The organism is Brevundimonas sp. MYb52 (assembly GCF_002979535.1).
Taxonomy (GTDB): Bacteria; Pseudomonadota; Alphaproteobacteria; order Caulobacterales; family Caulobacteraceae; genus Brevundimonas.
On record NZ_PCPB01000004.1, the window covers coordinates 53,821 to 109,302 of the forward strand.

General features: G+C 68.4%; 56 protein-coding genes (2 of these 56 cut by a window edge). 39 read left to right on the plus strand and 17 right to left on the minus strand.

The window, feature by feature from the left end; genetic code table 11:
- Both CQ039_RS06995 and CQ039_RS07000 read left to right on the plus strand, forming a co-directional pair.
- Positions 1-164: the 3' portion of a DUF1289 domain-containing protein gene (locus tag CQ039_RS06995; protein WP_105562687.1), read on the plus strand. 64 nt of this gene lie to the left of the window's left edge; 164 of the gene's 228 nt are visible here — the last part of the coding sequence; the start codon falls outside the window, past its left edge; its stop codon occupies positions 162-164.
- 75 nt (positions 165-239) lie between these two features.
- Positions 240-722 (plus strand): TIGR02281 family clan AA aspartic protease, encoded by a 483-nt coding sequence (locus CQ039_RS07000; RefSeq protein ID WP_105562686.1) that lies wholly within the window; start codon positions 240-242, stop codon positions 720-722.
- 4 nt (positions 723-726) lie between these two features.
- Here the strand turns inward: CQ039_RS07000 and CQ039_RS07005 are convergent, their stop codons facing one another.
- A complete protein-coding gene (locus tag CQ039_RS07005; RefSeq protein WP_105562685.1) occupies positions 727-1,584 on the minus strand; it encodes an LD-carboxypeptidase in 858 nt (285 codons plus the stop codon).
- Between the two features lie 76 nt (positions 1,585-1,660).
- On the opposite strand from CQ039_RS07005, the gene murC reads away from it, so the two are divergent.
- From murC to CQ039_RS07020, 3 genes are all read left to right on the plus strand, one after another.
- On the plus strand, positions 1,661-3,049 hold the full coding sequence (gene murC / locus CQ039_RS07010; RefSeq protein ID WP_105562720.1) for a UDP-N-acetylmuramate--L-alanine ligase: 1,389 nt from the start codon (positions 1,661-1,663) through the stop codon (positions 3,047-3,049).
- Positions 3,050-3,166: 117 nt separating this feature from the next.
- Entirely contained in the window at positions 3,167-4,768 is a 1,602-nt protein-coding gene (locus CQ039_RS07015) for an ATP-binding protein (protein WP_105562684.1), read from the plus strand.
- Positions 4,769-4,821: 53 nt separating this feature from the next.
- Positions 4,822-6,837, plus strand: a complete 2,016-nt coding sequence (locus CQ039_RS07020) for a TonB-dependent receptor (protein WP_233190155.1) — start codon at positions 4,822-4,824, stop codon at positions 6,835-6,837.
- Between the two features lie 15 nt (positions 6,838-6,852).
- Here CQ039_RS07020 and CQ039_RS07025 read toward each other — a convergent pair whose 3' ends face one another.
- Positions 6,853-7,521, minus strand: coding sequence for a glutathione S-transferase family protein (locus tag CQ039_RS07025; protein WP_105562682.1), 669 nt, complete (start codon positions 7,519-7,521; stop codon positions 6,853-6,855).
- Positions 7,522-7,616: 95 nt separating this feature from the next.
- Between CQ039_RS07025 and CQ039_RS07030 the strand changes: the two genes are divergently transcribed.
- The 6 genes from CQ039_RS07030 (at position 7,617) to CQ039_RS07055 (ending at position 12,598) form a co-directional block, all read left to right on the plus strand.
- A complete protein-coding gene (locus tag CQ039_RS07030) occupies positions 7,617-8,054 on the plus strand; it encodes a MarR family winged helix-turn-helix transcriptional regulator (RefSeq protein ID WP_105562681.1) in 438 nt (145 codons plus the stop codon).
- A gap of 79 nt (positions 8,055-8,133) precedes the next feature.
- Positions 8,134-8,799 (plus strand): PepSY-associated TM helix domain-containing protein, encoded by a 666-nt coding sequence (locus tag CQ039_RS07035; protein ID WP_105562680.1) that lies wholly within the window; start codon positions 8,134-8,136, stop codon positions 8,797-8,799.
- Positions 8,800-8,823: 24 nt separating this feature from the next.
- Positions 8,824-9,339, plus strand: coding sequence for a DUF2271 domain-containing protein (locus CQ039_RS07040; protein ID WP_105562679.1), 516 nt, complete (start codon positions 8,824-8,826; stop codon positions 9,337-9,339).
- Positions 9,340-9,351: 12 nt separating this feature from the next.
- Complete coding sequence (locus tag CQ039_RS07045; protein ID WP_105562678.1) at positions 9,352-10,146, plus strand: DUF4198 domain-containing protein; 795 nt, start codon at positions 9,352-9,354, stop codon at positions 10,144-10,146.
- A complete protein-coding gene (locus CQ039_RS07050; RefSeq protein ID WP_233190154.1) occupies positions 10,116-11,222 on the plus strand; it encodes an FAD:protein FMN transferase in 1,107 nt (368 codons plus the stop codon). Before CQ039_RS07045 ends, CQ039_RS07050 begins: the two co-directional genes overlap by 31 nt.
- Before the next feature lie 2 nt (positions 11,223-11,224).
- On the plus strand, positions 11,225-12,598 hold the full coding sequence (locus CQ039_RS07055) for a sulfite reductase subunit alpha (RefSeq protein ID WP_105562677.1): 1,374 nt from the start codon (positions 11,225-11,227) through the stop codon (positions 12,596-12,598).
- Between the two features lie 169 nt (positions 12,599-12,767).
- Here the strand turns inward: CQ039_RS07055 and CQ039_RS07060 are convergent, their stop codons facing one another.
- The 6 genes from CQ039_RS07060 to CQ039_RS07085 all read right to left on the minus strand — a co-directional run bounded on the left by CQ039_RS07060 (position 12,768) and on the right by CQ039_RS07085 (position 21,914).
- Entirely contained in the window at positions 12,768-13,445 is a 678-nt protein-coding gene (locus CQ039_RS07060) for a Fe2+-dependent dioxygenase (protein WP_105562676.1), read from the minus strand.
- Between the two features lie 83 nt (positions 13,446-13,528).
- Positions 13,529-15,811, minus strand: a complete 2,283-nt coding sequence (locus CQ039_RS07065) for a TonB-dependent siderophore receptor (protein WP_105562675.1) — start codon at positions 15,809-15,811, stop codon at positions 13,529-13,531.
- 129 nt (positions 15,812-15,940) lie between these two features.
- A complete protein-coding gene (locus CQ039_RS07070; RefSeq protein WP_105562674.1) occupies positions 15,941-17,152 on the minus strand; it encodes an NAD(P)/FAD-dependent oxidoreductase in 1,212 nt (403 codons plus the stop codon).
- A gap of 89 nt (positions 17,153-17,241) precedes the next feature.
- Positions 17,242-17,568: a hypothetical protein gene (locus CQ039_RS16595; protein ID WP_158255989.1), complete on the minus strand. Its 327-nt coding sequence runs from the start codon at positions 17,566-17,568 to the stop codon at positions 17,242-17,244.
- Positions 17,569-17,684: 116 nt separating this feature from the next.
- Positions 17,685-18,758 (minus strand): ribosome small subunit-dependent GTPase A, encoded by a 1,074-nt coding sequence (rsgA, locus tag CQ039_RS07080; protein WP_105562673.1) that lies wholly within the window; start codon positions 18,756-18,758, stop codon positions 17,685-17,687.
- Positions 18,759-18,848: 90 nt separating this feature from the next.
- Positions 18,849-21,914 (minus strand): DUF3857 domain-containing protein, encoded by a 3,066-nt coding sequence (locus tag CQ039_RS07085; RefSeq protein ID WP_105562672.1) that lies wholly within the window; start codon positions 21,912-21,914, stop codon positions 18,849-18,851.
- Positions 21,915-22,111: 197 nt separating this feature from the next.
- On the opposite strand from CQ039_RS07085, the gene CQ039_RS07090 reads away from it, so the two are divergent.
- The 13 genes from CQ039_RS07090 (at position 22,112) to CQ039_RS07150 (ending at position 34,404) form a co-directional block, all read left to right on the plus strand.
- Positions 22,112-22,414 carry a YerC/YecD family TrpR-related protein gene (locus tag CQ039_RS07090; RefSeq protein ID WP_105562671.1) on the plus strand — a complete coding sequence of 101 codons (303 nt, stop codon included), beginning with the start codon at positions 22,112-22,114 and terminating at the stop codon, positions 22,412-22,414.
- A gap of 9 nt (positions 22,415-22,423) precedes the next feature.
- Positions 22,424-23,305 (plus strand): ATP phosphoribosyltransferase, encoded by an 882-nt coding sequence (gene hisG / locus CQ039_RS07095; RefSeq protein WP_105562670.1) that lies wholly within the window; start codon positions 22,424-22,426, stop codon positions 23,303-23,305.
- The gene (hisD, locus tag CQ039_RS07100) at positions 23,305-24,612 is read left to right on the plus strand and encodes a histidinol dehydrogenase (protein WP_105562669.1); all 1,308 of its coding nucleotides are present in this window, start codon (positions 23,305-23,307) and stop codon (positions 24,610-24,612) included. The genes hisG and hisD overlap by 1 nt, the downstream gene beginning before the upstream one ends.
- A complete protein-coding gene (gene hisB / locus CQ039_RS07105; protein ID WP_105562668.1) occupies positions 24,609-26,042 on the plus strand; it encodes an imidazoleglycerol-phosphate dehydratase HisB in 1,434 nt (477 codons plus the stop codon). Before hisD ends, hisB begins: the two co-directional genes overlap by 4 nt.
- 166 nt (positions 26,043-26,208) lie before the next feature.
- Positions 26,209-26,826: an imidazole glycerol phosphate synthase subunit HisH gene (gene hisH, locus CQ039_RS07110; RefSeq protein ID WP_105562667.1), complete on the plus strand. Its 618-nt coding sequence runs from the start codon at positions 26,209-26,211 to the stop codon at positions 26,824-26,826.
- Entirely contained in the window at positions 26,823-27,557 is a 735-nt protein-coding gene (gene hisA / locus CQ039_RS07115) for a 1-(5-phosphoribosyl)-5-[(5-phosphoribosylamino)methylideneamino]imidazole-4-carboxamide isomerase (RefSeq protein ID WP_105562666.1), read from the plus strand. The genes hisH and hisA overlap by 4 nt, the downstream gene beginning before the upstream one ends.
- Positions 27,554-28,321: an imidazole glycerol phosphate synthase subunit HisF gene (hisF, locus tag CQ039_RS07120; RefSeq protein ID WP_105562665.1), complete on the plus strand. Its 768-nt coding sequence runs from the start codon at positions 27,554-27,556 to the stop codon at positions 28,319-28,321. The genes hisA and hisF overlap by 4 nt, the downstream gene beginning before the upstream one ends.
- The gene (gene hisIE, locus CQ039_RS07125; RefSeq protein ID WP_105562664.1) at positions 28,318-28,944 is read left to right on the plus strand and encodes a bifunctional phosphoribosyl-AMP cyclohydrolase/phosphoribosyl-ATP diphosphatase HisIE; all 627 of its coding nucleotides are present in this window, start codon (positions 28,318-28,320) and stop codon (positions 28,942-28,944) included. Before hisF ends, hisIE begins: the two co-directional genes overlap by 4 nt.
- 49 nt (positions 28,945-28,993) lie before the next feature.
- A complete protein-coding gene (gene zwf / locus CQ039_RS07130) occupies positions 28,994-30,454 on the plus strand; it encodes a glucose-6-phosphate dehydrogenase (RefSeq protein WP_105562663.1) in 1,461 nt (486 codons plus the stop codon).
- Positions 30,447-31,160 carry a 6-phosphogluconolactonase gene (gene pgl / locus CQ039_RS07135; RefSeq protein WP_105562662.1) on the plus strand — a complete coding sequence of 238 codons (714 nt, stop codon included), beginning with the start codon at positions 30,447-30,449 and terminating at the stop codon, positions 31,158-31,160. Before zwf ends, pgl begins: the two co-directional genes overlap by 8 nt.
- Positions 31,160-33,061 carry a phosphogluconate dehydratase gene (gene edd / locus CQ039_RS07140; protein ID WP_105562661.1) on the plus strand — a complete coding sequence of 634 codons (1,902 nt, stop codon included), beginning with the start codon at positions 31,160-31,162 and terminating at the stop codon, positions 33,059-33,061. Before pgl ends, edd begins: the two co-directional genes overlap by 1 nt.
- A complete protein-coding gene (glk, locus tag CQ039_RS07145) occupies positions 33,061-34,059 on the plus strand; it encodes a glucokinase (protein WP_255413092.1) in 999 nt (332 codons plus the stop codon). The genes edd and glk overlap by 1 nt, the downstream gene beginning before the upstream one ends.
- Before the next feature lie 69 nt (positions 34,060-34,128).
- A complete protein-coding gene (locus tag CQ039_RS07150; RefSeq protein WP_105562659.1) occupies positions 34,129-34,404 on the plus strand; it encodes a hypothetical protein in 276 nt (91 codons plus the stop codon).
- A 72-nt stretch (positions 34,405-34,476) separates the two neighbouring features.
- Here the strand turns inward: CQ039_RS07150 and CQ039_RS07155 are convergent, their stop codons facing one another.
- Together CQ039_RS07155 and hmgA are read right to left on the minus strand one after the other, a co-directional pair.
- The gene (locus tag CQ039_RS07155; RefSeq protein WP_105562658.1) at positions 34,477-34,857 is read right to left on the minus strand and encodes a hypothetical protein; all 381 of its coding nucleotides are present in this window, start codon (positions 34,855-34,857) and stop codon (positions 34,477-34,479) included.
- The gene (hmgA, locus tag CQ039_RS07160) at positions 34,854-36,149 is read right to left on the minus strand and encodes a homogentisate 1,2-dioxygenase (protein WP_105562657.1); all 1,296 of its coding nucleotides are present in this window, start codon (positions 36,147-36,149) and stop codon (positions 34,854-34,856) included. The genes CQ039_RS07155 and hmgA overlap by 4 nt, the downstream gene beginning before the upstream one ends.
- A 133-nt stretch (positions 36,150-36,282) precedes the next feature.
- On the opposite strand from hmgA, the gene CQ039_RS07165 reads away from it, so the two are divergent.
- Complete coding sequence (locus tag CQ039_RS07165) at positions 36,283-37,644, plus strand: Gfo/Idh/MocA family protein (protein ID WP_105562656.1); 1,362 nt, start codon at positions 36,283-36,285, stop codon at positions 37,642-37,644.
- Here the strand turns inward: CQ039_RS07165 and CQ039_RS07170 are convergent.
- Positions 37,641-37,925 (minus strand): hypothetical protein, encoded by a 285-nt coding sequence (locus CQ039_RS07170; protein ID WP_105562655.1) that lies wholly within the window; start codon positions 37,923-37,925, stop codon positions 37,641-37,643. The two genes, CQ039_RS07165 and CQ039_RS07170, sit on opposite strands and share 4 nt — an antisense overlap.
- 123 nt (positions 37,926-38,048) lie before the next feature.
- Here CQ039_RS07170 and CQ039_RS07175 point away from each other — a divergent pair, with 123 nt between their 5' ends.
- The 4 genes from CQ039_RS07175 to CQ039_RS07190 all read left to right on the plus strand — a co-directional run bounded on the left by CQ039_RS07175 (position 38,049) and on the right by CQ039_RS07190 (position 40,691).
- Positions 38,049-38,810, plus strand: a complete 762-nt coding sequence (locus CQ039_RS07175) for a ribonuclease (RefSeq protein WP_233190152.1) — start codon at positions 38,049-38,051, stop codon at positions 38,808-38,810.
- 59 nt (positions 38,811-38,869) lie between these two features.
- Complete coding sequence (locus CQ039_RS07180) at positions 38,870-39,247, plus strand: hypothetical protein (RefSeq protein WP_105562654.1); 378 nt, start codon at positions 38,870-38,872, stop codon at positions 39,245-39,247.
- 27 nt (positions 39,248-39,274) lie between these two features.
- Positions 39,275-40,048, plus strand: a complete 774-nt coding sequence (locus CQ039_RS07185) for a hypothetical protein (RefSeq protein WP_105562653.1) — start codon at positions 39,275-39,277, stop codon at positions 40,046-40,048.
- Positions 40,049-40,145: 97 nt separating this feature from the next.
- A complete protein-coding gene (locus tag CQ039_RS07190; protein WP_146112104.1) occupies positions 40,146-40,691 on the plus strand; it encodes a hypothetical protein in 546 nt (181 codons plus the stop codon).
- Positions 40,692-40,737: 46 nt separating this feature from the next.
- On the opposite strand, the gene CQ039_RS07195 is transcribed toward CQ039_RS07190, so the two are convergent.
- The 3 genes from CQ039_RS07195 to CQ039_RS07205 form a co-directional block, all read right to left on the minus strand.
- Entirely contained in the window at positions 40,738-41,709 is a 972-nt protein-coding gene (locus CQ039_RS07195) for a hypothetical protein (RefSeq protein WP_105562651.1), read from the minus strand.
- 98 nt (positions 41,710-41,807) lie between these two features.
- The gene (locus CQ039_RS07200; protein ID WP_105562650.1) at positions 41,808-42,575 is read right to left on the minus strand and encodes an ABC transporter permease; all 768 of its coding nucleotides are present in this window, start codon (positions 42,573-42,575) and stop codon (positions 41,808-41,810) included.
- A complete protein-coding gene (locus CQ039_RS07205; protein WP_105562649.1) occupies positions 42,575-43,522 on the minus strand; it encodes an ABC transporter ATP-binding protein in 948 nt (315 codons plus the stop codon). Before CQ039_RS07205 ends, CQ039_RS07200 begins: the two co-directional genes overlap by 1 nt.
- Positions 43,523-43,661: 139 nt before the next feature.
- Between CQ039_RS07205 and CQ039_RS07210 the strand changes: the two genes are divergently transcribed.
- A complete protein-coding gene (locus CQ039_RS07210; protein ID WP_105562648.1) occupies positions 43,662-44,984 on the plus strand; it encodes a sorbosone dehydrogenase family protein in 1,323 nt (440 codons plus the stop codon).
- 55 nt (positions 44,985-45,039) lie between these two features.
- Here the strand turns inward: CQ039_RS07210 and CQ039_RS07215 are convergent, their stop codons facing one another.
- The gene (locus tag CQ039_RS07215) at positions 45,040-45,603 is read right to left on the minus strand and encodes a hypothetical protein (protein ID WP_105562647.1); all 564 of its coding nucleotides are present in this window, start codon (positions 45,601-45,603) and stop codon (positions 45,040-45,042) included.
- Positions 45,604-45,941: 338 nt separating this feature from the next.
- Here CQ039_RS07215 and CQ039_RS07220 point away from each other — a divergent pair, with 338 nt between their 5' ends.
- Positions 45,942-47,741 (plus strand): long-chain-acyl-CoA synthetase, encoded by a 1,800-nt coding sequence (locus CQ039_RS07220; RefSeq protein ID WP_105562646.1) that lies wholly within the window; start codon positions 45,942-45,944, stop codon positions 47,739-47,741.
- Here CQ039_RS07220 and CQ039_RS07225 read toward each other — a convergent pair.
- A complete protein-coding gene (locus tag CQ039_RS07225) occupies positions 47,738-48,727 on the minus strand; it encodes an AraC family transcriptional regulator (RefSeq protein ID WP_199183587.1) in 990 nt (329 codons plus the stop codon). The two genes, CQ039_RS07220 and CQ039_RS07225, sit on opposite strands and share 4 nt — an antisense overlap.
- A 121-nt stretch (positions 48,728-48,848) precedes the next feature.
- Between CQ039_RS07225 and CQ039_RS07230 the strand changes: the two genes are divergently transcribed.
- Positions 48,849-49,673 (plus strand): DUF2306 domain-containing protein, encoded by an 825-nt coding sequence (locus CQ039_RS07230; protein ID WP_233190151.1) that lies wholly within the window; start codon positions 48,849-48,851, stop codon positions 49,671-49,673.
- On the opposite strand, the gene CQ039_RS07235 is transcribed toward CQ039_RS07230, so the two are convergent.
- Positions 49,670-50,476, minus strand: a complete 807-nt coding sequence (locus CQ039_RS07235) for an alpha/beta fold hydrolase (RefSeq protein WP_105562644.1) — start codon at positions 50,474-50,476, stop codon at positions 49,670-49,672. The genes CQ039_RS07230 and CQ039_RS07235 overlap by 4 nt on opposite strands.
- 155 nt (positions 50,477-50,631) lie before the next feature.
- Between CQ039_RS07235 and motA the strand changes: the two genes are divergently transcribed.
- From motA to CQ039_RS07265, 7 genes are all read left to right on the plus strand, one after another.
- Positions 50,632-51,501 carry a flagellar motor stator protein MotA gene (motA, locus tag CQ039_RS07240; RefSeq protein WP_105562643.1) on the plus strand — a complete coding sequence of 290 codons (870 nt, stop codon included), beginning with the start codon at positions 50,632-50,634 and terminating at the stop codon, positions 51,499-51,501.
- 196 nt (positions 51,502-51,697) lie between these two features.
- The gene (locus CQ039_RS16600; RefSeq protein WP_158255988.1) at positions 51,698-51,853 is read left to right on the plus strand and encodes a hypothetical protein; all 156 of its coding nucleotides are present in this window, start codon (positions 51,698-51,700) and stop codon (positions 51,851-51,853) included.
- Positions 51,854-51,954: 101 nt separating this feature from the next.
- The gene (locus CQ039_RS07245) at positions 51,955-52,245 is read left to right on the plus strand and encodes a hypothetical protein (RefSeq protein WP_199183588.1); all 291 of its coding nucleotides are present in this window, start codon (positions 51,955-51,957) and stop codon (positions 52,243-52,245) included.
- Between the two features lie 188 nt (positions 52,246-52,433).
- A complete protein-coding gene (locus CQ039_RS16605) occupies positions 52,434-52,709 on the plus strand; it encodes a hypothetical protein (RefSeq protein ID WP_105562642.1) in 276 nt (91 codons plus the stop codon).
- A 115-nt stretch (positions 52,710-52,824) separates the two neighbouring features.
- Positions 52,825-54,618 (plus strand): FAD-dependent 5-carboxymethylaminomethyl-2-thiouridine(34) oxidoreductase MnmC, encoded by a 1,794-nt coding sequence (gene mnmC / locus CQ039_RS07255; protein ID WP_105562641.1) that lies wholly within the window; start codon positions 52,825-52,827, stop codon positions 54,616-54,618.
- Positions 54,619-54,687: 69 nt separating this feature from the next.
- Positions 54,688-55,092, plus strand: coding sequence for a DUF6491 family protein (locus CQ039_RS07260; protein WP_105562640.1), 405 nt, complete (start codon positions 54,688-54,690; stop codon positions 55,090-55,092).
- Between the two features lie 188 nt (positions 55,093-55,280).
- Positions 55,281-55,482 carry the beginning of an efflux RND transporter periplasmic adaptor subunit gene (locus tag CQ039_RS07265; RefSeq protein ID WP_233190150.1) on the plus strand. Its footprint extends 929 nt past the window's final position, so 202 of the gene's 1,131 nt are visible here — the first part of the coding sequence; it begins with the start codon at positions 55,281-55,283; its stop codon lies beyond the right edge, outside the window.

Genomic DNA, 55,482 nt, shown 5'->3' on the forward strand with positions numbered 1-55,482 from the left:
TGGTCTGCACCGTGGACGGGGCCTCGGGCCTGTGCCTGGGGTGTTTTCGCACCCTGCCCGAGATCGCGACCTGGAGCCGGATGAGCGACGAGGAGCGGGCGAAGATCATGGGTCAACTGGACGGGCGCAAAGGGTTGATCGACCCGGCCTTGCTGGGCGGGTAACGCGGTTCACCCGTCAACCTTTCGTTCGCCGTATCGCTTCACCCGACGCCAAGACCCTTGCGGCACAGTGGCGTCATGATCCGCATCGAACCGCGCTCTGTTGTTGTTTTCGCCGCCGCCCTGGCCACGTCCCTGGCCTGCGCCGGCGCCCTGCGCTGGATGGACGGCGCAGGCGAGGCTCAAGCCGCCATCGCCGCGCCCTCCGTCGTGCGATCGGCGGACGGTCATTACTGGGCCGAGGCTGTCGTGGACGGTCGCCCGATGCGGATGCTGGTCGACACCGGCGCCAGCGTCGTGACCCTGAGCCGCGCCGATGCGGAAAAGGCCGGCGTCAGCGTCAGGGCCCATGACTTCACCCGCACACTCAACACCGCCTCTGGTCCAGTGAAGGCGGCGCCCGTGGTCCTGCCGTCGCTGGCAGTGGCGGGGGTGCGCCTGACTGCGGTCGAGGCCCTGGTGGTGGACGCCGACATGCCCGCCTCCCTGCTGGGCATGAGTTATCTGGGCCGGCTATCCGGCTTCGAGGCCCGGCCTGAGGGCCTGACCTTCAAGGGTTAGAGCCTCAGCGCGCTGCGCCGAACGGCACCACCTTGTTATCGGGATCGTGGCCGATGTCGGCCGTTCCCAGGAAGGGAATTCCCGAGCGTTCGCACCAGTAGCGGACGATCTCGTCCGCCGTCAGGCCGAAGTCGGGATCATTGGGCGTGACGTCCGAGACCCGCCCCAGTCGAATGCCCGCCGCGCGGCGGATCGAGGCCTGGCCGGTCAGGTGGAACATCATCCGATCGACGCGGTAAAGCGCCTCGGACACCTCCTCCAGCATGATGACGTGGCCGTTCAGGTCCGGCTCCAGCGCCGTGCCGACCAGTTCGTTGAGGATGGTGAGATTGAAGGCGACGGCGGGACGCGGGTCGTCCAGCAGCGACGGCTCCAGCGAGGCGCGGTCGCCGCTGACCAACCATTCCACCGCGCGCCGCCCCGTCGCGTCATGGCGCGCCCCGTCCGAGGCCATCGGTCCGTGGGCGACGTGGGGGAAGCCCGCCTTGTAGAGCAGGGCCAGCAGGCTGCCGGCGTCGGAATAGCCGAGGTAGCGCTTCTTTCTCGCCACCTCGGTCAGTTGCGGCAAGACGGCCTCGGCGATGCGGCACGAGCCATAGCCCCCGCGCGCGAACCAGAGGGCGTTCAGGCGCGGATCATTGGCGAACTCGACGAAGGCGGCCGCGCGGACGGCGTCGTCGCCGCCGAAATGGCCGTGCTTTTCGAACGCCATCGGGTGGAAGACCAACTGCACCTCGCCGCCCGGATAGGCCGCCTCCATCCAGGCCTGTATGGCGGCGCCGCGCTCGGGGTCCAGACGCGAGCTGGCGTTGACGACGCCAATCTTAAAAGGACCTGACTTGAAGGGTGCAGAGCGGGTGATGGGGCTGGCCTCCGGCGTCGCCCGTGCTAGTCAGGCGCTCGGACATTCCCCGGTTTCGCGCGTCAAAATCAAGCCGATGAACAAAGACTATTTCTTCTGCGGCGTCGGCGGGTCCGGCATGCTGCCCCTGGCCATGATCGTTCAGGCGCAGGGGAACCGCATCGCGGGCTCGGACCGGGCGCTGGATCAGGGCCGCACGCCGGACAAGTTCGACTGGCTGCGCGCCCACGGCGTGGCCCTGCACCCGCAGGACGGGTCGGGCGTGGTCAGCCCTGACCAGATCGTCGTCGCCACCGGCGCGGTCGAGGACACGGTGCCCGACATCGGCGCGGCCAAGCGTGTCGGCGCGACCATCAAGACCCGGCCCCAGTTACTGAGCGAACTGTTCAACGCCGCCCCGACCTCGATCGGGGTGGCGGGCACCAGCGGCAAGTCGACCATCACCGGCATGGTCGCCTGGATCCTGGATCAGGCGGGCCGCGCCCCGACCGTGGTCAACGGCGCCGTGATGAAGAACTTCGCCTCGCCCGACCATCCGTTCGCCAGCGCCCTGATCGGCGGCCCCGATCTGTTCGTCGCTGAAGTGGACGAGAGCGACGGCTCCATCGCCCGCTATGAGCCGACGGTGGCGGTCGTGTCCAACATCTCGCTGGACCACAAGTCGATGGAAGAGCTGCGCGACCTGTTCGGCGGCTTCGTCGGCCGGGCGACGACGGCGGTGCTAAACCTCGACAATCCCGAGACGGCGGCGCTGGCGCAAACGCTGCCTGCAGGGAAGGCGATCACCTTCGCACTTGGCGAGGAAGAGGCGGACCTGTCGGCGCATGACCTCAAACCCCTGCCGACCGGCATGACCTTCGAGCTCCGCGTGCGCGGCGAGGCGACGCGGGCCGCGCGGCTGAACGTGCCGGGCGCGCACAATGTCGCCAATGCGCTGGCGGCGCTGGGCGCGGTCAAGGCGCTGGGCGTCAGCATGGATCAGGCGGTCGCGGCGCTGGAGACCTTCAGCGGCATCCGGCGGCGGCTGGAAGTGGTGGGCGCGCGAAACGGCGTCACCGTCATCGACGACTTCGCCCACAACCCCGACAAGATCGCCGCCACCTTGAAAACCCTGCACGCCTTTGACGGGCGGCTGCTGATCCTGTTCCAGCCACACGGGTTCGGCCCACTGAAGCTGATGCAGCGGGAGTTCATCGAGGGCTTCGCCGGCTTGATGCGCGAGCACGACGTCCTGCTGATGCCCGAGCCGGTCTATTACGGCGGCACCACCGACCGTAGCGTGGGCAGCGAGGACATCGCGGCGGGCGTGCGCGCCGAGGGACGTCAGGCGGAAGCCCTGGCCACCCGCGCCGACTGCGGCGACCGCATCCTGGCCCTGGCCCGACCCGGCGACCGGGTGGTGGTCATGGGGGCGCGCGACGACAGCCTGTCGAGTTTCGCGGCGGAGCTACTGGCCCGACTTTAAGCTCCGCGCCCGGAGCAATCGTCAAATTGCCCTTGTAAAACATTCACTTTCGGCAAATCGGCTGTTAAGCGCCTCCCGCCTAACTGCGCTCTCTCGGGGCACAGAAGGGGCGACGGAATGGCCAGGATCGGAGACTTCGTCGAGGCGGCGCCGCCCATGGCGCCCGAGGCGTTCGGGGCCGAGGCCTTCGACCGGTTTCAGGCCGAGCCGAACACCCTGGTCATCGCCGTGGTGGACGCCGACGGACGCCCCGTCGGGCTGATCGAGCGCAACGCCTTCACCCTGAAAATGGCCGCCGAGTTCGGTCGCGCCCTCTATGCCCGGCGCCCCGTCTCGGCCCTGATGGAGCCCGATCCTCTGCTGGTCGAGGCCGACGCCTCGGCCGACGCCCTGTTCCAGAACATGGACGCGGCGGGGCTGGGGGCCCTGCTGAAGGGCTTCATCGTCGTCTCACGCGGCCGCTATGTCGGGGTCGGGGCCGGGCTGCACGTCCTGCAGGCCGGGGTGGCCATCCACAAACGCCGCGCCGAGGCCATGAGCGAACTGGCGCAGAACCTGGTGCGCGCCGAGGCCGAAGCCCGGGCCTCCAGCCGAGCCAAGTCCGAGTTTCTGGCGGTGATGAGCCACGAAATTCGCACGCCGCTGAACGGGGTCCTGGGGGTGGCCGCCCTGATGGAGCGCGAGCTGACGCAGGCCTCGTTGCGCCCCTATGTCCGCACCATTCTGGATTCGGGGAACAGCCTGCTGCGGCTGCTGACTGATGCGCTCGACATGTCGCGGGCCGAGGCGGGCATTCTGACGCTGGAGCCGGCGCCGCTGGATCTGGACGCGGTGGCGGCCGACCTGTCGGCCCTGTGGCGCCCGCGCGCGGAAGAGAAGGCGCTGCGTCTGAGCGTGACCACGGATACGGCCGCCGCGCGCTGGGTCGTCGGCGACGAGATGCGCCTGAAACAACTGCTCAACAACCTGATCGGCAATGCCCTGAAGTTCACCCATGTCGGCGCGGTGGAGGTCAGCCTGTCGACACGGCTGGACGACGGGCGGGTGCGGCTGGACGCCGTGGTCGATGACAGCGGACCCGGCGTCAGCGACGAGGCGGCGGCGGCCATCTTCGAGCCCTTCAACACCGGCGAGGCGGGACGGCAGGGCGCGGGCGCGGGCCTGGGTCTGGCCATCTGTCGTCAGATCGTCGAGCGGATGGAGGGGCGCCTGGCGCTGGAACGCTCGCCGTCAGGCGGGGCGCGCTTCTGCTTCGACCTGCACCTGCCGCTGGCCGAAGCCGACGCGCGGCGGGACGAGGACCGCGCCGCCGCCCCCACCGCCCACGCGACCCTGCATGTCCTGGTGGTGGACGACAACGCCGCCAACCGCTTCGTCGCCGGAAAGGTGCTGGAGCTGTTCGGCTGCTCGCACGAGACCGCCGAGGACGGGCGACAGGCGCTGGAGCGGGCGGCCATCGCGCCGTTCGACCTGATCCTGATGGACGTGAAGATGCCGGTGATGGACGGGGTGGCGGCGACGCGCGCCATCCGCGCCCTGCCCGGCCCCGCGTCAGCCGTGCCCATCCTGGCCCTGACCGCCAACGCCGATCCGCGCGACGAGGCCGAATACCGGGCGGCGGGCATGGACGGGGTGGCGCAGAAGCCGATCCAGCCCGACGCCCTGTTGAACGCCATCCGGCTGGCCCTGTCGCGTCATGCGGTGGCCAAGGCGGCTTAAGGGCGCGCAACCGACCCGCCGCTGGGGTATTGTCCCGCTTGATGCTTCAGGACATGCCCCCCGCCCCGACCACCACCCTCGACGAGGTGGTCGTCACCGCCGCCCGCCTGCCCCCGGCGGCGGGCGAGGCGGCCTTTTCCGTGATCCGTCTGGGCGAGGAGACGCTGTCGAGCGCGACGCGGCTGGACGAGGCCCTGGCGACGGTTCCGGCGGTGTCGCTGTTCCGGCGCACCTCCAGCCTGGCGGCCAATCCGACGACCCAGGGCATATCCTTGCGCGCCATCGCTCCGTCAGGGGCGGGCCGGACGCTGGTGACGCTGGACGGCGTGCCGCTGAACGATCCCTTCGGCGGCTGGGTGATCTGGTCGCAGGTTCCGACAGAAAGCATCGAGAGCCTGGACATCGTGCGCGGCGCCGGGGCTGGCCCCTATGGCGCAGGCGCCCTGACCGGGGTGATCCAGTTGAGGGAGCGCGAGCGCGGCGGGGGGCTGGATGCTTCCATCGCCGAGCGCGGCGGAGCGCGGCTGGCGGGGTCGGGCGGGCTGGATACGGGGCCGGTGCGGCTGACCGGATCAGTGCTCTATGAGGCCAGCGACGGCTATGTCCCCGTGCGCGGCGCGGCGGCGGGAGCAGCGGACACGCCGCTGGATCTGGAGGCCAAGAGCGCGGCCTTGCGCGCGGATGTGCCCTTGGGCGAGGCCGCGCTGTCATTGCGGGCGGCGGCCTATGAGGAGGAGCGCGGCGCGGGGCTGGCGGGGGCGCGGGCCACGGCGAGCGGCCATCTGCTGTCGGCCACCGCCGCCAAACGCCCGTCCAACGGCGACTATGGCTGGCGGCTGCAGGCCTGGCGGCGCGAGAGCGATCTGGCCAATACCTCGGTCGCCGTCGCGGCGGATCGGACGACGACCACGCCAGCGAATAATCAGTATGAGACGCCCGCGATCGGCTGGGGCCTGAACGCGGCCCTGCGCCGGGCCGAACGGCAGATCGTGGGCGGACGGCTGGAGTGGGAGGTCGGCGCCGACGCCCGCTTCAACGAGGGCGAGACGCACGAACAGTTCCGTTACATGGCCGGGGCCTTCACCCGCGACCGCGTCGCCGGGGGCGAAACCTCGGTGGCGGGGATTTACGGCGAGGGCTCGCTGGAGACCGGGCCGTGGCTGCTCGCCGGGGGCGTGCGGGTGGATGGCTGGAAGAATGAAAACGGACGACGGCTGGAGCGCGACCTCGCCACCGGGGCGCCGACGCTGGACGAGGCCGATCCCGAACGCTCGGGCGAGGTGGTCAGCGCGCGGCTGGCGGCGCGACGCATGATCGGCGGCGGCTGGGCGGCGCGGGCGGCGGCCTATTCCGGGTTCCGGCCGGCCACGCTGAACGAACTGCATCGGCCCTTCCGCGTCGGCAACGACCTGACCGAGGCCAATGCGGCCTTGGTCCCCGAGACCTTGCAGGGGATCGAGGCGGGCCTGGCCTTCGAGGGGTCGACCTCGTCGCTGAGCGCCAGCCTGTTCTGGAACCGGATCGAGGACGCCATCGTCAACGTCACCATCGGCGAGGGGCCGGGGACATTCCCCCGCGCGGGCTTCGTCCCGGCGGGCGGCGTGCTGCGTCAGCGCCAGAACGCTGGAACCATCGAGGCGACCGGGATTGAGATCAGCGTCCGCCAGACCCTGCGCGGCGACCTGGACCTAGACGGGGCCCTGTCCGTCACCGACGCCCGCGTGGACGGCGGGACGTCCGCGCCGCAACTGACCGGCCTGCGCCCGGCCCAGGCGCCGATCTGGAGCGCCTCCGCCGGGCTCGACTGGCGCGCCAGCGACCGCCTGAGCCTGAGCGCTCGCGCCCGCTATGAGAGCAGGCGGTTCGAGGACGACCTGAACAGCCGGGTTCTGGGGGCCGCCGTGACGGCGGACGTTCGGGCCGATTGGCGTGTCAACGAAACAGCCTCGCTGTGGCTGGCCGCCGACAATCTGTTCGACGCTGAGGTCGAGGTTTCCGAGACCGGGAACGGGGTCGAAGGCTTCGGGCCGCCGCGTGTGGTCAGCCTCGGCGTACGGCTGGCCTACTGATCACGCCTCGCGGATTCAGCCCACCGCAGCCCGCTCGGCGGCTTCATGCTCGTGGAAGGGCCTCAATTGATCGGCGAGGGCGCGCTGGAACGCCGGGCGCGCCTCGGCCCGCGAGACGTAGCCGGCAAGCCGGGGGAAGTCAGCGACAATATCCGTATGCCGCAGGTCGCGTAGGACGTGGGCCATCAGGATGTCAGCCGCGCTGAAGCGGTCGTTGGCGAACCACTGGCGGTCCCCGAGCGCCGCCTGCAGCTCGCCCAGGCGAACGCGCAGGAAGGCCTCCGCCTCCGGTCTGCGCGCCTTCGCCCAGGCCTTGTCGGCGTTGAACAGGTCGATGCCGGCCAACTCGGCGACGAAGGGCTCGACGCTGTTCATGGCGGCGAACAGCCAGGTCATGACTATGGCGCGGCCCGCGTCGTCGGACGGCATGAGTTGGTCGGAGCGCTGGGCAATCCACAGGACGATGGCGCCGCTCTCGAACATCTCGACCTTGCCGTCGCTGTAGACCGGAACCTGGCCGAACGGCTGACGGGCGCGATAGGCGGGCTTGGACTGGTCCTCGAACCCGATCAACTGGTCGTCATAGCCGAGCCCAGCCTCTTCGAGCGCCCAGCGCACGCGGATGTCGCGCACAGACCCTTGGGCGAAGGGCGGCACCCATTTGAACGCGGTGACCTGAATCATACGACCTCCCTGTCGCGCATTTTCGCCTGGGCTGTGCGCGCCCTGGCTGCACGCGCTTCGTTGACGAATATATTGATATCAACATATAATGACTCATGTCAAACGATGCCGCAGCCTTTGGCCAGACTCTGCACATTCGTGACCATTGCCTGTGTCTTCACGCACAGCGTGCGGCGCGGGTGCTCTCGCGGCGCTTTGACGAGGCGTTTCGCCCGCTGGGCATCACCAGCGGGCAATTCTCACTGATGAACGGTCTGAACCGGCCGGAGCCGCCCACCATCGGCGCGGTCGCGCAGCTCCTGGCTATGGACCGCTCCACCGTGACGGCGAATCTGAAGCCGCTGGAGCGGGCCGGCCTGGTCGTCGTCTCCATCGACCAGAAGGACCGCCGCGGCCGGCGTGTCGCCCTGACCGACGCCGGTCGCGCGGTGCTGGGCCAGGCCACGCCCATATGGATAGACGAACACGCCCTGATCGAGCGCGAAGTGCAGGACGCCCACGCCCTGCGAACAGCCCTTCTGGCCATCACCTGATCGTAAGTCAGGCGACTCGCGACATTCCGGCGCCTAAACGGCATTGCAAATCGTTCGCACACTGTGGCAGAGCCATGTTGTGACCGAAGCCGCTGCAAATCCCGCCAAAACCGCCGCGAAACCCAAGGCGGCGCTGAACGCCAAACGGTCGTTCTGGCTGAAGCAATTGCACAGCTGGCACTGGATCTCGGCGGCGGTCAGCCTGGTGGGCATGATCCTGTTTGCGATCACCGGCATCACCCTGAACCACGCCTCGCAGATCCCGGCCGAGCCGGTGACGAAGGAGGCGACGGCTGTCCTGCCCGCCCCCCTGCTGGCGCGTCTGGCCGACTTCCCCGCCGAGACCACCGACGCCGTGCCCGCCCCCGTGGCGCGCTGGGCCGCCGACGCCTTTAAAGTCCAGGTGGACGGCAAGCCGACCGAGACCACGGCGGATGAAATCTATGTCGCCCTGACCACGCCCGGCGGCGACGGATGGCTGACCATCGACCGTTCAACCGGCGAGGCCGTGCACGAGAAGACCACGCGCGGCTGGGTCGCCTATCTCAACGACCTGCACAAGGGTCGCAACGCCGGAGTGGTCTGGTACTGGTTCATCGACGTCTTCGCCGTGGCCTGCGTGATCTTTTCCGTCACCGGCCTGGCCCTGCTGTGGCTGCACGCCCGCGGCCGCCCCTCGACCTGGCCCATCGTGGCCCTGGGTCTGCTGGTTCCTGTCGTCATCGCCCTTCTGTTCATCCACTGACCCTTCAACTGACGAGCCTCCCCCATGCGTAAGCTTCCTCTCGTCCTGACCGCCGCCGGCCTCGCCGCCGCCGCGCCCGCCGTGGCCAACGCCGCCGATCTGACGGTGAACGTCGAGCTGCCGCGCATCGCCAGCGCCTCCTATCACCGCCCCTATGTGGCCGTGTGGATCGAGAAGCCGGACCAGTCGACGGCCCAGACCCTGGCCGTCTGGTACCAGCAGACCCGCAACAACGAGGGCGACGGCAAGGACTGGCTGAAGGACCTGCGCACCTGGTGGCGCAAGGGCGGCCGCGCCATGACCATGCCCGCCGACGGCGTGTCCGGGCCGACCAAGGCCCCCGGCCGTCATTCGGTGACTGTGCCCGCCGCCCGCCTGCGCAATCTGCCCGCCGGCCAGTACAACATCGTCGTCGAGGCGGCCCGTGAACTGGGCGGCCGTGAGGTCGTGCGCGTGCCCTTCCGCTGGGGCGGCGCCAACACCGCCGCCGGAACCGGCTCCACCGAACTGGGCGCCGTTCGCGTCGCCGTGACCCGCTAAGGATCTGAGATCATGAAAAAGACGCTCGCCTTCCTGTCTCTGGCCGCCGTTCTGGCCGCCCCGCTCTCGGCCCAGGCGCACCGCGCCTGGCTGGCCCCGACGTCAACCGTGCTGTCGGGCAACGACGCCTGGGTCGGCTTCGACGCCGGCATGTCGAACGGGGTCTTCATCCCCGACCACGCCGCCATGCGTCTGGCCGGTCTGACCATCACCGCCCCGGACGGTTCGACCGCACAGGCCGAGAACGTCATGCAGGCCAAGTACCGTTCCAGCTTCGACCTGCACCTGGCCCAGCCCGGCACCTATCGCGTCGCCAATGTCGGCTCGGGCTTCATGGCCAGCTACAAACAGGGCGGCGAGCAGAAGCGCTGGCGCGGCACGGAAGCCGAGTTCCCCGGCGCCCTGCCCGCTGACGCCACCGAGGTCGTAGCCACCCGCACCGACAGCCGAACCGAGACCTTCGTGACGCTCGGCGAGCCGACCGACCTGACCGTCGTCGGCAAGGGTCTGGAACTGGCCCCCGTCACCCACCCCAACGATCTGGCCGCCGGCGAAGCCGCGACCTTCAAGCTGCTGAAGGACGGCCAGCCCGCCGCCAATGTCGAGGTGACGATCGCGCGCGGCGGCACCCGTTACCGCAACAATCCCGAAGAGATCACGGTCAAGACGGGTGCGGACGGCGCCTTCACCGTGACCTGGCCGCAAGCCGGTCTCTACTGGCTGGGCGCCTCGGTGCGCACGGCGGGCGTGAACGGCCAGCCCGGCGCGAACGCCTCGTGGAACGGCGCGCTGGAAGTCCTGCCCTGACCGTCAACAAGTCCAGTTCGGCCCCGCCGCCGCTCCAGCTTGGGGCGGCGGTTGAAGGCCGTCAGGACACGCGTGTCCTGATCCCGCCGACCACACGCGCGCCCGAGCGGCCGCCCAGCGACCTGATCTGGTCGCTGGCGGGGGAAAGCATGGGCACCACCTGGTCGGTGCGTCTGGTCCCTCTGCCCGGAACGACGCAGGACGCGTTTCAGTCGGCGGTCGAGGAAGAGCTGGCGCGCATCATCGCCCTGTTCAGCCCCTGGACGCCCAGCAGCGAGATCAGCCGCTTCAACAACGCCCCCGCTGGGACGTGGAAGCTGTCGGACGACTTCTGGAGCCTGCTGAACGCCTCGCTGGATCTGGCCGACGACGTCAACGGCGCGGTTGATCCGACCCTGGGCGCCCTGGTCGATCTGTGGGGTTTCGGCCCGCCGGGACCGCGCGATCCGCTCAATCCCCTGCCCTCCGATGATGAGGTCGAGGCGGCGCTGGCCGTGTCCGGTTGGCAGAAGCTGCGACTGAACCGCGACGCGCAGGCGGCGGTGCAGATCGGCGGCATGAAGCTGGACTTTTCCGGCATCGCCAAGGGCCACGCCGTGGACCGGGTCTCGGCACGGCTGACCGAGATGGGCGCCACCTCGCATCTGGTCGAGATCGGCGGCGAACTTCTGGGGCGCGGGGTCAAGCCGGACGCCCAGCCCTGGTGGGTCGAGATCGAGGCTGTGCCGGGTTCGCCCGCGCCGCATACGGTGGCGGCCCTGTTCGACGTGGCGGTGGCCACCTCGGGCGACTGGCGCCGGGCCTTCGTGCATGAAGAACGTCTCTATCCGCACACCATCGACGGCTCGACCGGGCGGCCGGTGGACAATGGCCTGGCCCAGGTCACTGTCTTTGACGCCTCGGCCATGCGCGCCGATGCATGGGCCACGGCCTTGACCGTGCTCGGCCCCTATGACGGACCGGAGTTCGCCGAGGCCATGCAGATCGCAGCCCACTTCGTCGAGCGGACGCCGCGCGGCCTGGTCGAGCGGATGAGCTCCGCCTTCGCCGCCATGATGGACGAAGAAGAAGCCTGATCGTGACCGCCGACCTGACCCGCTGGCTCTGGACGGGCGTCGCCGTCGCCCTGTGGCTGGGCCTGATCGGCCTGACCGTGTGGCGCGTGCGCGCCGCCGCGAAGAAGGCCGCCGACCAAGCGCGAGCTCTGGCCGAGGCGGCGGGCGACGACGCCGTACTGATCGCCTTCGCCAGCCAGACCGGCTTTGGCGAGGAGTTGGCCTGGATGACCGCCCGCGCGCTGGGCGACGGCGGCGTCGGCGCGCGGATCACGTCCTTCGCGGACCTCGATCTGGAGACGCTGAGGGGCGCGCGGCGGCTGCTGGTCGTGGCCTCGACCACCGGCGAGGGCGATGCCCCCGACAGCGCGGCCCGCTTCGTGCGGCAGGTGATGAAGGGCGAGGCCGACCTGTCGCACCTGTCCTATGGCCTGCTGGCCCTCGGGGACCGTTCCTATGACGCCTATTGCAGTTTCGGCCACGCGGTCGGCGACTGGCTGGACGGCTGCGGCGCCCAGACCCTGTTCGACCGGGTCGAGGTGGACAATGGCGACGCGGGCGCCATCCGCCACTGGCAACATCAGCTGAACCAGATCACCGGCTCGACCTCCGCCCCCGACTGGACCCCGCCCGCCTATGACCGCTGGCGCTTGATTGAGCGGAGCCTGTTGAATGCGGGCAGCCCCGGCGGCGCGGCGTATCACCTCGCGTTTGAGCCCATCGACCATGCGCCCGACTGGACGGCGGGTGACATCGCCGAGGTCGGCCTGCCGGCGCGCGACGGCGAGCAGCCGGCCAGCCGTGAATACTCGGTCGCCTCCCTGCCTTCGGACGGGCGGGTCGAGTTCTGCATCCGCCTGATGACCCGCCCCGACGGCGCCCCGGGCCTGGCCTCGGGCTGGCTGACGCAGGACGCGCAGATCGGCGACGAAGTGGCCATGCGCGTGCGCGCCAATCGCGGCTTCCATGCCCCGCCGCCCGAGGCCCCCATCATCCTGATCGGCAACGGCACCGGGATTGCGGGCCTGCGCGGGCATCTGAAGGCGCGGGCGCGGCACGACAAAACTGGCGGGGCCTGGCTGCTGTTTGGCGAGCGGACGCGGGCGCATGACGCCCTCTATGACGCCGACCTGCAGGCCTGGCTGGCGTCGGGCGCCCTGACCCGTCTGGACCGAAGCTTCTCGCGCGACGGCGGCGAGAACCGCTATGTCCAGTCGCTGGTGGCCGAACACGCACGACCGATGGCCGACTGGGTTGATCGCGGGGCCTATGTCTATGTCTGCGGCAGTCTGGAAGGCATGTCCAAGGGCGTTCACGCGGCGCTGGAGGCGGCGCTGGGCGAGGAACGGCTGATGCGGCTGACGGATAGCGGGCGGTACAGGCGCGACGTTTACTGAGGAAGGCGACGCCTCTCCCTCCCCTTCATGGGGAGGGTGACTGAGCCCAAAGGGCGAAGACGGGTGGGGGCGCTTTGGCTATTCAAGCGCTGCATTCCGTGTCGCCGCGCCCTCCCCACCCGGTCGCTTCGCGACCACCCTCCCCATGAAGGGGAGGGAGAGGGCTAGCCTACACCTCCGACCACCGTCGCAGCAGGTTGTGATAGAGGCCGGTCAGTTCGATGACAGCCTGATCCTTCGGCCCCTTGTCCAGATTGACGCGCTGTGTGGCGACATCCAGCCGGAACAGGCTTTCGCGGTCGGCGTCGTCGCGGACCAGGCTTTGCAGCCACATGAAGCTGGAGACGCGAGCGCCGCGGGTGACGGGCGTGACCCGGTGCAGGCTCTTGGACGGATAGAGGACCAGGTCGCCGGCCGGCAGCTTGACCGACTGGGCGCCGTACAGCTCCTCGATGATCAGTTCGCCGCCGTCGTAGTCCTCGGGCTCGGACAGGAAGAGGGTGGCCGAGAGGTCGCTGCGGATGCGCACATCACCACGCTGGCGAATGGCGTTGTCGACGTGGAGGCCGAACTCGCCGCCGCCCTCGTAGCGATTGAACAGGGGCGGAAAGATCGTGTGCGGCAGGGCGGCCGAGACGAACATGGGATTGGCGTTCAGGGCCTGAACGATCAGAGCCGAAACCTCCTTCGCCGCCGCGCTGTCCTCGGGCAGTTGCTGGTTCTTCTTGGCCGTCGCCGATTGATGGCCCGAGGTCATGTTGCCGTCGGCCCAGGGACCGGCGTCCAGGGTCCGGCGCAGGGCGGCGACTTCGGCCTTGGTGAAGACGTCGGGGATGTGCAGCAGCATGGCTCTCTTACCGTCTCAAAACGCATCGGCCCCGCCGCTCAGGAGAACGACGGGGCCGACATGATGGCGCGAAACGCGGCTTCTTAGTAGCGAACGTTCAGCGTCAGGATGGCCGAGCGGGCCGGGGCCACGTCGGCGTGGTGAACGCCATTGGTGCGGATGATATATTCCTCATCGCCCGCGTTCTGGACATTCAACTGGAGCGAGGCGCGGTCGCTGATGTCGTAGGAGGCGAACAGGTCCACGCGGGTATAGGCGGGAGCGTAGATGCGGTTCGTGCCGCCGCCAGCGCCGCCCTGATTGCCGCCGAACGACTTGCCGACATAGTAGACGCCCCCGCCCAGGCTGAGCTTGGGCATGACGCGGTAGGTGGTGAACAGGCTGGCGGTGTGTTCCGGCGTATTGGCCAGGGACTCGCCGACGTTGACGTTGGTGTAGGCGCCGCTGACCAGTTCGGAGTCCATCCAGGTATAGCCGCCGAAGACCTGCCACTTGCTGGTCACGTTGCCCGAGACGCCCAGTTCGAGACCTCGAACCTCGGCCTCGCCGGCCTGTTCGAAGACGCCCGGCTCGACCTGGATCTGCGCGTCCTTGCGGGTCAGTTGGAACAGGGCGCCGCTAAGCGCCAAACGGTCGTCGAACAGATTGGCCTTGGCGCCGATCTCGAAGCTCTGGGTCTCTTCCGGGTCCAGAACCGTGGTCAGCAGATTGCCCGTGCCCGTGCCCGTGCCGCCGTTCTGATCGCCGGCCGAGATGGTCGGCGGCGTCGAGGAGGTGGCGTAGGAGGCGTAGACGCTGGTGTTGGCCGTCGGCTTGTAAACGAAGCCGACCTGATAGTTGACGAAGTCCCAGCTGCTGCTGACCGGGGTGTAGACCGGCGCGGCGACCGTGCCCGTAGCGTTGATGGCGTCGACCGAATAGTCGTCCCAGCGCAAGCCCAGGTTGATGATGAACTTCTCGCCGAAGGTGATCGAGTCGAAGGCGTAGACGCCTAGGGAGTCCGTATCCGTCTTGCTGACCAGACCGCGCGTGATCGTGCCGGTCCAGGGGTCGTTCGGGTTGGGATCATAGACCGGGGTGCAATCGAAGCCGGTCAGGGGCGCCGGGCAGGCCGTGCCCGACAGGGTCGTGACCGTATAGCCTGCGTTCTTGTTGGTTTCGCGCGACAGCTCCAGACCGATGTCGAAGTTATGCTTGATCGAGCCGGTGTTGAACGAACCGTGCAGGTCGGTGACGTTGGCCAGGGTCTCGGCCGGGTTCCAGCGCGACTTCAGACCCCGCTTCATCCACCAGACGCCGCCGATGTTCTGGGCCGTGCCGCCGTCGCCGGGATTGGTGACGATGTAGTCGTTCAGCGTCTGCGAGTAGCGGGTGACGTTACGCAGGGCGAGGGTGTCGCTGAAGCGGTGCTCGATATCCAGGGTCAGGCTGTCGACCGTGTTGTTCAGGTAGTCGCGCGCCTTCAGGCCGTAGAAGCTGTCATAGGGCACGTCGAGGACGCCCGAGGCGTCCGGGCGCGGGCCGTTGGCGCCGGCCAGCTTGGTGTAGAGCGGGATGCCGTAATCAGGCATCTGATCGCTGTCGAGGTGGTAGTAGCTGGCGGTCACGGTCGTCGGCGTGCCGAGGCCCACGGCAACGGCGGCGGCGACGCCCCACTTGTCGAAGTCGACGGCGTTGCGACCGGCGACGTCGCCCTGCGAGGCCATCAGGTTCAGGCGCATGGCGGCGGTAGGGCTGACCTGCCAGTTGGCGTCAACGGTGCCGCGCGCATAGGAATCGGTGCCAGCGCCGGCCGAGCCGTGGATGAAGTTCTGCAGGCGCGGGGACTTGGAGCCCAGGTTGATGCTGCCGCCGCCCGAGCCGCGACCCGAGTAGACCGAATCCGGTCCCTTGATGACTTCCACCTGCTCCAGGTTGAAGACCTCGCGCTGCTGGCCGCCGGTGTCGCGAATGCCGTCGACGAAGATGTTGTTGCCCGAGGCCTGACCGCGGATGAAGGGACGGTCGGCCAGCGGCTGCCCGCCTTCACCGGCGCCGAACGTGATGCCCGGCGAGGTGCGCAGAATATCTTGCAGCGAGGTCGCAGCGGTTTGCTCGATGATCTGCTGCGGGATCACCGTGACCGAACGCGGCGTATCGACCAGGGGGGCGACAAAGGTCGGGTCCTTGGGCTCGCGCTTTGCGCGCTGGCCGTGCACGTCGACGGCGCTCAGGGTCGTGGCGTCCTGGGTGATGTCCGCCGTGGCGATCGGGGTTTCGTCAGCCGCGCCGACGTCGCTGGCCAGAACCGGCGAGGCGCACAGCATTCCGGCGGCGCTGGAAGCAAACAGGAGCGCCTTGAGGGCAGAGGAGCGAGCGTCGGACATGGGGGAGCAGCCAGTCAGTTAATATTGAGACCGGGTCGCAATATCACTTTTTGCGGGTGCGACAATCTGACTCCTGCGACTAAATCGCAATTGCGGCAGAGATGTCACACTGGCGTCATCACCGCGCCTTCAGCCCGGTTTCGCCACAGCCTTGATCGAGGTCGCCGGGTCGGCCAGAAGGGCCGCATCCACCGGCGTCGCCTTGCCGATCAACAGGCGCCCGCCCATGAACTCGGCCGGGGCGTTGACCGCCTCGACGCAGACGATGCGGTCGCCGTTCAGATGGAAGACAGCGAAGCTGGCCGTCGCCGGATCACCACGCACCACCTGACGGTCGGCGTCGAAGGGCAGGCCGGCGATCTGCAGCTTGACGTCATACTGGTCGGACCAGAACCACGGCACCTCGGGCGCGGGGGCGGCGCGGCCGACGATGGCGGCGGCGGCCTGCTTGGCCTGCTCCAGGGCGTTGGGCACGCTCTCCAGCCGGTGCATCCGTCCGCCGTGGACTGGGATGGGGCGGTGGGTCACGTCGCCGATGGCGTAGATGGACGGGTCGCTGGTGCGGGCGGCCTCGTCCACCACCACGCCGTTCTCGCACGCCAGGCCGGCGGTGCGGGCCAGGGCCTCGCGCGCCAGGGCGCCGACGCCGACCAGGATGGCGTCAGCCGCGATCAGGTCGCCGTCGGCCAGCCGCACGCCGCCGTCCTCGAAGCCCGAGACCTCGGCGCCGGTCAAAATCTCGACGCCGTGACGGCGGTGCAGATCGGTGAAGAAGACTGACAGGGGCTCGGACGCCACGCGGGCCAGCACGCGGTCCATGCGCTCGATCACCACGGCCTCGGTGCCCAGGGCGCGGGCCGAGGCCGCCGCCTCAAGGCCCACATAGCCGCCGCCGACCACGGCCAGGCGCTTGCCGGGCGCCAGGGCCGCCTTCAGCCGCTCGGCGTGGTCCAGAGTGCGCAGTTCCAGCAGATCGGGGCGGTCGGCGCCGGGGATGGCCAGGCGCCGCGCCGTCGAGCCGGTGGCCAGGATCAGCACGTCATAGGCCTCGACCGTCCCGTCGGCGAAGGTCACCGTCTTGGCAGCCCCGTCGATGGCCGTCGCTGTGACGCCGGTGCGCAGATCGATGGTCTGTTCGGCGTAGAAGCTCTCAGGGCGCAGCAGCAGGTCTTCCAGACCCGCCTCTCCCTTCAGCCAGGCCTTGGACAGGGGCGGCCGCTGATAGGGCGCCGCCGCCTCCTCGCCCGCCAGGACGATCTCGCCCTCAAAGCCATACTGCCTCAGCAGCGCCGCCGCCGAGCCCCCCGCGTGTCCCGCGCCGATAATCAGAACCTTGGTCATGGGACCGCAGATAGGACGGATCGGTCGAGGCGGCTACTCCTGCCGCCTGACTTACGGAAGATGGCGACGACGCAGGCCGAGGCCTCTGCTTAGGCGGGATCGACCTCGGCCTCGCCGGCCAGGAATTCCTCGGCCGAAACGAAGGCCGCGCCGTCGACGTCCAGCACCCACAGGCCCAGGAAGGCGGGGTGTTCAGGGTCCAGATCCTCGTCGATCAAGTCGCCGTCGTAGAGGCCGATATTGCTGTAGTCGAAGTCGAGCAGCAGTTGATCGGCCATGCCGACCATTTCCTCGGCCATGCGACGCGAATAGCCCAGGGCTTCGCTGACATCGACGAACTCGTCGGACAGGGTGTTGACCTCGGCCGCCTCGCTGCCTTGGGTCGCGCTGGTGGTGACGATGGTATAGGCGGGCATGGGCGTCTCTCTTGGAACAAGGTCCCCTCACCTAGCCCGTTTGCCGACAAGCGCAGCCTAGATTCTTCACACCTAAACCGTTCGTGACCAGGGACAGGCGGCGCCCCGCGGCCAGGTCAGTCCCTAAGTCCCCGATCATTGCGCTTGGTGGCGCGATATTGCTTCTGAAGCGCCGCGAGGCGGCGACGTTCGGCGTCCTTGGCCAGGCGGTCCGCCTTTTCCTCGGCCGCCGCCAGCTCCAGCTTCAGCTTCTGGAAATGAGCCCAGCGATCCGGGTCCAACGCCCCGCTTTCCAGGGCGGCGCGCACGGCGCAGCCCGGCTCATTGGTGTGGCTGCAGTCATTGAAACGACAGTCCTGAGGCAGGCGTTCGATGTCGTCGAATACGGTGCTGACGCCCTCTTCGGCGTCAATCAGGCCGACTTCGCGAATGCCGGGCGTATCGAGGATCATGCCGCCGCCGGGCAGAAGAATCAGTTCGCGGTGGCTGGTGGTGTGCCGGCCCTGGTCGTCGGCCTCGCGGATGGCCTGGGTCGCCATCCGTTCCTCCTTCAGGAAGGCGTTGACCAGGCTGGACTTGCCCACGCCCGACGAGCCGATCAGCACGCAGGTCTCGCCAGGTTTCACCTGATCCAGCAGGGCCTCAAGACCGATCCCTTGCCGAGCCGACACCATCAGGACCGGGCAATCGGTCGCCACGGCGGCGATCTCGGCGACCTGGGCCTGGGGATCGTCGCAGAGGTCGGCCTTGGTCAGCACCACCACCGGGCGGGCTCCGCTCTGCCAGGCGGCGGCGAGGTAGCGCTGTATCCGGCGCGGGTTGAGGTCGGCGTTCATCGAGGTGACGACAAAGGCCACGTCGATATTGGCGGCGATGATCTGCAGCCCACGCGAACTGTGCGCCGCCCGCCGCACAAAGGCGGTGCGACGCGGCAAGATAGCATGGATGGTGGCCGCACGTTCCCGCGGGTTCAAGGACAGCGCCACCCAATCGCCGACGGCCGGATGACCGATCTCTCTGGCTTCATGGACCAGGCGACCCGAAGCCTTGGCCCGCACCTCGCCTTGCGTCGTGGCGACCAGATAGCCGTCTCGTTGCTGAAGAATGACCCGTCCGGGGATGTGGCCTGCGCGCGCATGCGGGGCGAAGGCCGCCGCCAGCAGGTCAGTCCATCCATATTGCTCGATCAAGTCGCGGGCATCCCTATCGCGCACGACCATCCGTGGCCATGCCGCACGCCCCCTCTATGAAGCCATCGATGCGCGGCGACCAGCGCCGGCTTAATCAACGGCGCGCACTTCGAGCATAGAAGAGCCATAGCCTTCGTCAGCTTTCGGATCGGCGCTCAACGCCGCGGCCATCAGGGCGTCTCCCTCTACGGCTTGGCCCGTATCCTTGAGCATCTTGCCCAGCCCATACTTGGCCTTCTGGCTGGATGGGTTCAACTCGGCCGCCGTGCGATAGGCGACGACAGCCTCGCTTTCGCGGTTCATGACATACAGCAGATAGCCGCGCTGCATGTGGAGTTCGGCGTCGTTCCCATCTCCCTCAATGGCCTTTTCACAAACCGCCAATGCGGCATCGCGGCTGTACCGCAACAGGCTCTGCGAGACACAGGCCTGGGCAGGATCGTCGAGGTCGATGCGGGTCAAATCCTTGAAGTGCGCCATATCGGCTGCGGCGCCCCGGCTATCGCCCTGCAACTCGCGGACATGCGCGCGATCAATCAGCAGGGCGGGGAAATCGGTTTCGATCGACAGGGCGTTGGTCAGCACCGCCTCGGCCTTGGCGGGCTCTGCGTCCTTGAGGCTGGACGCCAAGGATTGCGCCAGGCTGATGAACACCTGGACCTTGGCGTTGGGGTGGCCGATGGCCTGAGCGATCAGGCCGGCCTTATCATGCGCCTGTTCGGCGCGCCCCATTCTCAGCAATTGGACCGCCAGCACGGTCACGGCCTCCCTATCCTGCGGCTGCAGGGTCGTGATCCGCTCCAGATCAGCAAGGGCGCGAGCCGACTGGCCCATCCGCTCATAGGCCGCAGCGCGGCGGTAGAGGGCGTGCGTGTTCTCCGGCCACGAGCGAAGAGCGCCGGTGAAGGCCAGAACGGCCTCCAGGTCATCTTCCTCGATCTCGGCCAGACGCCCCTTGGCGTGGAACAGGATCGCGTCATCAGGATCAGCGGCATCCCCAGCGGCGATATCGGCGCGGGCCTTTTCCAGATCATTCAACGCCAGATAGGCCAGCGCTCGATTGGCCAGGGCGTTGGCGTGGGGTGAAGCAAAGCCCGCAATGGCGGCGTCAAACTGGGCGATGGCTCCGGCATAGTCGCCTTCGGTGTGAAGAGCGTAGCCGCGACGCAGGGCAGCCTCTGGATCGCCCTCGGGGGTCGTTGTCAGGGTTTGGCGGTCGGCTGCGGTCAGGGTGTAGCCTCGCTTCACCTGCATGGTGGCCTTCAGGTCCTTGAAGCTGTCCATGCCTGCCTGCTCGGCTCGGACTTCCGCCGCCGTGGCGTAAGGGCGCAGAGCAATCGAGCCGCGATCCGTCACCAGCCGTGCGCCGTCGCGCTGAACTGTGCGGAAATAGCGGGTTGCGCCAGCCTCGACCTCATAGGGTTGGACCGACAGATCAATGACATCCTCGCCTTCAGGCAAGATGACGGTGGTGCGGAATGAGGAAGAGCTGGGGAATTTCTTGCCGTAGTCGGCGTCCTTGAACTTCTCGTTCTGGTGAGGCTCAAAGCCCTTCCATGTGACGTGGGCCAAGGGGATGTCGACCGGCCCGTCGCTCCAGTCGAAGGCGATGCGAGCCGTCGCGCTGGCGACGAATTCATGAGTGTCCTCGCGATACTCCCAGTGGCTCTTGAGGTCCGAAACCTGACCGTAATCCTCTACAAACTTGGTCCAGCGCTCGTCATACCAGCGGGACAGTTCGGCGGCGGGAACCTGCGCCGTAGCCGCCTGCATTTCAGTGGCGCTGGCGCCTCGACTGATTTCGGCCAAGGTCACGCGCGCAGGGCTGTAGACGCCGTCGGAAAAATCGATCTCGACCTGCATCATGCCGGTCGGGCGCGGCGGCAGTCGGAGCGGAACCTGCTCCAGATGGGCGCGCTCGACGACGGGCAGAACATATTCGTGAGCCAGCGGAACGTCCGGCGTCAGGCTGCGATCGCCGATACGCGCCCCGTCCATCAGATAGGTCTCGCCGTTGATCCGGGCCTTCACGATGACATGGTCGAACGCGCTGACCATTGGCAGGTACTTATCGAGCGGCAGATTTTCGGAGGACACCAGAACGGGAACCGCGTCGACGCCCAGCTCTCTCAGCAGCGCCACCAGAAGCACGGTCTTGCCCTTGCAGTCGCCTTGACGCCTTGCCCAGACTTCGCTGGCCGAGGTTGGCAGCCAACCGCCCTCGCCCAGCGTCAGGGCCATATAGCGCACCTCGTCCTGAACCAGTCGCAGCGCCGCCAGAGCCCTGGCCTCCGGGGCGGCGTGCTCTGACCTTATCCGCGCCACGTGAGCGGCCAGATCTGAAGCGTCGGGCAAGACGCTGGCCTGCTCATAGGCGGGGCCGATGTGATCCGCGATGCTTCCCCATTGCGGAATGCTGCTGACCTGCCAGCCATAGTCGGCAAGAGAACGGGTCGCGAGCGTGTCTGGATAGACTTCCCCTTCAGCATCGGTCACGCGATTGATCAGGACCTTGAAGCCTTCATGCTGGGAGATCGGGGGAACCGCGGCATGACGTCCGGCGCGGGTTTGAACCCTCATTGATGCCGGCCAACTGATGGTCATCACGCCCAGGTCCACAGGAAGCGGAGAGCTGGAATAGGCCAGCACTTCGAGCGGATTGTTGAAGACGTCGAACTGCGTGCGGAAGGAATAGGCGAAGTCAATCGCGTCCCCAACGCGGATGTCAGGATTCACCAGAACGCCGGTCAGAACGCCATTGATCTGCAACGACTGCTCCAGCGCGGCTTCGCGACGGAGGATGGTGAAGTCGGCCTTGTCCAGAATGTCAGAGGTTTCGCCTGCACGGATGATACGGGCATGGTGAACGGTCGGTGTCTGCAAGGCCGGATTCCATTCCAGGCCCAGTTGCGAGGCCTGTTGCAGCCCCAGGGGCGACAACACTCGCAACCTCATGCGGACATAGGTTTCGCTATGGTCGCCGAAGGCGCGCACATGGCGTTCGACCACTTCGTAGCGAACGTGTTGAGATGATGCATCCGGCCGGTTGGACAAATGGGGCGCAACGAGCGGGACCCAAGTGGGTGCGGGGCCGCGCAAGATCGTCTCTCCCGCAATGGCGGGCGCGCTCAGCGACCAGGCCAGAACAGCCATCATTATTTTGTTTTTCAACGCTATTCTCGCCACTCAAATATCGTCGCAATCTGCCTAGCAGACAGGCCATGCGGGGAATAGGGACTTCCTCTCTCCAGCCGCGCGCTTGCAGATCAGGCCTTCTTTGGCGCGCTGACGACGAACTGGCCATCACAGCTGGCGAGCAAGAAGCCGATTGACCGTTCCATTGTTACAGCATAATGGAACGCGCCATGAGCACCGACGCCGCCAAGACCGCCCTGCTGGACGCCCTGCTTTCGTTGCAGACGCGGGCGGAGGCCGACGCCTTTCTGTCCGACCTGTGCACCCCCGCCGAGCTGCGCGCCTTTGCTGAGCGGTGGCAGGTGGCGCGGCTGCTGGACGGCGGGGACAAGACCTATCGCGAGATCGCGGTGGAGGCCTCGGCCAGCCCGACAACCGTGGTGCGCGTCGCGCGTTCCCTCAAGGACATGCCGCACCAGGGCTATCGCCTGGTGCTGGACCGCCTGAAGCAGAAAGCCTGAGTTACCATCATGAGCACCGTGCAAGGACGGCTTCGCATCGCCGTCCAGAAATCCGGCCGTCTGGCCGAACGCAGCCTGGACCTGGTCCGCGACGCCGGTCTGCGCGTCGTCAAGGGCAACAACGAGCTGCTGTACCGGATCGAGAACTATCCGATCGACCTGCTGCGGGTGCGCGACGATGACATTCCGACCTTCGTGGCGGACGGGGTCTGCGACCTCGGCATCGTCGGCGAGAACGTGCTGGAAGAGCTCAGGAACGGCGGCCCCAACGCCGAGGTGGTCATGCCGCTGGGCTTTGGCCGCTGCACCCTGAAGATCGCCGTGCCGCCGAGCCTGGACTACACCGGGCCGCAGTCGCTGGACGGTCTGCGCATCGCCACCTCCTATCCCAAGATCCTGCGTCGCTTCCTCAACGACCGCGACGTGCGCGCCGACATCGTCACCATGCGCGGGGCGGTCGAGGTGGCCCCCCGCCTAAAGCTGGCCTCGGCCATCTGCGACCTGGTCTCGACCGGCGCCACGCTGGAGGCCAACGGCCTTACGCCTAAGGAGACCGTGCTGGATAGCCAGGCGGTGCTGATCAAGTCGCCGACCGCGCCTGAGGCCAGCTTGCAGCACCTGCTGGACAGCATCATCGAGCGGATGGCCGGCGTCGTGTCCTCGCAGGGCGCCAAGTACGTCATGCTGAACGCGCCGCGCTCGGCGCTGGATCAGATCACCGCCATCCTGCCCGGCGCCGGGTCGCCGACCGTCATGCCCCTGTCGGGCCGTGACGACGCCGTGGCCGTCCACGCCGTGTGTCAGGAAGCCGTCTTCTGGGAGACGCTGGAGAAGCTGAAGGCGGCGGGGGCTTCGGCCATCCTGGTCCTGCCGATCGAGAAGATGATGTGATGAAGCGTATCGACTGGAACAAACTGGACGCCGCCGAGCGCAAGGCGGCGCTGGCGCGTCCGCAGCAACGCACCGAGGGCTTCGTCACCAGCGTGGTGCGCGAGATTTTCGACGACGTGCAGGCGCGCGGCGGCCAGGCCGTGACCGACTGGGCGATCAAGCTGGACGGCGCCGCCCCTCGCCGGGTGGCGATCACCGAGAAGGCCGCCGCCGAGGCCCGCGCCGACCTGCCGCCCGCCGCCGCGCGCGCCCTGCGGGTCGCCGCCGACAACGTCCGCGTCTTCCACGCGGCGACGCGGCCCGAGGACACCGCCTTCATCGAGACGACGCCGGGCGTGAAGTCGAAGCTGGTCTGGCGGCCTATCGGCTCGGCGGGTCTCTATGTGCCCGGCGGCACGGCGCCGCTGTTTTCGTCCCTGCTGATGCTGGCCATTCCGGCGGGCGTGGCCGGGGTCGGGCGGCGCGTGGCCGTCACCCCGCCGTCGAAGGACGGCTCGGTGCACCCGGCCATGATCGTCGCCGCCGCCGAGGCGGGTCTGGACGAGCTGTGGCTGCTGGGCGGGGCGCAGGCGATTGCTGCCCTGACGTTTGGCGTCGAGCTGGAGGCGGGCGTCATCGAACCCGTCGACAAGCTGTTCGGTCCCGGCAACGCCTATGTGGCCGAGGCCAAGCGCTATGCCTCGTCGCTGCCGAACGGCCCGGCGCAGGACATGCCGGCAGGGCCGTCGGAGCTGCTGGTCATCGCCGACCGCGACGCCGACTTCGAGATCGTCGCCGCCGACCTGCTGAGCCAGGCCGAGCATGACGCCGACGCGCAAGTGATCCTTGTCTCCGACAGCGGCACAGCCCTGACCGAGATCGTCGCCGAGGTCGAGCGTCAGGTTCAGACCCTGCCCCGCGCCGCCGTGGCTCGCGCCTCGCTGGAGCAGGCCCGCGCCATCCGCGTGGCCGACATGAACGAGGCCTGCGCCGTGGCCAACCTCTATGGGCCCGAGCACCTGTCGATTCAGGCCGAGGAGGCCGAGCGTCTGGTGGACAAGATCACCGCCGCCGGGGCGGTCTTCGTCGGCCAGTGGGCGGCCGAGACGCTCGGCGACTACGCCGCCGGACCCAGCCACGTCCTGCCGACCGACGGCGGGGCGCGGACGCTCGGCGGCATCACCACCGCCAGCTTCATGACCACCATGTCAGTGCAGACCGTCACCCAAGCCGGTGCCGCCGCCCTGGCCCCCGTCGCCGCCCGTCTGGCGCGGATGGAGGGGCTGGAGGCCCACGCGCGGGCGGCCGATCTGAGGACGGAAGGATGACCCTACCCGCACCCTATGCGCCGCTGGTGTCAGGCGGCGAGGGTCTGGACCGCTATCCGACCGACCCGACAACGCTCGGCGCCCGACTGGCTGACCTCTATGGCGTCGCCGCCGATCAGGTGCTGCCGGTGCGCGGGCTGACGCACGGGCTGGAGTTGGTCTGGCGTCTGGCGGCGCGCGACGGGTTGAAGGTTCAGGCGCCGGATGCGGAGCCCTATTTGGGACTGGCGGCTCTTTACGCCCGACCTGCCGAAGGCGCGGAGATCGCCGCCGTCGTGATCCGCGCCCTGGGTTCGCCCGAGGCCGTGGCCGAGATGGCCGAACGCGTCGCCCCGGCCCTGCTGGTGGTGGACGAGGGGCTGGTCGAGTTCGCCGAGGCGGCCTCGGCTGCAAGCGTGGTCAAGGACCACGCCAACCTGATCGTGCTGCGCAGCCTGTCTCTGGCCTATGGTCTGGCCGGGGCGCGGGTCGGCGGCGCGGTCGCCCAAGCCCAGACACTGGCGCGGTTGGCGAGCGTGCTGGAACCCTATGCCCTGCCCGAGGTCTCGGTGCGGCTGGCGCTGCAGGCGCTGGACCCGTCGCGGATGATCGAGACGGCCGAGCGCATCAACGGGGTGCGCCGCGAGCGCGCCCGCGTGGCTGAGGCCCTGTCGCGGCTGATGCCGCTGGAGGCCGGGGTTGGCCCGGTGATCATCGCCCGGCCGTCTGATCCGGCCGCCGTGATCGAAGATCTGCGCCGGTTCGGACTGAGCGCCGACGCCGCCGGCGACCGCGTGCGTCTGCCGGTCTCGCTGAAGCCCGAGGTCAATGACCGGCTGCTGGTCGCCCTCGGCGCCGCCGCGCCCAAGGTGCGCCGCTCGCGCGTCGGTCAGGCCGTGCGCGACACCAAGGAAACGCGCATCGTCTGCGCCGTCGATCTGGACAACACCGGACCGGTGACGATCCACACGGGCGTCGGCTTCTTTGACCACATGATCGAACAGGTGGCGGCGCACGGCGGGTTTTCGATCCGCCTGTCGTGCGAAGGCGACCTGCACACCGATCCGCACCACACCATCGAAGACAGCGCCATTGCTCTGGGGCAGGCGCTGAAACAGGCGCTGGGCGAGCGAAAAGGCATTCAGCGCTATGGCTTCGTCCTGCCGATGGACGAGGCCAATGCGGCGGTCTCCATCGACCTGTCGGGGCGGCCCTATCCGGTGTTCGAGGGGACGTTTGCGACCCCCTTCATCGGCGACTACCGCACCGACCTGACGGCCCACGTGATCCGCTCGCTGGCCGAGAACCTGGGCGCGGCCATCCATGTCACGGTCACCGGCGACGACGACCACCACAAGACCGAGGCCGTGTTCAAGGCCCTGGGCCGCGCCTTGCGTCAGGCCATCCGCGTCGAGGGCGATGTGGTGCCGAGCACGAAGGGGGTGCTGTGATGGGAACCGCATTTGCAATCCTCCCCTGCGAAGCGGGGGAGGGGAACCGCGTAGCGGTGGAGGGGGCGAACCCCAGCCTCCGCGACCAGTTCTCGCCCCCTCCACCATGCTTCGCATGGTCCCCCTCCCCCGTCGCTATGCGACAGGGGAGGATCGGAACAGCCTCATGAGCAACGTCACCCTGATCGGCTACGGCTCGGGCAATGTGGCCTCGGTCCGGTTCGCGCTGGAGCGACTGGGCGCGCGGGTGCGGATCAGCGCCGATCCCGCCGATCTGGATGAAGCCGAGCGGGTCATCCTGCCCGGCGTCGGCGCGGCGGGCTACGCCATGAAGCGGCTGAATGCGCTCGGTCTGGTCGAGCCGCTGCGGCGGTTCAAGCGGCCGCTGCTGGGCGTCTGTCTGGGCCAGCAGCTGCTGTTCGAGGCCAGCGCCGAGGATGAAGGCACAGAGAATGGCGGCGCGGACCTGCTGGGCCTGATCCCGGGCAGGGTCGAGGCCATCGCGCCGGCCCCGTCGCGGCCCTCGCCGCACATGGGGTGGAGCCGGCTGACGATCCGTCGTCCCGATCCGCTGCTGGAGGGGATCAAGGACGGCGACTGGGCCTATTTCGTCCACGGCTTCGTCTGCCCCGACGGCCCGGCGACGATCGCCGCCGCCGACTACGGCATCGCCGTCCCCGCCGTAGTCAACAGCGCCAACCGCTGGGGCTGCCAGTTCCACCCGGAGCGGTCGGCGGCGGCGGGGGCGCGTATTCTGAAGAACTTCCTGGAGCTGCCCGCGTGATCGTCTATCCCGCCATCGACCTGAAGGACGGCGTCTGCGTGCGCTTGATGCACGGGCGGTTCGATCAGGTGACCCGCTATGACGAGGTCCCCGCCGCGCGTCTGGCCGCCTTCGCCGCCGAGGGCGCCGAATGGGTGCACGTGGTCGATCTGGACGGGGCCGAGGCCGGGCGCGCCATGCAGCACGGCCTGATCGGCGAGCTGGCGGCCTCCGTCGCGGTCAAGATCCAGTCGGGCGGCGGGGTGCGCTCCGAGGCCGATGTCGAGCGACTGCTGGAGGCGGGCGTCAGCCGCGTCGTGGTCGGGTCGCTGGCGGTGACGCAGTCGGACGAAGTGCTGGCCTGGCTGGATCGGTTCGGGTCCGAGCGCATCACCCTGGCGCTGGATGTGAAATACGAGGACGGGGTTCCGGTGCCGGCGCTGAAGGGCTGGACCCAGTCGGCGGGGGTCGATCTGTGGAGCGTGCTGGCGCGCTATCCGTCCGACCTGCTGACCCACGTCCTGATGACCGACGTGGGCCGCGACGGCGCCCTGACCGGGCCCAATCTCGACCTGCTGGGCGAGGCGTTGGCGCGTCGTCCAGAACTGAAGATTCAGGCCTCGGGCGGGGTGGCGACGCTGGACGACCTGACCGCCGCGCGCGACCTGGGCTGCGACGGGGCCATCGTCGGGCGCGCCCTCTACGAAGGCCGCTTCACCGTGGCCGAGGCGCTGAAGGCGGTGGCCGGATGACCGCGAGACGCATCATCCCCTGCCTGGACGTCAAGGACGGACGGGTGGTCAAGGGCGTGCGGTTCGAGGGTCACGTGGACATGGGCGACGCCGCCGAACTGGCCGCGCGCTATCGCGACGCCGGGGCCGACGAACTGGTCTTCTACGACATCACCGCCAGCCCTGAGGGGCGGACGCTGGACTATGGCTGGGTGCAGGACATCGCCCGGCTGCTGGACATCCCCTTCTGCGTCGCAGGCGGCATCCGCACGGTGGAGCAGGCGGCGCGCTGTCTCGACCACGGAGCCGACAAGGTGTCGATCAACTCGCCCGCGCTGGAGCGCCCCGAGCTGATCGGCGAGATGGCGGCGCGGCTGGGGCGCCAATGCGTCGTCGTCGGCGTCGACAGCGCCTTTCAGGACGGCGAATGGCGGGTGCACAAATACACCGGCGATCCCGACGCCCGACGCGGCGCCGGCCGGCTGACCATGGACTGGATCGTCGAGGCGCAAGGCCTCGGCGCTGGCGAGATCGTGCTGAACTGCATTGATCAGGACGGGGTGCGGCGCGGCTATGACATCGAACAACTGGCCGAAGCGCGGCGGCGGCTGACCATCCCGCTGGTGGCCTCGGGCGGGGCCGGGGCGGTCGAGCATTTCCGCGACGTGTTTGTGGAGGCGGACGTGTCGGGGGCATTGGCGGCCAGCGTCTTCCACTCGGGCGCGATCGCGATTCCCGATCTCAAACGTTACCTGGACACGCAAGGCGTGGAGGTGAGGATATGACCCTCGACATTTCCAAAATCGACTTCGCCAAGGGCGACGGCCTGATCCCCGCCGTGGTGCAGGACGCCGACACCCTGCAGGTACTGACCCTGGCCTACATGGACGAGGCGGCGCTGCGCGAGACGCTGGACAGCGGCCAGGCCACCTTCTTCTCACGCTCGCGCGGGGGGCGGTGGCGCAAGGGCGAGACCTCGGGGGATTTCCTCAATGTCGTATCGGTGACGCCCGACTGCGACGGCGACGCCGTGGTGGTGAAGGTGCGCCCGGTCGGCAACGCCTGCCACCTGAACCGCATCAGTTGCTTCGGCGACGAGGACGCGCCGGGGCTGGGCCGCATCGCGCGACTGGAGCGCACCATCCACGTCCGCGCCCAGGCCGATCCCAATGACAGCTGGACCGCGCGCCTGATCGCTCAGGGGCCAAAGCGGGCGGCGCAGAAGGTCGGCGAAGAGGGCGTGGAGACGGCCCTGGCGGGGGCTGCGGGCGACGAGGCGGAACTCGCCAGCGAGGCCGCGGATTTGATCTATCACCTGCTCGTTCTTCTCCATGCCCGTAACATGGTGTTTCAGGACGTATTGGTCGTCTTGGCGAAGCGCGCGGAAGCGGCCAAGACCAAAGCCTAGGCCTTGAGGCGAATATCCCGCATGTCGGGATCAGGGAGGAATGGGACGAATGGCGGCACTGATTCTGTTCGGCGGCGGCGGCGACCTCGCCATGCGGATGCTGTTGCCTTCGCTCTATTTCCTCGACCACGACGGTCTGCTGCCGGACGGCCTGAAGATCATCGGCGCCGCGCGGTCCGAGGAAAGCGCCGAGGAATATGTCGCCAAGGTCCATGAGGCGGTAAAGGCCCGCGCCGAGGTCGACGGCGGCTGGGACGAAGCCAGTTGGGCGCGGATGAAGGCGCGGCTGGACTATCTGGCGGTGGACGCCACCGATCCGGCCAGTCTGGCCCCGCTGAAGGCCAGGTGCGGCGACGGCGAGGTGACGTCCTTCCTCGCGGTGTCGCCCTCCCTCTATGGCCGCATCGTCACGGCGATGAAGACGGCGGGCCTGGCCGAGAAGAACTGCCGCATCGTGCTGGAGAAGCCGGTCGGGCGCGACCTGGAGAGCTTCCTCGAAATCGACGACGCCGTGGCCCACGCCTTTGACGAGCGGCAGGTGTTCCGCATCGACCACTACCTGGGCAAGGAGACGGTGCAGAACCTGATCGCCCTGCGCTTCGGCAACACCATCTTCGAGCCCTTGTGGAACAATCTGACGGTCGATCACGTCCAGATCACGGTCGGCGAGACGGTGGGGGTCGGCGACCGCTGGCCCTATTACGACGAGTACGGCGCCCTGCGGGACATGCTGCAGAACCACATGCTGCAGCTGCTGTGCCTGGTGGCGATGGAGCCGCCCAGCGACCTGGACCCGGACTCGGTGCGCAACGAGAAGGTCAAGGTGCTGAGGTCCTTGCGCCCCATCACCCTGGAAGAAGCCGAGCGCGTCACCGTGCGCGGCCAGTATGTGGCGGGGACCAGCGAGGGCAAACCGGCCAAGGGCTATGACGAGGAACGCGGCCAGCCTTCTGAGACCGAGACCTTTGTCGCCATCCGCGCCGACATCGACAACTGGCGCTGGGCGGGGGTGCCCTTCTTCATGCGCACCGGCAAACGCCTGCCCGAGAAGCGCACGGAGATCGTCATCCAGTTCAAGCCGGTGCCCCACTCCATCTTCGGCCACGGCGAGCGCGGCGAGATCAACGCCAACCGTCTGGTCATCGAGCTGCAGCCCGAGGAAGACATCTCGCTGTCGGTGATGAACAAGAAGCCGGGGCTGGATCAGCGGATGCAGTTGCAGCCGATCAAGATGAGCCTGTCCTGGGGCGTGAACGGTAAAGACGCCGCCCCGCCGCGCCGCCGCATCGCCTATGAGCGGCTGCTGCTGGACGCCATGCACGGCGACAGCACCCTGTTCGTGCGTCGCGACGAGGCGGAACAGGCGTGGAAATGGGTGGACGAGGTGTCTGACGCCTGGTCGGGCGCGGCCTTCAAGCCGCTGGACTATGTCGCTGGAACCTGGGGTCCCGAGGCGGCGGACCTGCTGCTGTCGCGCACCGGACGCAAGTGGAACACGCGTGATGAGTAGCCTCGCGATCGAGACCTTCGCTGACACCGCCGCCTGGGCCGAGGCCGCCGCCGCGCGGCTGACCGAGGCCCTGGCCGAGGGCGTCGCCGCAGAGGGCCGCGCGGTCTTCGCCGGCGCGGGCGGGTCGACCCCCTCGCCCGTCTATGCGCGGTTGGCGCAAGCCGATCTGGACTGGTCCAAGGTCACGACGACCCTGGTGGACGAGCGCTATGTGCCCGAGACCTCGCCGGACTCGAACGCGGCGCTGATGAAACGGACCCTGCTCACCGGCAACGCCGCAGCCGCGCGCTTCCTGCCGCTCTACAGCCCCTCCGTGACCGTGGACCGGGCCGCAGCCGAGGCGTCGAAGGCGCTGGCCGCCGAGGGCGGGCGTCTGGACGCCGCTCTGCTGGGCATGGGCGAGGACGGGCACATCTGCTCCATGTTCCCCGAAAGCCCGACGCTGAAGACCCTGCTGACGCCGAACCTGAAGCCCGCCGTCTATGGCGTGCCGGCCGGTCGCGACGGCCTGGCGCCCTCGTTGGAACGCCTGTCGATCAACCTGCCTTATCTGATCAGCGCCCGCCGGGTCGTCCTGGCCCTGACCGGCGCCGCCAAGCGCGCCGTGTTCGAACGCGAGGCGGCGGGCGATCCGCGCATCCATCCCATCGCGGCGATGATCGCGGCGAAGGTTCCTCTCGAAGTGCTTTGGACGGAGGCCGTCTGATGGCCCTCAACCCTCCCCTGAACCCGGTTGTGGCGGAAGTCACCGTCCGCATCATCGAACGCAGCCGCGCAACCCGCGCCGACTATCTGCGCCGCATGGACGCCGCCCGCGACAGCGGCGCCGGTCGGGCCAAGCTGTCCTGCGCCAACTGGGCGCATGCCTTCGCAGGCCAGACCATCGCCGACAAGCTGACGGCCATGGACGGGTCCAAGCCCAATGTCGGCGTCGTCACCGCCTATAACGACATGCTGTCGGCGCATCAGCCGTTCGAGCGCTTCCCCGAGGTGATCCGCAAGGCGGTGCGCGAGGTCGGGGCCACGGCCCAGGTGGCCGGCGGGACCCCAGCCATGTGCGACGGCGTCACGCAAGGACGCCCCGGCATGGAGCTGTCGCTGTTCAGCCGCGACGCCATCGCCATGGCGACCGGCGTGGCCCTGACCCACGACGCCTTTGATTCCGCCATGATGCTGGGCGTCTGCGACAAGATCGTGCCCGGCCTGTTCATGGGTGCCCTGGCCTTTGGCCATCTGCCGGTTGTCTTCGCGCCCGCCGGTCCCATGCCCTCGGGCATTCCCAACGCCGAAAAGGCCCGCGTTCGCGCCGAATACGCGCAAGGCCTGGTGGATCGCACCACCCTGCTGGCCAGCGAGATCGGCAGCTATCACTCGCCGGGCACCTGCACCTTCTACGGCACGGCCAACTCCAACCAGATGATGATGGAGATCGCGGGCCTGCACCTGCCCTCGACCGCCTTCGTCCACCCGGAGACGGGCCTGCGCGACGCCCTGACGGCGGCGGCGGCCAAGCGGGCGGTGGAACTGGCCCGATCGGGCGAAGGCCGTATGGCCGATGTCGTGTCGGAAAAGACCATCGTCAACATGATCGTGGCCCTGCTGGCCACCGGCGGCTCGACCAACCACGCCATCCACCTGGTGGCCATGGCCCGGGCGGCGGGGGTGCTGATCGACTGGACCGACATGGACCAGCTGTCGTCGGCGACGCCGCTGCTGGCGCGGGTCTATCCCAACGGCTCGGCCGACGTGAACGCCTTCCAGGCGGCGGGCGGCACGGCCTTCGTCACGCGCGAACTGGTGCGGGCGGGTATCCTGCACAACGACGTCACGACCATCATGGGTCAGGGCATGGAGGCCTATTTCCAGGAGCCCTGCCTGATCGACGGCGAACTGGTCTGGCGCGACACGGTCGAGGACAGCTTGGACCTGGACATCCTGCGCCCGGCGTCGAACCCGTTCCAGAAGGACGGCGGCCTGCGTCTGGTGCAAGGCGATTTGGGCCGGGCGGTGATCAAGGTCTCGGCGGTCAAGCCCGAGAACCGCATCGTCGAGGCCCCCGCCGCCGTGTTCGAGACCCAGGAAGACGCCCTGCAGGCCTTCAAGGACGGCAAGCTGAACCGCGACGTGGTGTTGGTGCTGCGCTTCCAGGGGCCCAAGGCCAACGGCATGCCGGAACTGCACTCCCTGTCGCCCGCCCTGTCTGTGCTTCAGGACAAGGGCTTCAAGGTTGCCTTCGTCACCGACGGCCGCATGTCGGGCGCCAGCGGCAAGACCCCCGCCGCCATCCACGTTTCGCCCGAAGCCCTTGCCGGCGGCCCCCTGGCCCATGTGCGGGACGGCGACATCATCCGTCTGGACGCCGAAGCCGGGGTGCTGACCACGGTGGGCGTGGCCGACCTGACGGCGCGCCCTCTGGCCGTCCGTTCGACCGCCAACGCCGAGGGTTCGTCCTGGGGCTACGGCCGCGAACTGTTCGGGGCGTTCCGCCATGTGGTGAGCACGGCTGAACAGGGGGCCAGCGTCTGCTTCGCCCTTCCCACCGGGGTCGGCGGCCATACCGACACCCCGCCCAACCCCAACTTCGTCGACCGGACGGTGGACGCCTGATCCGCCCAACCGAGCGCAGGAAACGACCCATGAATGACCAGATTCTTCTCGTCGGCGACGTCGGCGGCACCAACGCCCGTTTCGCTCTGACCCGCATGGTCGACGGGCGCCCGGTGCTGGAGCACCACGAGAGCTTCCCGGCCTCGGAACACCCCACCTTCCTCGGCGGGGTCAAGGCCTTCCTCGACGGCTGCGACGTCAAGCCGACCGGCGGCGTCATCGCCGTGGCCGGACCGGTGACGGACGGCGAGATCGACCTGACCAACTCGCCCTGGCGAGTGTCCGAGGGCGAGCTTCAGACCTTGGGCCTGAAGCCGATCAAGCTGATCAACGACTTCGAGGCCCTGGCCTGGGGCGCCCCCATCGTGCCTGAGGACCAGTTGGCGTCGCTGGGCGGGCCGGTGGACGGCGATCCCCACGCCACGGTGGCGGTGCTGGGACCCGGCACCGGCTTCGGCGTCTCGGCCCTGGTGCGCGACGCCCACGGCAGGGAAATGGCCATGCCGTCCGAAGGCGGTCACGCCTGCTTCCCGCCCGGCGATCCAGTCGAGGACGAGATCCTGCGTATCCTGCGCCGTCGCTATGACCGGGTGTCGATCGAGCGCCTGATCTGCGGCCCCGGCCTGTTGAACATGCACCGCGCCCTGGCCGAGATCGACGGGCGCGAGACGCACATAGAAGATCCCGCCGAAATCACCGAGACGGCGATGAAGGACCCCAACAGTCCTTGCGGCGCCACCCTGGCCCGCTTCTGCGCCATCCTGGGCGCCGTGGCCGGGGACATCGCCCTGACGACCGGTGCGCGCGGCGGGGTCTATATCGCCGGCGGCATCGCCCCGCGCATCCTGCCCTTCCTGAAGGCCAGCCCCTTCCGCACCCGTTTCGAGCGCAAGGGCCGGTTCAAGGAGTACATGCAGGCCATCCCGACCAAGGTGATCCTGCACAAGCAGGCCGCCCTGCTGGGCGCCGCGCGGGTCGCGTTCAACGAGGCGGGCTGAAAACGTGATCACGGCGGCGTGAACCGAACGTGAAACGCGGCGTTCCTCTGGTCCACAAGGAGCAGTCCCATGCGTAAATTCGTTCTCGCCGCCGCCTCCATCTTCGCTATCGCCGGTCTGGCCGCCTGTGGCGAAAGCGCCGCCGACAAGGCCGCCGAAAAACAGGCCGACGCCCTGGAAGCCCAGGCCGCAGCGACGCCGAACGAGGCCCAGGAACAGGCCCTGAACGCCGAAGCCGACCGCATCGAACAGCAGGCGGGCAACGCTGATGGCGGCATGACGACCCAGAACACGCCGAACACCTCGCCGAGCACCACCCCGCCAGCGCCCGCCCCGACCCACTAGGGCCGGCACAAAAGACAAGGCCCCCGCCGCGACCGCGACGGGGGCTTTTTCACGGACGGAACTCGGGCAGTCTCAGTCGATACAGAGGGTGGCTTCGGCCTTGCCGTCCTTGACCGTGGTGCGGCAGCCGAAACGATTGCTGTCGGCCTGGCAGACGCCCGAAGTCGTCGTGCCGGGCGCAATGCCGTTGTTGCCGGGGATTTCGCACTGGCCCTGGCATTGCGAGGCGTCAGTGCAGCGCTTGCCTGCGTCGGCGTACTTGATCACGCATTGCCAGGACTGCATCCGCCCGACTTGCTGCATCTGGCCCCCGCGCGCAGCACAGGCCGAAGCCTCGGCGCTCTGGACCGGCGCTTCAGCGCCTGAACCGCTGGGGGTCTCGGTCGGCGCGCAGGCCCCGGCCAACAGCAGGGCGCTGAGCCCCGCCGCGATGAAAACAGCTGTCAGCTTCATCCGAGGTTTCCTTTGTCGAACCCAGCCCAGCAGTCGTCGTAGTCGAGCTGCATCAGCGGTGTCTTTTCGGCCCAGGCCGTGGTGCGGATCGGCATCCGCGTCTCGAACATGAAGGCCAGGGTGTTTTCGATCTTCATCGGCTTCAGTTCGGCCTGGGTCGCGCCGTTCCAACTCGCCTGATCGGGGCCGTGCCCGCTCATGCGGTTGTGCAAGGACGCGCCGCCGGGGGCGAAGCCGCCGGCCTTGGCGTCGTATTCGCCGAAGATCAGCCCCATGAACTCGCTCATGACGTTCCGGTGGAACCACGGCGGGCGGAAGGTGTCCTCGGCCACCATCCAGCGCGGCGGGAAGATGACGAAGTCGCAGTTGGCCGTGCCGGGCGTGTCGCTGGGCGAGGTCAGGACCGTAAAGATCGACGGGTCCGGGTGGTCGAAGCTGACCGTGCCGATGGTGTTGAACCGCGCCGTGTCATAGCGATAGGGGGCGTAGTTGCCGTGCCAGCCGACCACGTCCAGCGGGCTGTGATCAAAGGTCGTGGTCCACAGAAGTCCGCCGTATTTCTGCACGCACTCCGTCGGGCGGTCGACGTCCTCGAACCAGGCGACCGGGGTCTCGAAGTCGCGTGGATTGGCCAGACCGTTGGAGCCGATGGGGCCGAGGTCCGGCAGGCGGAAAGGCGCGCCGTAGTTCTCGCAGACATAGCCGCGCACCTCGCCGTCCACCTCGACGCGGAAGCGCACGCCGCGCGGAATGACGACGACATGCCCCGGCGCGGCTTCGATCACGCCCATCTCGGTGACGAAGCGCTGCGCCCCCTGCTGCGGCACGATCAGTAGCTCGCCATCGGCGGAATAGAAGACGCGATCGACCATCGAGCGGTTGGCGACATAGAGGTGGACGCCCACGCCGACGCCCGAATCCGCATCGCCGTTGCCGCCATAGGTGGTCAGGCCCTCGACCCAGTCGGTCGGCTGATCCGGCATGGTCAGGGGGTCCCAACGCATGCGGTTGGGATTGGGCGGGGTCTCGGTGAAGGGCCCCGAACGGACCCGACCTTGCGCGAAAGCCTGATACGGCCCGTGCTGGGCCGAAGGACGCAGGCGATAGAGCCAACTGCGCAGGTTGTGGTCGCGCGGGGCGGTGAAGGCCGCGCCCGACAACTGCTCGGCATAGAGGCCCAGGGCCGGGCGCTGCGGCGAGTTGCGGCCGACCGGCAGGGCGCCCTCGACGGCCTCGGTGGCGAAATGGTTGGCGAAGCCGGTCTGGTAGGCGGGCGCGTTGGATCGCGTCATGTGGTTTCTCCCTTGGCCATGGACTTAGCCGGGGAAGCGCGCGCCGTCATCCTTCTCCGCTTGACCGGAGCAATGATTGGCGCGTCCGTTGGCATGACGTATGGCGCAATCACGCCTGCCCCAAGGAGCTCTCATGGATCGCCGCGCCTTCATCGCCGCCTCAGCCGCCACAACCCTGGCGACGCCCGCACTGGCGGCCTCTGCTCAGACCCGGCGCGGCAACCGCACCGACCGGCTGCAGATCGGCGTCATCGGCGTCGGTCTGCGAGCGCAGAGCCTGATGCCCATCCTGCTGAAGCGCGACGACGTGGACATTGTCGCCATCTGCGACATCGAGCCCCTGATGATCGCCCGCGCCAAGGGCATGATCGCCGCCGCCGGACGGCCTGCGTCGCGCGCCTATGAGGGGGCGCCCGACCGGGCCTATCTGGACCTTCTGGCCCATCCCGGCCTCGACGCCGTGGTCATCGCCACGCCCTGGGAATGGCACGCCCCCATGGCCATCGCCGCGATGGAGGCGAAAATCCCCGTCGCCTGCGAGGTCATCGCCGGGGTGACGTTGCAGGACCACTGGGACCTGATCGAGGTCCATGAGCGCACCGGCACCCCCTATATGGTGCTGGAAAACGTCTGCTATCGCCGCGATGTCCTGGCGGCGCTGAACATGGTGCGGGCGGGCCTGTTCGGCGAGTTGGTCCACCTGCAGGGCGGCTATCAGCACGACCTGCGTGCGGTGAAGTTCAACAGCGGCGACCCCGAACGCCCCTATGGCGGCGGCGTCGAGTTCGGGCCGAAAGGCTGGTCCGAGGCGCGCTGGCGCACCTGGCACTCGGTCAACCGCAACGGCGAGCTCTATCCGACCCACGGCATCGGCCCGATCGCCAACTACATCGACCTGAACCGGGGCAACCGGATGGTCAATCTGACCAGCCACTCGTCCAAGGCGCGCGGCCTGCACGACTATGTGGTCAAGACCGGCGGCGCCGATCACCCCAATGCCGCCGTCAAGTTCAAGCTGGGCGACGTGGTCACCACCTCGATCACCTGCGCCAACGGCGAGACCATCCTGCTGCAGCACGACACCAGCCTGCCCCGCCCCTATTCGCTGGGCTTCCGGGTCCAGGGCACGGGCGGCCTCTGGATGGATGTGAACAAGTCGGTCCACATCGAGGGCCGCAGCCCGGCCCACCAGTGGGACGCGCAAGAGGCCTGGTTCGAGCAGTACGACCACCCGCTGTGGAAGACCCACGAGGCCCTCGCCGCCGGGACCGGCCACGGCGGCATGGACTTCTTCGTCATCCACGCCTTCATCGAAGCCCTGAAGGCCAAGGCGCCCATGCCGCTGGACATCTATGACGGCGTCAGCTGGAGCGCGATCACCCCCCTGTCGGAACAGTCGATCGCGGAGGGCGCCCGCACCCTGGACTTCCCCGATTTCACGCGTGGCAAGTGGAGCGAGCGCCAGCCTAGCTTCGGCTTCGACGGACGCTACTAGGCCCCCTTGCGCCCCATCAATGGCGACAGGGTCTGGTTGACCTCGTCCATAACCGAGCCCTTGCCGGCGGCCACGCGAGCCTCCAGTTCGTCGGCCCGCTCCTGCAGACGGCGAATCTCTTCGACGCGCGGGTCGTCCTCCGGCACGGCGGTCAGGGCCGCGCGACGGGTCTCGATCTCGACCAGCAGGGCGTCGAAGCGCTTGTGGTCCAGCCCCTCGCCCTGCTCGAACAGGGCGATCGCCTCTTCCAGGGCGGCTTCGAAGGCGGCTTGATCGGGCATAGGCCTCATCCTCATTATGCTTACGCTTTTCAATGAGCGGACGCGGCGAGGGTTCCGTCTTGGCCGCCGCTCACGAAGGGTTTACGGGCGGGCCATCCGTCGCCAGCCAGAAGGAGCGCCCCGATGCGAACCCTGACCATCCCCGCCGCCCTGCTGGCCCTGTCCCTGACGCTCACGGCCTGCGACGGCCTGCCGCCCGCCGCCTCGGTTCCGGCGGCCGAGGTCGCCGGCGCGACCTGCGACATTCCCGCCGACCTGACCCCCGCCCGCCCCTACCGCATCCCGACGGACGAGGCCGCGCCCGATGTACCGGTCGCCTTCAACATGCTGGCCGTCAGTTGGTCGCCCCAGGCCTGTCGTTCGGGCAAGGACTACCCGGACGCGCGTTATCAGTGCGCCCAGAACCAGTTCGGTCTGACCCTGCACGGCCTGTGGCCCAACGGCGCGGATAACAGGCACCCGCGCTACTGCGCCGCCCCCGGCCCGGCCATCCCGGTCGAGACGGTGAAGAAGAACTTCTGCATGACCCCCTCGCCGTCGCTGCAACAGCATGAATGGGCCGCCCACGGCACCTGCGGCTGGGACAGCCCCGAGGCCTATTTCGAACAGGCCGCGCGAATGTGGAACGGCCTGAACAAGCCCGACCTGGAGGCCATCCCGGCCGAGCGCCTGACCGCCGGCGCCATCCGCGACGCCTTTGTCGCCGCCAATCCCGGCCTGCCGCGCGAAGGCGTCTTCATCGCCACCACCGACGGCTGGTTCCGCGAGGCGCGGCTCTGCTACTCCAAGGACTATCGTCCCATGCGCTGCCCGCGCGGCCTGGGCGCGCCTGACCGCGAGCGGCTGAAGCTGGCGCCGACGGGAACCACGCAAACGACCCGTTAACCGAAGCGGCGCAGCCTCGCAGTCGCAGCCCGTGTGGGCCGTCTTGTGGAGCGCCGCCGATGTCGACCGTGCTGACCCAGAGCTACCGTCGCCAGCGCGACCATTTCGAGCCGCAGGACCTGGACCCGCAGGAACAGCGCCGCCTGCGCGGCCAACTGGAGCAGATCGACTACGCCGCCTTCGTCTCGAACCGCGAGGTCCTCGGCCAGACCCTGTCGCGGGTCGAGGTCGCCACCTTCCAGAAGTTGGCCGTCCTGACCGCCAACGCCCGCGCCCGCTGGGCCGCCGAGGCCCTGCGCCTGTCTGAATCCGGCTCGGCCGTCACGCCCGACCAGACCGCCCGCCTGACCGCCGCCCGCACCGCCTATGAGGAACTGGCCGAGGCCTATGAGGCCCTGCGCCGCATGGTCGAGCGGGGCTATCTGACCTTGCGATAGAGCCGCCTTCATGCGCCTATCAGCGGCATGATCGCCGCCGCAACCCTTTTGTCCGCCCTGCTCGTCGCCGCTCCGGCGGCCGCGCAGGACCAGGACGGCTGGACCCTGACGGAGGCCAGCGGCGCCCTGATCGCCAGCGCCAGCTATGAGAGCGGCCAGTCCTTTGTCGTCCGATGTCGCAACAAGCGCCTGGACGTCATGATGACCGGCGTGCCGACCGAATCCGGCCCGCAAACCCGTCGGCTCGAATGGGCGGCGCAAGGCGGGGAGCATCAGAGACAGACCTGGCTCAACCTTGCCGATCAGCCCATGATCTTCGCTAGCCGCCCCGCCCATGTCGCCCGCATCTTGAAAAAGGGCGGCATGGCGTCGGTTCGATTGCCAGCCAGCAGCGAGACCGCCCAGGCCCATCGATACGACCTACCTCTCCCGTCCGACCCTGACGGCCTCGATCAGGTCCTCGCCGCCTGCGAAACCCGACTGGACGATCCGCGCGACGATCTGATCGAGATCGATCCGCCCTACGAACGTCCCGGCGTCTTTCCCGACATCTGGCAAAGGTTCGCGGCGCCGCAGTATCCCAACAGCGCCATGTCGGCCGGCGCCGGAGAGGTCCTGTTCAGTTGCATCGTGGCCGAGGCCGGCCGACTGCGCGATTGCCGCATCGAGATGGAGAACCCGCCGCGCGTCGGCTTCGGGCAAGCCACCCTGGACGCCCTGCCTTCCTCGCGCTTGCGCCTCGGACCGGGCGTCGAGCCCGGCCGTCTCGTCGTCAGCCGCACGCTCTACCGCCTGGACTAGAAGGGCCTGTCCATCCGGGCGACCGGCCCTCGCCGAGATTACAGAACAAAGATACCCAGGCTTGCACCAAGCGTGGCCGTTCCCCTTATCCAGGGGCATGAAACCTCTGGCTCCCCTCCTCGCGGCCCTGCTCCTGCTCACGGCCTGCGGTCCCTCGGCTCGCACTGACGACGCGCCCGCACCCGTGGCCGTGGCGGACAACCGAGCGCTAGCGGCCTTGTTCAGGGACGATCAGGCCGCACGCAAGGACGGCGGGCCCGATCTGATGGAAAGCCTCGCCGACGCCGAGCGCCGGGAGCAGGTCCGGGCCATGCTGGACCGGGACGAGGTGCGTTCCGGCAAGGACTACTGGCACGCTGGCTTCATCTTCCAGCACGGCGACCGGCCCGAAGACTTCCTGCTGGCCCACGCCCTGGCGACCGCCGCACTGAGCCTGGGCGAACAGGACGGCGCCTGGCTGGCCGCCGCCAGCCTGGACCGCTACCTGGTGGCGACGGACCGACCTCAGATTTACGGCACCCAGTTCATCGCCATTCCAGATCAAGCGACGATCCAGAGCGCCCTCGACCGCGACCTGCTCACCGACGCCGTTCGCAAGGCGAGCCGCGTGCCGCCCCTGGCCGAGCAGACGCCCCCGCCATGATCCAGGCCGGGACCTGCACCGCCCCCCGAACCCTCGGCCAGCGGCTCTAGTCCAGCGGCTGGGGCTTGGTGACGATCGGGGCGTCGGGGTCCGCCTGGGCCGGACGGGCCGCGGTCGGCGCGGGGCCGGCGGGCGGAGCCGGCTCGGGCGCCGGAGCGATCACCACGACCGGCGGCGGCGGCGCAACGACAGGCGGTGCGACGGGTGCGGCCGTAGCTGCCGCCAGGGTTTCAGTTGAAGCGGCGACGCTGGCCCGACGCGGTGCGACCGGGCGCGGCGCTGTGGGCCGGACTGCTGGCGCAACGACAGGCGGCGCGGCGGCCAAGGAGGTCTCGGTCTCAATCGGCGCCGCCGTGTCCGTCGTCGGCAGGGGCACAGCGGACGAAGGCGAGGCCTCCGAGGTCGAGGCCGGCGCGACCGGAGCCGGTTCACTGTTCGCGCGGGTGATCAGCCAGGTGGCCAGGGGAGCGCCGATCACGACAACAGCGGCGGCGGCGACATAGAGCGGCGCGCGGTTGACGCCCTTGCGGGACGCAGAAAGCGGCGCGGCGGCCGGAGGCGTGACGGACGCCGTTTCGATCCGGGGGGCGGGCGTCGGAGAGAGCTTGGCGGCGGATGCGGGCGCGGCGACCGGAGCCTCTGCGGTTTTCGGCAAGGCGCGCGGCGTGGCGTCCACCGGCGCGGCCGGGGCGGCTACTGGCGCAGCGGGCCGAGCGGGTTGCGGCTGCGGCGCGCTCGGCATGGGCGCGGTGATCAGGTTCGGCGCAGCGGCCGGCGGCGTCGGACGGCGCTGCGGCACGAGCGAACCGGTGAACATGCTGCCGGACGACGGACGCGGCGCGACCGCTGCGACGGAAGGCTGAGGCGTCGGTCGAGGCGTCGGCTGAGGCGTCGCGACCGGCGGCGTCAGGCCCGCGCCGCGCGGCAGAGGTCCGGCGCGGAAGGTGGTCTGGGGCGGGCGGCCCCACTGCACCGGACGGCGGGCGAAGGGAACGGACTTGTCGTCGGCGTCGGACATTCGGTCTCCGGCGCCGGGCGGCGCGCATCACGAAGAAGGTCGGCAGACCTTCAAACTGCTGAGCGAGTTCGGCGGTTTCGTGACGCGCTGAATGGACCTCAGTTCTTCAGACGATAGCCCGTCTTGAAGATCCAGCCCACCGCCGCCAGGCAGGCGAAGAAGAAGCCCAGCGTCGCCGTCAGGCTGAGACCCACGCTGACATCGCCAATGCCATAGAAGGCCCAGCGGAAGCCCGAGATCAGGTAGACCACCGGGTTGAACAGGGTCACCGTGCGCCAGCCGTCCGGCAGCATATCGATCGAATAGAAGGCCCCGCCGAGGAAGGTCAGGGGCGTGACGATCAGCATGGGGATCATCTGCAGCTGCTCGAAATTCTGCGCCCAGACCCCGATGATGAAGCCGAACAGGCTGAAGGTCGTGGCGATCAGGATCAGGAAGGCCAGCATCCAGAAGGGGTGCAATATCTGCAACGGCACAAACAGCGCCGCCGTGGCCAGGATGATCAGGCCCAGCACCGCCGACTTGGTCGCCGCCGCCCCGACATAGGCGATGACGATCTCCAGCGGACTGACGGGCGCCGACAGGATCTCATAGATGGTGCCGGTGAATTTCGGGAAATAGATGCCGAAGCTGGCGTTGAAGATCGACTGGGTGAACAGGCTCAGCATGATCAGGCCCGGCACGATGAAGGCGCCGTAAGGCACGCCCCCGACCTCCTGCATCCGACTGCCGATGGCCCCGCCGAAGACAACGAAATAGAGCGCCGTGGTGATCACCGGCGTCACGATCGACTGCCACAGGGTGCGCAGGGCCCGCGCCATTTCGAAACGATAGATGGCCCAGACGCCATGTCCGTTGAAGGTCATCACGCGCTCTCCCCTTCGCTCGTGCTGTCGCGGTGAACCAGGCTGACGAAGATGTCTTCCAGCGAGCTCTGGCGGGTGTTCAGGTCCTTGAAGGCGATGCCCAGATCGGACAGGCGGCGCAGCAACGACGGCACCCCCGTCTTCTCGGCGTGGGCGTCAAAGGCGTATTCCAGCTCCCCGCCCTCATTCTTCAGGCTCAGGTCCCACTCGGCCAGCTCCGGAGGGATGACCGTCATCGGCTCCTGCAGGTTCAGCGTCAGGGTCTTCTTGCCCAGCTTGCGCATCAGGGTGGCGGTCTTCTCGACCAGGATCAGCTCGCCCTTGAGGATGACCCCCACCCGGTCGGCCATCTCCTCGGCCTCTTCGATATAGTGGGTGGTCAGGATGATGGTGACGCCGCGCTCTCGCAGCTTGCGCACCAGGCCCCACATGTCGCGGCGCAGTTCCACGTCCACGCCCGCCGTGGGCTCGTCCAGGAACAGGATGTCGGGCTCATGGCTCAGGGCCTTGGCGATCATGACGCGGCGCTTCATACCGCCGGACAGGGTCATGATCTTGGCGTCCTTCTTGTCCCACAAGGACAGGTCGCGAAGGATGCGCTCGATATAGGCCGGGTTCGGCGCCTTGCCGAACAGGCCCCGACTGAAGGTGACGGTGGCCCAGACGGTCTCGAAGGCGTCGGTCGTCAGTTCCTGCGGCACCAGACCGATGCGCGTGCGGGCGGCGCGATAGTCCTTCTGGATGTCATGGCCGTCAGCGATCACCGTGCCGGTCGAGGGCGTGACAATGCCGCAGACGATGGAGATCATCGTCGTCTTGCCCGCCCCGTTCGGCCCCAGCAGGGCGAAGATCTCGCCCTTCTCGATGTCCAGATCGACGCGCTTTAGCGCCTGATGACCGGATTTATAGGTCTTGGTCAGACCTTGAATGGAAATGACTGACGGCATAGGCCCTCCCGGCGCAGGTTGCGCAGATAGGGAGGCGCCTGAACAGGCTCAAGGCCTGACGGCGACGCTGATCCCACACGACGAAACCGCGTTATAGTGTCGATCTTCCAGAAGGCCCCCAGAGACGCAAGGTTCGCCCATGACCGGTTCCCGTTTCCTCGCCGTCGCCGCCCTGCCCCTGATCCTCGCCCTGTCCGCCTGCGAGACCGAGAGCACCCTGCCTGAAAGCCTCGGCTTCGGGGCGAACCCGCAACTGCCGCAGGCCCGCGTCCAGCGCGTCCCAACGGTCAAGATCGCCCCCGCCGTCGGCTGGCCCGCGGGCGGCGCCCCGATCGCGGCCCAGGGCCTGGCAGTGAACGCCTTCGCCACGGGCCTTGACCATCCGCGCTGGCTCTATGAACTGCCCAACGGCGATGTCCTGGTGGCCGAGACCAACGCCCCGGCCAAGCCTGAGGCCAGCGACGGAGGCGGCATACGCGGCTGGTTCGAGCGCCGCATCATGGGCAAGGCGGGCGCCCGCGCGCCCAGCGCCAACCGCATCACCCTGCTGCGCGACGCCGACGGCGACGGCGTGGCCGAGACGAAGACCGTCTTCCTGTCCGGCCTGACCTCCCCCTTCGGCATGGCCCTGATCGGCGACCGCCTGTTCGTCGCCAACGCCGACGCCGTGGTCGCCGTCCCCTATCAGACCGGCCAGACGCGCATCGACGCTGCGCCGGTCAAGGTCGCGGACCTGCCCGGCGGGCGCAATCATCACTGGACCAAGAGCCTGGTGGCCTCAAGGGACGGCTCGAAGCTCTATGTCGGCGTCGGCTCCAACTCCAACGTCGGCGAGAACGGGCTGGACGAAGAGGTCGACCGCGCCGCCGTGCTCGAGATCGACCCGGCCACCGGCGCCCGCCGCGTCTTCGCCTCGGGCCTGAGGAACCCGATCGGCATGGCCTGGAACCCTGAAGACGGCCGCCTCTGGGTCTCGGTCAACGAGCGGGACGAGATCGGCGACGACCTGGTCCCCGACTACATGACCTCGGTCACGCCCGGCGGCTTCTACGGCTGGCCGTGGAGCTATTACGGCCAGACCGTCGATGCGCGGGTCCAGCCGCCCCGCCCCGACATGGTCGCCAGGGCCATCAAGCCCGACTACGCCCTCGGCTCGCACACCGCCTCATTAGGCCTGACCTTCTATACCGGCGCCCTGATGCCCCAGTGGCGCAACGGGGCCATCGTCGGCCAGCACGGCTCTTGGAACCGCAACCCGCCCGCCGGCTACAAGGTCATCTTCGTTCCCTTCAGCGGCGGCAAGCCGGCGGGTCCCCCGCAGGACGTCCTGACCGGCTTTCGCAACGACAAGGGCGAGGCCATGGGCCGGCCGGTCGGGGTTCTGGGCGTCCGCTCCGGCGCGCTTCTGGTCGCCGACGACGTGGGGAATATCATCTGGCGCATAACGCCCGCCCGCCCCTGATCCCTCAATGAAAAGGCCCGGCGTGAGCCGGGCCTCTCAGGCTGCACCGTCCCAATCAGTTCGGCGGCGTGATCACAATGGGTGCGGGCGGCGCTGCTGGCGTAGCAGGAGCCGGAGCCGACGGCGTCGTCGGGACTTGCGGCGCGACCGACAGATAGGGCTGCGGTCCTGGCGACACGATCGGCGCGACCGGTTCGACGGCCGGTTCAACCGGCGCAGGCGCGGCGCGTTCAGCCCTGGCTAGAGGCGTCGACGCCCTGGCCGGGGCCGGGATCGCGCGACGTTCGACCGGCGCGGCGGCCGCCGGGGGAATGGGCGTCGCCGTCGTCAATTCGGCCGGCGTCTCCATGGGAATGGTCGCCGCCGTCAGCGGTGAAACCTCGGACGCGATGGCGGACGGCGCGGCCTCCAGGGGCGTCGGCGCCGGCTCGGCGGGCTGCATCAGCATAGCGGCGGCGGCACCGCCCAGCACCAGAACGCCCAGAGGCGCCAGGATCATCCAGGTCTTTAGCGGCTTGTTCGACTTGCGAGCGCCGCTGCGGGCATAGACCGGGACATAGGCCTCGCTGTCGACCCGAGCGGCGGCGGGACGAACCTGATCAGTATAGGTCACGGACATTTTGTCTTCTCCTTTGATCCAGAGCCAGACAACTCGATCCAGAAGAGCAAGGTTCCGCGAATATGATCTTCGCCCCGAAGAAGCACCACCCTCGCCACAGTTCAGGCGAAAGCATGATCAAGTCATAAGGCCATCATTGCTTTCGACCTTCTTTCGACAAATCGTCACGGAGGTTGACGTAACGTCGCAAAGCAACCTTACGCAGCGTCATCGAAAAAACGGACAAAGCATCGCTTTCGTCAAACATTGTGGCGATGCGCGCTTGCGACCTGTTGACCCGCCGCCGTCGCCCGTTCATCACCATTGAAAGGCATAATTCGGGAAGAGGCGGCGCAACCATGGGTCTGGCAGCGAACATCCGGCGCGATATGAAGTTCGCGGGCGGGCTGTACCGCCTCCTGAAGCGCATCAAGCCCATCACTCTCGACAGCGACGTCCTGGTCTGTGACGACATCGAAGAAGCCGTCGACAAGTTCCCCGACAATGTCGCGCTCGAGGACGAGACCCGCCGCCTGACCTATCGCGAGTTGGACGCCCTGGCCAACCGCTATGCTCATTGGGCCAAGGCGCGAAACCTGAAGCGCTCGGACGTCATCGCCCTGGTGATGCACAACCGGGTCGAATATCTGGCGGCCTGGTTCGGCTTCTCCAAGGTTGGCGTGGCCACGGCCCTGATCAACACCAATCTGACGGGTCAGGCCCTGGCCCACTGTCTGACCATTTCCAACGCCTTCAACGTGGTCACGGACCAGGAAAGCTGGCGCGCGGTCGAGGAGGCCCGCCCCTTCGTCGATCGCAATCTGATGAGCTGGGTCCACGGCCTGGCCGACGAGGACGAGACCAACGATCGCCGCGACATCGACAACGCGGTGCGCAGCGCCTCCTCGGTTCGCCCGGACAAGAGCCTGCGCAAGGGCCTGACCAACCGCGACACGGCCCTGTTTATCTTCACCTCGGGCACCACCGGCCTGCCCAAGGCGGCGCGCATCCCGCATTCGCGCGCCCGCACCTATATGCGCGCCTTCGCCGGAGCCACGGCCTCGACGACCAAGGACGCCCTCTACAACTGCCTGCCGCTCTATCACTCGACCGGCGGCCTGGTCGGGGTCGGCTCGATCCTGCTGAACGGCGGGCGGATGATCATTCGTCGCCGCTTTTCCTCGACCCATTTCTGGCCCGATGTGAAGACGTCCGGCGCCACCATGTTCGTCTATATCGGCGAGCTGTGCCGCTATCTGGTCAACTGCCCGCCCAATGAGGACGAGCGCGCCCACAAGCTGCGCCTGGCCTTCGGCAACGGCCTGCGCCCCGACGTCTGGACCGAGTTCCAGTCGCGGTTCGGCATCAAGGACATCATGGAGTTCTACGGCTCCACCGAGGGCAATGTCTCCCTGTTCAACTTCGACGGCAAGTCGGGCGCCATCGGCCGGGTGCCCAGCTATCTGAAGTCGCAGATCAATATCCGCCTGATCGCGCTCGACCCGGAAACGGGCGAACCGCTGCGCCGGTCGGACGGCCTGTGCCAACTGGTCGCGGTCGGCGAGACGGGCGAGGCCATCGGCCAGATCGCCTCGGACATCCGCCACGACTTCTCGGGCTACGCCGACAAGAAGGCCTCGGAGAAGAAGATCCTCACCGACGTCTTCAAGAAGGGCGATCGCTGGTTCCGCACCGGCGACCTGATGCGTCAGGACCGCGACGGCTATTTCTACTTCATGGACCGCCTGGGCGACACCTATCGCTGGAAGGGCGAGAACGTCTCGACCGCCGAGGTCGAGCAGCGCCTGCATGACGCCCCCGGCGTTCAGGAAGTCATCGCCTACGGCGTTTCCGTCCCTGGCCAGGAAGGCAAGGCCGGCATGGCGGCCCTGGTGCTGGAGGGCAAGTTCGACGCCGCCGCCTTCGCCGCCTACGCCGACGAGCAGTTGCCGCCCTACGCCCGCCCCGTCTTCCTGCGCATGATGAAGTCGGCAGAGACCACCGGCACCTTCAAATACCGCAAGGTCGACCTGGTCGCTGACGGCTTCGACGCGGCCAAGGTCGAGGGCGCCGTCTATGTGCGCGGCGGCAAGGCCGGCTATCAGAAGCTGACCGCCAAGGCCTATGAAGCCATCCTCGACGGCACGACGCGGCTCTAGACGCGAGCGCGGAACGCCAGCGGCGTCATGCCGGTCTCGGCCTTGAAGGCCCGGTTGAACGGCCCGATCGAGGCGAAGCCGCAGTCATAGGCGATGGTCAGGACCGGCAGGCGGCGCAGGGCCGGGTCCGCCAGCCGCCGCCTGGCCTCCTCGATGCGGAAACGGTTGGCCATCTGGTTGAAGTTGCGAAAGCCCAGGCCGGCTATGCTGCGGCTGACCTTGTATTCGGCCTCGCCGAGACGCCGCGCCAGATCCGCGACCTTGAGGTCGGGCTGGGCATAGGCCCCTTCCTCGGTCATCAGGCGCAGGATGCGGTCGCCCAGGCCCGCCTCCTCATCCGTCAGGGGCCGCGCGCGGCTGCGTCCGACCGCCGCCAGGGGATGACCCCGGCGCCACACCAAGGCGAAGCCCATGCCGGCCAGGGCGATCAGGGCGCAGACCATCTTGATCTGTCCGCTCCAGCGCGCCGCCCAACTGTCGCCCGGCGCCCCGTTCACCCAGATGACGGCCACCGCCAGAATGATCGCATAGCCAGCCGCGAAGCCCATGCGGAAGCGCCGTTCCGAGGCGGAAACGCCCGCACCGAGCCCCTTCAGAGGCTCAACCGCGGCCAGCAGCAGCAGGGCCGAACTGACCAGGCCGCTGACATTGTCCACCATGCGCGGCGCCGCGCTCGACAGGTCCGGCGCCAATCGCAGGAAGGCGCCCGCCCCCACCAGGGTCAGGACCAGCATCAGGGGCCATCTCTCGCGTTCGCTTCCGATCGGCGAAGGCCGCTGGAACAGGGCGCGGACCAGCAGCCAGGACCAGCCGCAGGTGGCGTCGCCCAGCACCGCCACGACCTCGGACGCCGCCCCGAAGCGATGGCCCATGACCTGGGCCAGACAGAAGGCCGCCACCGCCGTCGCGAACAGACCGCCATAGAGTTGAATGTCCGTCAGGCGGATCTGCCCGCGCCGCCACGCTGTCAGACCCTCAGCACTCACGACCGCGCCTCCCCGCCCGGACGGAGTGAGAATCCATGGCCGATTTCCAAATCGGCGAGATCACGACCGTCAAACCGCTCACAGCCCGGATCACCTCAGACGAACCAAGGGTGAATTGGACGTGACGACATCGAAAATCGCAAGCCCGTCGATCAAGGCGATGTCAGGCGCGCCCCTGCTGCGCCGATCCGGCCTGATCTGGTTCTGCGTCGCCGCGGTCGGCCAGGCCGCCTTCGTCTGGATGATCCTGGCCCATTTCGGGCGGCGCACCCTGGTCGGCGACTTCGCCGGCTGGAACGACAAGCCGCTGATCAAGGGCTATGCGCCCGGCGACGACGCGGGGAACCTGATGTTCGCCGTCCACGTCCTGCTGGCGGCGGTCGTCACCCTCAGCGGATTGATGCAACTGATCCCCGCTCTACGCCGCCGAGCGCCCGGCCTGCATCGCTGGAACGGGCGCGTCTTTCTGACCACGGCCGTCATCATGGCGGTCGGCGGTCTGTGGCTGACCTGGGAACGAGGAACCTATCTGTCGCTCATCTCGGCGATCGCGGTCTCGGTAGACGGGGTGCTGATCCTGATCTTCGCCGCCCTGGCCTGGCGCACCGCCGTCGAGCGGAACTTCGAGGCCCACCGGCGCTGGGCCATGCGCGCCTTTCTGGCGGTCAACGGCGTCTGGTTCCTGCGGGTCGGGCTGATGGCCTGGGCCATCGCCACCGGCGGGCTGGGCATGAACCAGACCCTGTCAGGCCCGGCCGATGTGGTGCTGCAGTTCGGCGCCTATCTGATCCCCCTGGCCATGTTCGAGGCCTATTGGCGCGCCGGGCGCAGCGCCAGGCCTGCCGCCCGCCGGCTGACCGCCGCCGGCATGGTCCTGGCCGCCGCCGTCACCGCCCTGGGCGTCTTCGGCGCGGTCGCCTTCATGTGGGGCCCCTACATGATCTAGGGCGCGGCCTGCAGAAAGTCGGCCACCGCCGCCAGCACCGCCTCGGGCGCCTCGCGGTGGGGCACGTGGCCGATGCCCTCGAAGACCTGCATCCGCCCCTCGCCCGCCGACAGACCTGAAAGACGCTCGGGGTGACGCAGCGAGCCATACTCGTCCTGATCCCCGTGCAGGGCCAGAAGCGGCGCGCGCACAGCGGCGATGTCGCGATCCAGCGACCAATCGGCGTATTCGGGCGACAGCCAGGTGTCGATCCAGGCGTCCAGCACCCAGCGCGCCCGCTCGCCGTGATAGCGGCCCAGCCGCTCGACCTGGCCCGGCGCGGCGAAGGCGTCGCGCGCCGCACGGATGCCCGCCAGGGTGCGGTCCTCGACAAAGGCCTGGGCCGATTCCGTGATCACCGCCGCGACCCGCTCAGGCGCCGTCGCGGCGGCCGCCGCCGCCATGCCCCCGCCGACGCTGTGGCCAAACAGGACGACCTGTTCCAGGCCCAGGGCGTCCAGCACCGGGATCAGAGCCTCGTCCGCCTCGGCTCGGGCGAAGTCGACCTCCATCCGGTCGCGCCGCACGACCGAGCGCCCATAGCCCGGCCGGTCATAGGCGACCACGGCCCGCCCCGTGCGCGCCGCCAGTTGCATCGGAAAGTCTCTCCACAAGGCCGTGCAGCCCAGGGAGTCGTGCAACAGGATGATCGGCGCGGCGGCGTTCGCCTCCAACTCGCCCCAGACGGCGACAAAGGCCAGCCCGCGCGGCGTCTGCACCGACAACTCTCGGAAAGGCGGCGGGATAGAAGCAGAAGGCGTCATGCCTTGACGCCTATCATTGCTGCGATGCACGCGACAACCGACAGCCCCGCTGTTCGCCTCCGCGTCCCGAACCGGGATTCCTGAAACGCGCTCTTAAGCATTAACGCTGATAACGGGCGTCCTGAGCTCTCTTCTTCAGGACGTCCGGCGGCCCCATGTTCCAGATTATCGGCATCATCATGCTGTTCGCCATGGTGTTCGGCAGCTTCCTGCTGCACGGCGGCAAGATGGCGACGATCCTGTATTCGTTGCCCTATGAGCTGATGGCCATCTTCGGCGCGGGCATCGCCGCCTTTCTGATCTCCAACAGCCTGCCGGTCATCAAGGGCGCCCTGGGCGGCCTGGGCAAGTCCTTCGCCGGACCCAAGTGGAAAAAGCAGGACTACAAGGACCTGCTGAGCCTGCTGTTCCAACTGACCAAGACCATGAAGTCCAAGGGCGTCATCGCTCTGGAAAGCCACATCGAAAAGCCGGCAGAAAGCACCATCTTCCAGAAGTATCCCAAGGTGCTGAAGGACCACTTCGCCACCGACTTCATCTGCGACACGCTGCGGATGATGACCATGAACCTCGAAGATCCGCACCAGATCGAGGACGCCATGGAAAAGCAGCTCGAGAAGCATCACCACGAGGCCCTGGCCCCGGCCCACGCCCTGCAGAACCTGGCCGACGGCCTGCCCGCCCTGGGCATCGTCGCCGCCGTGCTCGGCATCATCAAGACCATGGGCTCGATCACCGAGCCGCCGGAAGTCCTGGGCGGCATGATCGGCGGCGCCCTGGTCGGCACCTTCCTCGGCGTCTTCCTGGCCTATGGCCTGGTCGGCCCCTTCGCCGCCCGCTTGAGCGCGATCGTCGACGAGGAAGCCTCCTACTACAAGATCATCCGCTCGGTGCTGGTGGCCCACCTGCACGGCAACGCCGCCCAGATCTCGGTCGAGATCGGTCGTGGCGACATCCCCTCGACGGCCCAACCCTCCTTCACCGAAATGGAAGAAGCCCTGGCCGCCGCGCCGATGGACGCCTGATCCGATCGCGGACGGGAACACGGATTGCTCACATCGGTTCTCCACGGGTCACGTTCGCGTGCATTCCCGTGGAGCCTTGCATGAAAGCCCTCCCTGCCCTGCTGTTCGCCGCCCTGACGCTGGCGGCCTGCAACGACACATCGCCGCCGGCGCCGGCCTCGACAGCGCCTCCCCCCGAACCCGCCGCGCGGACTCGATGACCGCCCCGGCGGACAGCGCCGCCCCGCCGCCCGGCGAATCGGTCGCGCCGCCCTCGACCCCGCCAATGGCCCAGACCCCGCCGACCCTGCCCGAGGACCGGTCGCCGACCGATCCGATGAACCCGACCTCGCCGCCGGTTCCCCCGGCCTGAGTGCCGACATCGGACTTGTCGAACCCGGCAATCTCGCGTTACGCCTTGCATCGGCGGGGATCAGCCCCGCCGGATTTTGAAATCGAAGGGGCTCTAGTCACATGACCATCCGTCGCCTGATGATCGTCGCCGCCGGGCTCAGCGCCCTGTCGCTGGCCGCCTGCCAACAACCTGCGCCCAAGACCGAAGAAGCCGCCGCCGTCGCTGACGCGGCCGCCGACACCGCCTCGGACGCTGCAGCCACCGCCGCTGACGCCGCCACGGCTGCGGCCGGCGCCGCCACCGACGCCGCTGCATCCGCCGGCGCTGCAACCGAAAAAGCCGCCGACGCCGCGGGCGCCGCCATGACCCCGGCGCCCGCTCCGGCCGCCCCGGCTCCGGCCGCTCACTAAAAAACTTCGGCCCTCAGAAAGCCGGCAAAGGGCCGCTCCGACTGGTGTCGGGGCGGCCCTTTCTTCATGGGGATAACGGGACTTCACGAACCCGTGAGAATTTCGCTTGCGGTTTTCCTCACGATCCCGTTATCTCCCTCTCAGCGAGGGTTCATGATCTCGCTTTTACCTTCTGAAGGACAACAACTATGCGCATCACCGCTCTGATCGCCGCTTCGGCCGCTGCTCTGGCCCTGGCCGCTTGCCAACCCGCCGCCACCGACAAGGCTGAAGACGCCGCTGCCGACGCCACGGACGCCGCTGCGACCGCCACGGACGCCGCCGCCACCGCCGACGCCGCCGCCACCGACGCTGCCGCCGCCGCCACCGACGCTGCTGCTGCTGCTGCTCCGGCTGCTGACGCCGCTGCTGCTCCGGCTGCTGACGCCGCCGCTGCTCCGGCCGCTCCGGCTGCCGCTCACTAAGACTTACGTCTTGGATCGCGGCCCTCGGGTCGCGATGCGGAAAGGGGTCGTCTTCGGACGGCCCCTTTTTTCGTGCCCGCTATCCAGCACCGGCCAGGGTCGCTAAAGCCCGACCATGTCCAATGACCTGCCCGACGACCTGGAAAACGACGCCTCGCCGCAACTCTTCTGGGCCGAGGACGGCTCGCCCCGCTCGGGTCGATTCGGCGATGTCTATTTCTCCAAGGACGATGGCCTGGCCGAGACCCGCGCCGTCTTCCTCGACGGCTGCGGTCTGCCGGGCGCCTGGAGCGACCGCGCCGACTTCACCGTCGCCGAGTTGGGCTTTGGCACCGGGCTGAACATCGTGGCCCTGCTGGACCTGTGGCGCCGCGCTCGACCCGAGAACGGCCGCCTGCACGTCTTCTCCATCGAAGGCTTCCCCCTGACGCGTGACGAGGCCGCCCGCGCCCTATCGGCCTGGCCCGACTTGGCCGAAACCGCGACCGCCCTGCTGAACGTCTGGCCCGCCGGACCCCCCGGCTTCCACCGCCTGGATCTGCCGCAATGGGGCGCCGTCATCGACCTGGCCGTCGGCGACGCCGAGTGGGCGTTGAACCAATGGTCTGGCGCAGCTGACGCCTGGTTCCTCGATGGTTTCTCCCCCGCCCTCAACCCCGGCATGTGGTCGCCCGAGATCATGAGCCTGATCGCCGCGCGCTCCGCCCCCGGCGCGCGGGTCGCCACCTTCACCGTCGCGGGCGCCGTGCGCCGCGGCCTGGCCGAACACGGCTTCGTCGTCGAGAAGAAGCCCGGCCACGGCAGAAAGCGCGAACGGCTGGAGGCCCGCCTGCCCTCAGCGTCGCTCGCGGCGAAGTCGCCCCCCCATGTCGCCGTCATCGGGGCCGGGGTCGCCGGGGCCTCGGCGACCCGCGCCCTGATCGCCGGCGGGGCCCGCGTCACCGTCATCGAGGCCGAGCGTCCCGGCGCGGGCGGATCGGGCTTTCCCGCCGCCCTGGTCACGCCGCGTCTCGACGCCGGCGACGCCCTGATCGCCGGCTTTCACGCCCAGGCCCTGGAGCGCGCCCGAGACCTCTACCGCGCTCTGCCCGAGGCCGTGATCGCCGAAGGCGTGCTGCAACTGGAGCAAACCCCGCGCGACGCGACCCGGTTCGACAAGATCGCGGTTCAGGACCTGTGGCCGGCCGAGACCATGACGCGCCAGGCTCCCGAAGCCGTCTCCGAACGTATGGACGAAGCCGTCTCGACCGGCGGCCTGATGATGTCGGGCGCCCTGGCGCTTCGCCCCTCAGCGGTGCTGGAGCCCTGGCTGACGGGCGCCGAACGCCTAACCGCCCGCGTCGCCGACATCCAGGCTCAGGACACAGGCTGGCGTTTGCTCGACGCCCAGGGCGACGTGATCCTTGAAGTTGAAGCCGTGATCCTGACTGCTGGATGGGGCGCCGCACCCCTCGCTCCCGACCTGCCGCTGACGCCCGTCGCCGGTCAGGCCGACTGGGTGGACGGCCCCGGCATCGCCCCCGTCGCCTGGGGCGGCTACGCCGTGCCGACTGGAAAGGGCCTGCTGTTCGGGGCCACCCATGACCGGGGCCAGACGGACCTCTCGACCGACGCCGAGGCTTCCGCTCGCAATCTCGCCGCCCTGACCGCCGCCCTGCCTCGCCTGGCCAGCCAGGTCGCGGCGACCGGAGCATCGCAGAGCCGCAAGGCCGTGCGCGCCACCACGCCCGACCGCCTGCCCGTTGCGGGATCGCTCGGCCAGGCCGGCCTCTACGCCCTGACCGGCCTCGGTTCACGCGGTTTCTGCGTCGCGCCTCTGTTGGGCGAGCATCTGGCCGCACTCATACTGAAGCAACCGTCGCCTCTGCCGGAGAGGTTTGGACAAAGGCTCAAGGCCACACGCTTCTAGCTGCAAACAAGATCTCGACGCCCCCGCCTGAACGGCGCAAATTCATCCCGTTTCCAACGGAGGTTCTTAATGGCGCGCCCTTTCCTGTTCGCAGTCGCCGCAACCAGCGCGACCGTCCTTTCCGCCTGCGCTCCTGTTGCAGGCGCCGACCCGAGCCAAGCCTCGTCTCCCGGCCGGCAGTGCTTCTACGCCGACCAGGTCGACAACTTCCGCGGCGACAGCCAAACACTCTACGTCCGAACCCACCGCTCGGACGTGTTCGAGCTTCAGTCGTTTGGCTACTGCTCTGACATCGACTTCGCCTTCAGCATCGCCTTCTTGCCCAACAGCGGTTCCAATCGCCTGTGCACCGGCGACCTGTCGCGGATCATCGTGGGGAACGGCCCTTCGTCCGCCAACCAATGCCGGGTCCAGGTGGTCAAGAAGCTGACGGCGGCCGAGGTCGAGGCCCTGCCCGAGCGCAACCGCCCCTAGCCCCCCTTGATCGCCCTTCGCCGCCGCCGGCCCGCCCCGCAGCGGCGAGGGATTACTTCGCGGTAATCCTGGCGTGCGATGTTTGAGAACGCTTCGCGGAACGCTATGAAGCGAGGCTATCAAACTCGTGTCCGGCGCCGGACAGAAGGTTCGCGCCCCTGCCCTGACCCTTTCAAGGATCCTCGCACGTGGCGAAAACCCTTCGTACCCCGGCCCTGCTTCTGGCCGCCGCCGCCGCCCTGACCCTGGCCGCCTGCGGCGGACACGACGACAAGTCCAAGGCCGGCGAAAAGCCAGGCGCCTCGCGTCAGACCGTCAGCGTCGCCACCTCGATCGAACAGGCCCTGCCGCGCGTCATCGTGGCCTCTGGAACGGTCTCGGCCTGGGAGG

Bases quoted from the DNA above. Each gene is read 5' to 3' on its own strand.
- CQ039_RS07180 (WP_105562654.1), top strand. From the start codon at position 38,870: ATGTCGACCGTGCTGACCCAGAGCTACCGTCGCCAGCGCGACCATTTC.
- hisH (WP_105562667.1), top strand. From the start codon at position 26,209: ATGAGCAACGTCACCCTGATCGGCTACGGCTCGGGCAATGTGGCCTCG.
- CQ039_RS07150 (WP_105562659.1), top strand. From the start codon at position 34,129: ATGCGTAAATTCGTTCTCGCCGCCGCCTCCATCTTCGCTATCGCCGGT.
- CQ039_RS07060 (WP_105562676.1), bottom strand. From the start codon at position 13,445: ATGCTGCTGCACATCCCCGACGTCTTCACCAAGGCCGAAGTCGCCGCC.
- CQ039_RS07215 (WP_105562647.1), bottom strand. From the start codon at position 45,603: ATGTCCGTGACCTATACTGATCAGGTTCGTCCCGCCGCCGCTCGGGTC.
- CQ039_RS07175 (WP_233190152.1), top strand. From the start codon at position 38,049: ATGCGAACCCTGACCATCCCCGCCGCCCTGCTGGCCCTGTCCCTGACG.
- hisG (WP_105562670.1), top strand. From the start codon at position 22,424: ATGAGCACCGTGCAAGGACGGCTTCGCATCGCCGTCCAGAAATCCGGC.
- CQ039_RS07200 (WP_105562650.1), bottom strand. From the start codon at position 42,575: ATGACCTTCAACGGACATGGCGTCTGGGCCATCTATCGTTTCGAAATG.
- CQ039_RS07045 (WP_105562678.1), top strand. From the start codon at position 9,352: ATGAAAAAGACGCTCGCCTTCCTGTCTCTGGCCGCCGTTCTGGCCGCC.
- murC (WP_105562720.1), top strand. From the start codon at position 1,661: ATGAACAAAGACTATTTCTTCTGCGGCGTCGGCGGGTCCGGCATGCTG.
- CQ039_RS07260 (WP_105562640.1), top strand. From the start codon at position 54,688: ATGGCGCGCCCTTTCCTGTTCGCAGTCGCCGCAACCAGCGCGACCGTC.
- CQ039_RS07220 (WP_105562646.1), top strand. From the start codon at position 45,942: ATGGGTCTGGCAGCGAACATCCGGCGCGATATGAAGTTCGCGGGCGGG.
- zwf (WP_105562663.1), top strand. From the start codon at position 28,994: ATGGCGGCACTGATTCTGTTCGGCGGCGGCGGCGACCTCGCCATGCGG.
- CQ039_RS07195 (WP_105562651.1), bottom strand. From the start codon at position 41,709: ATGTCCGACGCCGACGACAAGTCCGTTCCCTTCGCCCGCCGTCCGGTG.
- CQ039_RS07090 (WP_105562671.1), top strand. From the start codon at position 22,112: ATGGAACGCGCCATGAGCACCGACGCCGCCAAGACCGCCCTGCTGGAC.
- CQ039_RS07245 (WP_199183588.1), top strand. From the start codon at position 51,955: ATGACCATCCGTCGCCTGATGATCGTCGCCGCCGGGCTCAGCGCCCTG.
- CQ039_RS07170 (WP_105562655.1), bottom strand. From the start codon at position 37,925: ATGCCCGATCAAGCCGCCTTCGAAGCCGCCCTGGAAGAGGCGATCGCC.
- pgl (WP_105562662.1), top strand. From the start codon at position 30,447: ATGAGTAGCCTCGCGATCGAGACCTTCGCTGACACCGCCGCCTGGGCC.
- CQ039_RS07070 (WP_105562674.1), bottom strand. From the start codon at position 17,152: ATGACCAAGGTTCTGATTATCGGCGCGGGACACGCGGGGGGCTCGGCG.
- CQ039_RS16605 (WP_105562642.1), top strand. From the start codon at position 52,434: ATGCGCATCACCGCTCTGATCGCCGCTTCGGCCGCTGCTCTGGCCCTG.
- CQ039_RS07155 (WP_105562658.1), bottom strand. From the start codon at position 34,857: ATGAAGCTGACAGCTGTTTTCATCGCGGCGGGGCTCAGCGCCCTGCTG.
- CQ039_RS07020 (WP_233190155.1), top strand. From the start codon at position 4,822: ATGCCCCCCGCCCCGACCACCACCCTCGACGAGGTGGTCGTCACCGCC.
- CQ039_RS16595 (WP_158255989.1), bottom strand. From the start codon at position 17,568: ATGCCCGCCTATACCATCGTCACCACCAGCGCGACCCAAGGCAGCGAG.
- CQ039_RS07040 (WP_105562679.1), top strand. From the start codon at position 8,824: ATGCGTAAGCTTCCTCTCGTCCTGACCGCCGCCGGCCTCGCCGCCGCC.
- hisD (WP_105562669.1), top strand. From the start codon at position 23,305: ATGAAGCGTATCGACTGGAACAAACTGGACGCCGCCGAGCGCAAGGCG.
- CQ039_RS07085 (WP_105562672.1), bottom strand. From the start codon at position 21,914: ATGATGGCTGTTCTGGCCTGGTCGCTGAGCGCGCCCGCCATTGCGGGA.
- CQ039_RS07190 (WP_146112104.1), top strand. From the start codon at position 40,146: ATGAAACCTCTGGCTCCCCTCCTCGCGGCCCTGCTCCTGCTCACGGCC.
- CQ039_RS07235 (WP_105562644.1), bottom strand. From the start codon at position 50,476: ATGACGCCTTCTGCTTCTATCCCGCCGCCTTTCCGAGAGTTGTCGGTG.
- CQ039_RS07030 (WP_105562681.1), top strand. From the start codon at position 7,617: ATGTCAAACGATGCCGCAGCCTTTGGCCAGACTCTGCACATTCGTGAC.
- hisF (WP_105562665.1), top strand. From the start codon at position 27,554: ATGACCGCGAGACGCATCATCCCCTGCCTGGACGTCAAGGACGGACGG.
- edd (WP_105562661.1), top strand. From the start codon at position 31,160: ATGGCCCTCAACCCTCCCCTGAACCCGGTTGTGGCGGAAGTCACCGTC.
- CQ039_RS07185 (WP_105562653.1), top strand. From the start codon at position 39,275: ATGATCGCCGCCGCAACCCTTTTGTCCGCCCTGCTCGTCGCCGCTCCG.
- CQ039_RS07015 (WP_105562684.1), top strand. From the start codon at position 3,167: ATGGCCAGGATCGGAGACTTCGTCGAGGCGGCGCCGCCCATGGCGCCC.
- CQ039_RS07000 (WP_105562686.1), top strand. From the start codon at position 240: ATGATCCGCATCGAACCGCGCTCTGTTGTTGTTTTCGCCGCCGCCCTG.
- CQ039_RS16600 (WP_158255988.1), top strand. From the start codon at position 51,698: ATGACCGCCCCGGCGGACAGCGCCGCCCCGCCGCCCGGCGAATCGGTC.
- CQ039_RS07210 (WP_105562648.1), top strand. From the start codon at position 43,662: ATGACCGGTTCCCGTTTCCTCGCCGTCGCCGCCCTGCCCCTGATCCTC.
- motA (WP_105562643.1), top strand. From the start codon at position 50,632: ATGTTCCAGATTATCGGCATCATCATGCTGTTCGCCATGGTGTTCGGC.
- CQ039_RS07065 (WP_105562675.1), bottom strand. From the start codon at position 15,811: ATGTCCGACGCTCGCTCCTCTGCCCTCAAGGCGCTCCTGTTTGCTTCC.
- mnmC (WP_105562641.1), top strand. From the start codon at position 52,825: ATGTCCAATGACCTGCCCGACGACCTGGAAAACGACGCCTCGCCGCAA.
- CQ039_RS07165 (WP_105562656.1), top strand. From the start codon at position 36,283: ATGGATCGCCGCGCCTTCATCGCCGCCTCAGCCGCCACAACCCTGGCG.
- hmgA (WP_105562657.1), bottom strand. From the start codon at position 36,149: ATGACGCGATCCAACGCGCCCGCCTACCAGACCGGCTTCGCCAACCAT.
- hisB (WP_105562668.1), top strand. From the start codon at position 24,609: ATGACCCTACCCGCACCCTATGCGCCGCTGGTGTCAGGCGGCGAGGGT.
- CQ039_RS07025 (WP_105562682.1), bottom strand. From the start codon at position 7,521: ATGATTCAGGTCACCGCGTTCAAATGGGTGCCGCCCTTCGCCCAAGGG.
- hisIE (WP_105562664.1), top strand. From the start codon at position 28,318: ATGACCCTCGACATTTCCAAAATCGACTTCGCCAAGGGCGACGGCCTG.
- CQ039_RS07205 (WP_105562649.1), bottom strand. From the start codon at position 43,522: ATGCCGTCAGTCATTTCCATTCAAGGTCTGACCAAGACCTATAAATCC.